This is a genomic window from Micromonospora sp. NBC_00389 (assembly GCF_036059255.1).
Taxonomy (GTDB): domain Bacteria; phylum Actinomycetota; class Actinomycetes; order Mycobacteriales; family Micromonosporaceae; genus Micromonospora.
Window position 1 is genome coordinate 1,363,929 of sequence record NZ_CP107947.1, and the last position, 56,435, is coordinate 1,420,363.

The 56,435-nt window shown below is 71.0% G+C and carries 53 protein-coding genes and 3 tRNA genes (2 of these 56 cut by a window edge); 26 read left to right on the plus strand and 30 right to left on the minus strand.

What is annotated here, in order from left to right; all coding sequences use genetic code 11:
- Positions 1-405 carry the 3' portion of a hypothetical protein gene (locus OG470_RS06500; protein WP_328421738.1) on the plus strand. 339 nt of this gene lie to the left of the window's left edge, so 405 of the gene's 744 nt are visible here — the last part of the coding sequence; the start codon falls outside the window, past its left edge; it ends in the stop codon at positions 403-405.
- A 658-nt stretch (positions 406-1,063) separates the two neighbouring features.
- On the opposite strand, the gene OG470_RS06505 is transcribed toward OG470_RS06500, so the two are convergent.
- From OG470_RS06505 to OG470_RS06530, 6 genes are all read right to left on the minus strand, one after another.
- The gene (locus OG470_RS06505; protein WP_328421740.1) at positions 1,064-1,942 is read right to left on the minus strand and encodes a hypothetical protein; all 879 of its coding nucleotides are present in this window, start codon (positions 1,940-1,942) and stop codon (positions 1,064-1,066) included.
- 408 nt (positions 1,943-2,350) lie between these two features.
- On the minus strand, positions 2,351-3,238 hold the full coding sequence (locus OG470_RS06510; RefSeq protein WP_328421742.1) for a hypothetical protein: 888 nt from the start codon (positions 3,236-3,238) through the stop codon (positions 2,351-2,353).
- A 193-nt stretch (positions 3,239-3,431) separates the two neighbouring features.
- A complete protein-coding gene (locus tag OG470_RS06515) occupies positions 3,432-4,856 on the minus strand; it encodes a competence protein CoiA (protein ID WP_328421744.1) in 1,425 nt (474 codons plus the stop codon).
- Positions 4,857-4,986: 130 nt separating this feature from the next.
- A complete protein-coding gene (locus OG470_RS06520) occupies positions 4,987-5,250 on the minus strand; it encodes a DUF1883 domain-containing protein (protein ID WP_328421746.1) in 264 nt (87 codons plus the stop codon).
- Between the two features lie 163 nt (positions 5,251-5,413).
- Positions 5,414-5,539 (minus strand): hypothetical protein, encoded by a 126-nt coding sequence (locus tag OG470_RS06525; protein ID WP_328421748.1) that lies wholly within the window; start codon positions 5,537-5,539, stop codon positions 5,414-5,416.
- A gap of 204 nt (positions 5,540-5,743) precedes the next feature.
- Positions 5,744-8,842, minus strand: coding sequence for a hypothetical protein (locus OG470_RS06530; RefSeq protein ID WP_328421750.1), 3,099 nt, complete (start codon positions 8,840-8,842; stop codon positions 5,744-5,746).
- A 182-nt stretch (positions 8,843-9,024) separates the two neighbouring features.
- Between OG470_RS06530 and OG470_RS06535 the strand changes: the two genes are divergently transcribed.
- Positions 9,025-9,957 (plus strand): hypothetical protein, encoded by a 933-nt coding sequence (locus OG470_RS06535; protein ID WP_328421752.1) that lies wholly within the window; start codon positions 9,025-9,027, stop codon positions 9,955-9,957.
- A 53-nt stretch (positions 9,958-10,010) separates the two neighbouring features.
- Here the strand turns inward: OG470_RS06535 and OG470_RS06540 are convergent.
- Positions 10,011-10,083: transfer RNA gene (locus OG470_RS06540), tRNA-Arg, on the minus strand.
- 35 nt (positions 10,084-10,118) lie between these two features.
- A tRNA-Ser gene (locus OG470_RS06545) sits at positions 10,119-10,209 on the minus strand.
- Positions 10,210-10,789: 580 nt separating this feature from the next.
- Between OG470_RS06545 and OG470_RS06550 the strand changes: the two genes are divergently transcribed.
- Entirely contained in the window at positions 10,790-11,953 is a 1,164-nt protein-coding gene (locus OG470_RS06550; RefSeq protein ID WP_328421754.1) for a hypothetical protein, read from the plus strand.
- A gap of 4 nt (positions 11,954-11,957) precedes the next feature.
- Here the strand turns inward: OG470_RS06550 and OG470_RS06555 are convergent, their stop codons facing one another.
- Positions 11,958-12,728 (minus strand): CPBP family intramembrane glutamic endopeptidase, encoded by a 771-nt coding sequence (locus tag OG470_RS06555; RefSeq protein ID WP_328421756.1) that lies wholly within the window; start codon positions 12,726-12,728, stop codon positions 11,958-11,960.
- Positions 12,729-12,874: 146 nt separating this feature from the next.
- Between OG470_RS06555 and OG470_RS06560 the strand changes: the two genes are divergently transcribed.
- Positions 12,875-13,990: a globin domain-containing protein gene (locus OG470_RS06560; protein ID WP_328421758.1), complete on the plus strand. Its 1,116-nt coding sequence runs from the start codon at positions 12,875-12,877 to the stop codon at positions 13,988-13,990.
- A 65-nt stretch (positions 13,991-14,055) separates the two neighbouring features.
- Here OG470_RS06560 and OG470_RS06565 read toward each other — a convergent pair whose 3' ends face one another.
- Entirely contained in the window at positions 14,056-15,585 is a 1,530-nt protein-coding gene (locus OG470_RS06565; protein WP_328421760.1) for a peptide deformylase, read from the minus strand.
- A gap of 330 nt (positions 15,586-15,915) precedes the next feature.
- Between OG470_RS06565 and OG470_RS06570 the strand changes: the two genes are divergently transcribed.
- Positions 15,916-16,698: an IucA/IucC family C-terminal-domain containing protein gene (locus OG470_RS06570; RefSeq protein ID WP_328426170.1), complete on the plus strand. Its 783-nt coding sequence runs from the start codon at positions 15,916-15,918 to the stop codon at positions 16,696-16,698.
- 7 nt (positions 16,699-16,705) lie between these two features.
- On the opposite strand, the gene OG470_RS06575 is transcribed toward OG470_RS06570, so the two are convergent.
- Entirely contained in the window at positions 16,706-18,535 is a 1,830-nt protein-coding gene (locus OG470_RS06575; RefSeq protein ID WP_328421762.1) for a hypothetical protein, read from the minus strand.
- A 211-nt stretch (positions 18,536-18,746) separates the two neighbouring features.
- On the opposite strand from OG470_RS06575, the gene OG470_RS06580 reads away from it, so the two are divergent.
- Positions 18,747-19,457, plus strand: a complete 711-nt coding sequence (locus OG470_RS06580) for a class I SAM-dependent methyltransferase (RefSeq protein WP_328421763.1) — start codon at positions 18,747-18,749, stop codon at positions 19,455-19,457.
- Between the two features lie 102 nt (positions 19,458-19,559).
- Here the strand turns inward: OG470_RS06580 and OG470_RS06585 are convergent, their stop codons facing one another.
- Positions 19,560-20,102: a YbhB/YbcL family Raf kinase inhibitor-like protein gene (locus OG470_RS06585; RefSeq protein ID WP_328421765.1), complete on the minus strand. Its 543-nt coding sequence runs from the start codon at positions 20,100-20,102 to the stop codon at positions 19,560-19,562.
- Between the two features lie 144 nt (positions 20,103-20,246).
- On the opposite strand from OG470_RS06585, the gene OG470_RS06590 reads away from it, so the two are divergent.
- The 3 genes from OG470_RS06590 (at position 20,247) to OG470_RS06600 (ending at position 22,603) form a co-directional block, all read left to right on the plus strand.
- Positions 20,247-20,402, plus strand: coding sequence for a hypothetical protein (locus tag OG470_RS06590; protein WP_328421767.1), 156 nt, complete (start codon positions 20,247-20,249; stop codon positions 20,400-20,402).
- Positions 20,403-20,513: 111 nt separating this feature from the next.
- Positions 20,514-21,725, plus strand: coding sequence for a low temperature requirement protein A (locus tag OG470_RS06595; protein WP_328421769.1), 1,212 nt, complete (start codon positions 20,514-20,516; stop codon positions 21,723-21,725).
- A gap of 83 nt (positions 21,726-21,808) precedes the next feature.
- Positions 21,809-22,603: a hypothetical protein gene (locus OG470_RS06600; RefSeq protein WP_328421771.1), complete on the plus strand. Its 795-nt coding sequence runs from the start codon at positions 21,809-21,811 to the stop codon at positions 22,601-22,603.
- A gap of 49 nt (positions 22,604-22,652) precedes the next feature.
- Here OG470_RS06600 and OG470_RS06605 read toward each other — a convergent pair.
- Positions 22,653-22,739: transfer RNA gene (locus tag OG470_RS06605), tRNA-Ser, on the minus strand.
- Positions 22,740-22,923: 184 nt separating this feature from the next.
- Here OG470_RS06605 and OG470_RS06610 point away from each other — a divergent pair.
- Positions 22,924-23,901 carry an NAD(P)H-quinone oxidoreductase gene (locus OG470_RS06610; RefSeq protein ID WP_328421773.1) on the plus strand — a complete coding sequence of 326 codons (978 nt, stop codon included), beginning with the start codon at positions 22,924-22,926 and terminating at the stop codon, positions 23,899-23,901.
- Between the two features lie 80 nt (positions 23,902-23,981).
- Here OG470_RS06610 and soxR read toward each other — a convergent pair whose 3' ends face one another.
- Both soxR and OG470_RS06620 read right to left on the minus strand, forming a co-directional pair.
- Positions 23,982-24,440, minus strand: coding sequence for a redox-sensitive transcriptional activator SoxR (gene soxR / locus OG470_RS06615; protein ID WP_328421775.1), 459 nt, complete (start codon positions 24,438-24,440; stop codon positions 23,982-23,984).
- A gap of 64 nt (positions 24,441-24,504) precedes the next feature.
- Positions 24,505-25,209 carry a glycosyltransferase family 2 protein gene (locus OG470_RS06620; RefSeq protein ID WP_328421777.1) on the minus strand — a complete coding sequence of 235 codons (705 nt, stop codon included), beginning with the start codon at positions 25,207-25,209 and terminating at the stop codon, positions 24,505-24,507.
- 124 nt (positions 25,210-25,333) lie between these two features.
- On the opposite strand from OG470_RS06620, the gene OG470_RS06625 reads away from it, so the two are divergent.
- The gene (locus tag OG470_RS06625) at positions 25,334-27,604 is read left to right on the plus strand and encodes a glycosyltransferase family 39 protein (protein WP_328421779.1); all 2,271 of its coding nucleotides are present in this window, start codon (positions 25,334-25,336) and stop codon (positions 27,602-27,604) included.
- A 211-nt stretch (positions 27,605-27,815) separates the two neighbouring features.
- Positions 27,816-29,417 carry a ricin-type beta-trefoil lectin domain protein gene (locus tag OG470_RS06630; protein ID WP_328421781.1) on the plus strand — a complete coding sequence of 534 codons (1,602 nt, stop codon included), beginning with the start codon at positions 27,816-27,818 and terminating at the stop codon, positions 29,415-29,417.
- Positions 29,418-29,476: 59 nt separating this feature from the next.
- Here the strand turns inward: OG470_RS06630 and OG470_RS06635 are convergent, their stop codons facing one another.
- The 7 genes from OG470_RS06635 to OG470_RS06665 all read right to left on the minus strand — a co-directional run bounded on the left by OG470_RS06635 (position 29,477) and on the right by OG470_RS06665 (position 36,355).
- A complete protein-coding gene (locus OG470_RS06635) occupies positions 29,477-30,073 on the minus strand; it encodes a hypothetical protein (protein WP_328421783.1) in 597 nt (198 codons plus the stop codon).
- A 56-nt stretch (positions 30,074-30,129) separates the two neighbouring features.
- Positions 30,130-31,614, minus strand: a complete 1,485-nt coding sequence (locus tag OG470_RS06640; RefSeq protein WP_328421785.1) for a sensor histidine kinase — start codon at positions 31,612-31,614, stop codon at positions 30,130-30,132.
- Positions 31,607-32,299: a response regulator transcription factor gene (locus tag OG470_RS06645; protein ID WP_328421787.1), complete on the minus strand. Its 693-nt coding sequence runs from the start codon at positions 32,297-32,299 to the stop codon at positions 31,607-31,609. The genes OG470_RS06640 and OG470_RS06645 overlap by 8 nt, the downstream gene beginning before the upstream one ends.
- Positions 32,300-32,402: 103 nt before the next feature.
- Positions 32,403-32,915 carry a hypothetical protein gene (locus OG470_RS06650; protein ID WP_328426171.1) on the minus strand — a complete coding sequence of 171 codons (513 nt, stop codon included), beginning with the start codon at positions 32,913-32,915 and terminating at the stop codon, positions 32,403-32,405.
- A 144-nt stretch (positions 32,916-33,059) separates the two neighbouring features.
- A complete protein-coding gene (locus tag OG470_RS06655) occupies positions 33,060-33,992 on the minus strand; it encodes a DUF1906 domain-containing protein (protein ID WP_328421789.1) in 933 nt (310 codons plus the stop codon).
- A gap of 117 nt (positions 33,993-34,109) precedes the next feature.
- The gene (locus OG470_RS06660; protein ID WP_328421791.1) at positions 34,110-35,111 is read right to left on the minus strand and encodes an aminoglycoside phosphotransferase family protein; all 1,002 of its coding nucleotides are present in this window, start codon (positions 35,109-35,111) and stop codon (positions 34,110-34,112) included.
- Positions 35,112-35,182: 71 nt separating this feature from the next.
- Positions 35,183-36,355 carry a thiolase family protein gene (locus OG470_RS06665; protein WP_328421793.1) on the minus strand — a complete coding sequence of 391 codons (1,173 nt, stop codon included), beginning with the start codon at positions 36,353-36,355 and terminating at the stop codon, positions 35,183-35,185.
- 145 nt (positions 36,356-36,500) lie between these two features.
- Here OG470_RS06665 and OG470_RS06670 point away from each other — a divergent pair, with 145 nt between their 5' ends.
- Positions 36,501-36,929: a PH domain-containing protein gene (locus OG470_RS06670; protein ID WP_328421795.1), complete on the plus strand. Its 429-nt coding sequence runs from the start codon at positions 36,501-36,503 to the stop codon at positions 36,927-36,929.
- A gap of 29 nt (positions 36,930-36,958) precedes the next feature.
- Here OG470_RS06670 and OG470_RS06675 read toward each other — a convergent pair whose 3' ends face one another.
- Positions 36,959-37,873 carry a rhomboid family intramembrane serine protease gene (locus OG470_RS06675; protein WP_328421797.1) on the minus strand — a complete coding sequence of 305 codons (915 nt, stop codon included), beginning with the start codon at positions 37,871-37,873 and terminating at the stop codon, positions 36,959-36,961.
- A gap of 100 nt (positions 37,874-37,973) precedes the next feature.
- Positions 37,974-38,504 carry a peptidylprolyl isomerase gene (locus OG470_RS06680; protein WP_328421799.1) on the minus strand — a complete coding sequence of 177 codons (531 nt, stop codon included), beginning with the start codon at positions 38,502-38,504 and terminating at the stop codon, positions 37,974-37,976.
- A gap of 84 nt (positions 38,505-38,588) precedes the next feature.
- Here OG470_RS06680 and OG470_RS06685 point away from each other — a divergent pair, with 84 nt between their 5' ends.
- Positions 38,589-39,359 carry a hypothetical protein gene (locus tag OG470_RS06685; protein WP_328421801.1) on the plus strand — a complete coding sequence of 257 codons (771 nt, stop codon included), beginning with the start codon at positions 38,589-38,591 and terminating at the stop codon, positions 39,357-39,359.
- 98 nt (positions 39,360-39,457) lie between these two features.
- Here OG470_RS06685 and corA read toward each other — a convergent pair whose 3' ends face one another.
- The 4 genes from corA to OG470_RS06705 form a co-directional block, all read right to left on the minus strand.
- Positions 39,458-40,603: a magnesium/cobalt transporter CorA gene (corA, locus tag OG470_RS06690; protein WP_328421803.1), complete on the minus strand. Its 1,146-nt coding sequence runs from the start codon at positions 40,601-40,603 to the stop codon at positions 39,458-39,460.
- A 320-nt stretch (positions 40,604-40,923) separates the two neighbouring features.
- Complete coding sequence (locus OG470_RS06695; protein ID WP_328421805.1) at positions 40,924-42,018, minus strand: aminotransferase-like domain-containing protein; 1,095 nt, start codon at positions 42,016-42,018, stop codon at positions 40,924-40,926.
- 106 nt (positions 42,019-42,124) lie between these two features.
- Positions 42,125-42,583 (minus strand): ester cyclase, encoded by a 459-nt coding sequence (locus OG470_RS06700; RefSeq protein WP_328421807.1) that lies wholly within the window; start codon positions 42,581-42,583, stop codon positions 42,125-42,127.
- Between the two features lie 102 nt (positions 42,584-42,685).
- Positions 42,686-43,078 (minus strand): CBS domain-containing protein, encoded by a 393-nt coding sequence (locus OG470_RS06705; RefSeq protein ID WP_328421809.1) that lies wholly within the window; start codon positions 43,076-43,078, stop codon positions 42,686-42,688.
- Positions 43,079-43,192: 114 nt separating this feature from the next.
- Between OG470_RS06705 and OG470_RS06710 the strand changes: the two genes are divergently transcribed.
- The 5 genes from OG470_RS06710 to OG470_RS06730 all read left to right on the plus strand — a co-directional run bounded on the left by OG470_RS06710 (position 43,193) and on the right by OG470_RS06730 (position 46,969).
- Positions 43,193-43,642 (plus strand): NUDIX hydrolase, encoded by a 450-nt coding sequence (locus OG470_RS06710; protein ID WP_328421811.1) that lies wholly within the window; start codon positions 43,193-43,195, stop codon positions 43,640-43,642.
- On the plus strand, positions 43,639-44,406 hold the full coding sequence (locus OG470_RS06715) for a hypothetical protein (RefSeq protein WP_328421814.1): 768 nt from the start codon (positions 43,639-43,641) through the stop codon (positions 44,404-44,406). The genes OG470_RS06710 and OG470_RS06715 overlap by 4 nt, the downstream gene beginning before the upstream one ends.
- A gap of 79 nt (positions 44,407-44,485) precedes the next feature.
- Positions 44,486-45,217, plus strand: coding sequence for a phosphocholine cytidylyltransferase family protein (locus OG470_RS06720; protein WP_328421816.1), 732 nt, complete (start codon positions 44,486-44,488; stop codon positions 45,215-45,217).
- On the plus strand, positions 45,205-46,272 hold the full coding sequence (locus OG470_RS06725; RefSeq protein ID WP_328421818.1) for an iron-containing alcohol dehydrogenase family protein: 1,068 nt from the start codon (positions 45,205-45,207) through the stop codon (positions 46,270-46,272). Before OG470_RS06720 ends, OG470_RS06725 begins: the two co-directional genes overlap by 13 nt.
- Complete coding sequence (locus tag OG470_RS06730) at positions 46,247-46,969, plus strand: CDP-alcohol phosphatidyltransferase family protein (protein ID WP_328421820.1); 723 nt, start codon at positions 46,247-46,249, stop codon at positions 46,967-46,969. Before OG470_RS06725 ends, OG470_RS06730 begins: the two co-directional genes overlap by 26 nt.
- Before the next feature lie 166 nt (positions 46,970-47,135).
- On the opposite strand, the gene OG470_RS06735 is transcribed toward OG470_RS06730, so the two are convergent.
- Entirely contained in the window at positions 47,136-48,404 is a 1,269-nt protein-coding gene (locus tag OG470_RS06735) for a glycosyltransferase (RefSeq protein ID WP_328421822.1), read from the minus strand.
- Positions 48,405-48,540: 136 nt separating this feature from the next.
- Here OG470_RS06735 and OG470_RS06740 point away from each other — a divergent pair, with 136 nt between their 5' ends.
- The 5 genes from OG470_RS06740 (at position 48,541) to OG470_RS06760 (ending at position 54,015) form a co-directional block, all read left to right on the plus strand.
- Positions 48,541-49,401 (plus strand): Fpg/Nei family DNA glycosylase, encoded by an 861-nt coding sequence (locus OG470_RS06740; protein WP_328421824.1) that lies wholly within the window; start codon positions 48,541-48,543, stop codon positions 49,399-49,401.
- 264 nt (positions 49,402-49,665) lie between these two features.
- Positions 49,666-51,237, plus strand: a complete 1,572-nt coding sequence (locus tag OG470_RS06745; RefSeq protein ID WP_328426172.1) for a sugar transferase — start codon at positions 49,666-49,668, stop codon at positions 51,235-51,237.
- A 38-nt stretch (positions 51,238-51,275) separates the two neighbouring features.
- Positions 51,276-52,502 carry a sensor histidine kinase gene (locus OG470_RS06750; protein WP_328421826.1) on the plus strand — a complete coding sequence of 409 codons (1,227 nt, stop codon included), beginning with the start codon at positions 51,276-51,278 and terminating at the stop codon, positions 52,500-52,502.
- 23 nt (positions 52,503-52,525) lie between these two features.
- Positions 52,526-53,287 carry a LytR/AlgR family response regulator transcription factor gene (locus tag OG470_RS06755; RefSeq protein WP_203148278.1) on the plus strand — a complete coding sequence of 254 codons (762 nt, stop codon included), beginning with the start codon at positions 52,526-52,528 and terminating at the stop codon, positions 53,285-53,287.
- Between the two features lie 65 nt (positions 53,288-53,352).
- Positions 53,353-54,015 (plus strand): DUF5701 family protein, encoded by a 663-nt coding sequence (locus OG470_RS06760; RefSeq protein ID WP_328421828.1) that lies wholly within the window; start codon positions 53,353-53,355, stop codon positions 54,013-54,015.
- 85 nt (positions 54,016-54,100) lie between these two features.
- On the opposite strand, the gene OG470_RS06765 is transcribed toward OG470_RS06760, so the two are convergent.
- Entirely contained in the window at positions 54,101-54,649 is a 549-nt protein-coding gene (locus OG470_RS06765) for a Uma2 family endonuclease (RefSeq protein WP_328421830.1), read from the minus strand.
- 183 nt (positions 54,650-54,832) lie between these two features.
- Between OG470_RS06765 and OG470_RS06770 the strand changes: the two genes are divergently transcribed.
- Both OG470_RS06770 and OG470_RS06775 read left to right on the plus strand, forming a co-directional pair.
- Entirely contained in the window at positions 54,833-55,510 is a 678-nt protein-coding gene (locus tag OG470_RS06770) for a response regulator transcription factor (protein WP_328421832.1), read from the plus strand.
- A 29-nt stretch (positions 55,511-55,539) separates the two neighbouring features.
- Positions 55,540-56,435 carry the 5' portion of a HAMP domain-containing sensor histidine kinase gene (locus OG470_RS06775; RefSeq protein ID WP_328421834.1) on the plus strand. Its footprint extends 154 nt past the window's final position, so only the first 896 of its 1,050 coding nucleotides appear in the window; the start codon lies at positions 55,540-55,542; its stop codon lies beyond the right edge, outside the window.

Here is a 56,435-nt window from a genome sequence, read left to right on the forward strand (position 1 = left end):
CGTGTCCGGCTGCTGGCGCGAGAGGTGGACAGGACACTCGGCGTGGTCTGGGCAGACCACCGCAAGCTGATCCGTGCGAACGCGATCGACCGACGTTGCGCCAATGACCTTGTAAAGGTTCAACGCCAGGCGGACCACTGGCTGCCCTACTTGGCCCTGCTGGCAGACCAGCTGGAACAGGGGGTCGTCGGTCTGGAGACAGCCCTTGGGACTGTGCGCAATACCGCGCTCCTGCTCATGAGTGTCTACGACGTCCTCAGCACGATCCGGTACCCGCGGAGTAAGCGGCGCGGCCACCCGTTCGCGCCAAAGGTGTTGGACCTCGCCGTTGACGTGAACCTACTCAAGCGGCCGATCAAGCGTCTGTTCGATCCGTCGGACGAAGTGGTCGACGTGCTGCTATGACCGGCCGGGCGGGCGGCGTCGCTGCCAACCCGCTCGGCTGGCCGGGCCGAGGTCAGCTGCGCCGGGCAGAAAGGCGGGCCGATCGTCGACAGGCCTTCGCGGATTGGTGAGGGCTACGCCGTTTAGCTTGGCGGGGCTGCACCAGCGCCGCCCGGCCCTGTTGCACTCCGGGTCGCGGGCAGAACGGCGCGAGGCCGGAGCGGAAGTCCGCTCCGGCCTCGGCAAGACAAGTCGCCGCTCTGCCAATTGAGCTACATCCCCGCGATGTGGAGATGACGGGGCTCGAACCCGCAACGCGCGACATGATCAGGAGCACCTCGGGTGCTAGAGCAAGCTTAGCACGATGCCCGAAATCACCCAATCGCCTGCTGCCCGCCGACGCCGCCAGCGAGGTCCTGCGCACCTTTCGTCAAGAGCAGCGGCGCAACCTGCTCGGCAGCCTCGAGCCGGACGGCCAGCACGCCGTGTAGACCACTGACCGGGCCCCGGAGATCGCCAAGGCAACAGGTGGACGGCGGCTGGGCGACCGGTGGCAGCACGGTTGCCCACAGACCGAAGAACGAAGAGGTCAAAACCCAAGGCGGAGCAACACCGATCAGCTAGATGGTCCTCGTCCAGTCGGACGCTGTTCGTGAGTTGCTCCGCCCGTTGCGGTGAGCTAGCGGTCCACGCTGGATTGGATCCGCAGCGTGTGGCCGTTGAGGTGAAGGTCGTGGGCCTTACCTGCCGCCGTGGCGGTCACGCCCGGCAGGCCGATGGTCTCGTCGAGCAGCATGCTGATGAGGTCTTTGGGGTACGGGTAGCTGTCCCATTGCAGGTGCCATCGTCGGCCGGCTCCGACAAGGCGGCGGCCTCGGAAGTCGTGGAAACTGGTGGGTGTCGCCCGCTGGAGTGGGTCGGAGAACCAGTGGCCGATGGCCCAACGTCCGGCGATGTCGCGGGCGTCGAGGCGCATGGCTAGTGCTCGCAGAATCGCGGCGACCCCTTTGCTGGGGGAAGGGTTGAACTGCAGCATGTGTTGTTCTGTGGCGTGGAGGGGCACGTCTGGCGTCCACCATCGGTAGCCATCGCCAGTGTCGCGGGTGTAGACCCCGAAGCGGGCGTCGTCGAAGACTCCTCGGTGCTGGTCGGTGACGGTCATGCGCGCGCCGGTGGGCAGGTGCACCAGCCGGTAGGTCTCGTTGCCGTCGACTTGGTTCAGTCTCAGCCCGGGCAGCCCTATGGCCCCTGTTTCTTCGCCGCTGGGAACGAGGTATCCGAGGACATTGGTGGGGCAGTCGGTCACCACGACGAGGTCGTCGATGCGGGGGGACATCGTGAGCGAGTAGTGGGTCAGGCGGCTGACGATCGAGGTGCCGGCGATCGCTCCGTCAAACAGGTAGGTCGCGAGAAGGGTGCGGAGCCGTTGTTGGGGGACGGTGCAACGGTCCAAGCCGAGGTCGCCGATGTGTCCGATGCCCTGCCGGGCTGCGGTGATGTGCTCGCCGGTGTAGGCCGCCCGGAGACGGGCATGGGCGGTGTGAGCTGTGTGAGGCATGCGTGACCCTCCGCGCTGCCCGGCCAGCGGTTGTCACACAAGTTCGGTCTATGACGAAGTTGGCTTGCTGGCGGAGCGGGCGTGGCACACCCTTGGTCGGAGCGCTTGCCAGGTCCGGGGGTGGCCTGCGCTACTTCCAGCCCTCCGCGGCCGGATCATTTCCAGGCTAGCAGGCTTGCTCGATCCCCGAACGTGGCGATGCTTCTGGCGGCTACGTCCGCCAAGGCGTTCGGACGTTCGCCAACGCCAGTGATTGGCGTAATCCCCCAGAAGCGGATGTGTTGGTGCTCGCCCGGACGGGCTGAGCACGAGAGGGCGGGGCGGCCCCGACGGTGGGCTCCTTTGCTGAACCGCCTCTACGCGGTGCCGAGCGAGCGCAACGGCTTGAGCTGGTCGCGCCGCGCCTACCTAGTCGCCAGGATTGGTTACGACCCAGTCGAGAAGATTCGCGTAGGCAGTGATCGCGGCATACACGTCCTCGCGTAGTCCGGCCATGGTGATCAGTTGGGATCCGCAGGTTCGGCGGTCTACGAGGCGCCACTCCACTCGCTGGGTTTTCCCTGGTCCGTCGGGTCGCGACCGGGCCTCGCCGACGACTCGGGTGATGTTCCCGTGTGCCAACTCGTTCCGACGCCGCACGACGGCCCACAACTCCTCCCGCGGGAAGCTGCGGTTCGCTTCCGAGGATGGACGACTCGCCAGAAGCGACTCAACACGATGAAGTCGTTTGCCAATCATCCACTGGTCGAGCTCGTTTCGACGTGTCTCGAGATCATCTGGTTTCTCCAGATGCAGGATCACGTCGCCAAGGAGGTCCTCCAGGACGGTGCTCTGCGTGATGACGAGACCTCTCCGTTGATCAATCTCGCTGCGCTCGGCGACTTCTTCCCAGTCAAGGTCGACCTCGTCGTGAAATGACAGGAGAAGGTCATAGCTTGAGAAGACGTTCAAGGGTTCGTCCGAGTCGTCGCCGAACGACACCTCGATCACGTCAACGGACAGTTGCTCCATGATCCGAACGTTGTTGTCGTCCAGCATGCCGGCGTAGGCCCAGTCGACGGTGTACGAACAGGCCAGGCCGGGATAGTCCGGCGTCCGGAAGGCGCAGCGCCAACCGCTGACTTCTGGAACTAGGTCCGAGCTCTTGCGTCGGACGTCGCCGTGACGGGGGCACCTGATGTGTGTGGCGACCGGAGCAGCCTGCCAGCGACGAAGTAGCGCGACCTGCCCAGGGCTGAACGGCGCGTAGACCTTTGGCGTGTCGGTTGGAAGTTCCAGCGCGATTCGGAGCGCCACTCGATGTCTCCACTACCTGTCTCGGAAGGACGCGTCGGTGTGGACGAATGCGTCACGCCCCTATCCTGCCGTAGCGCCACCACCGTGGTCAGCCGTGACTACGGGGTTCTCGGGCCGCTGGTGAGGACCGGGACTGCGACCGGCCAGGTCTCGGGCGCCGGGGACCTGGCGCGTACGTCGGATGGAATCCGATCTAGATCAGCGACATCTGCTCGTGGTCGGGGAGGTCGAAGTGCACGACACGGGTGGGGTCAATGGCGCCGGTGGCGGCGAGTTGTTGGGCTTCCCGGGCGTTACGCACGTAAACCGGGACCGCAGGGGGCAGCCGATGCAGTGATGCAGGGCTGGGCCGGAGTACCCCGTGTAGCCGCAGGCGAACGCGAATCGCGATGCCGTAGGCGCGGTCTGGGGTGGGGCCTTGGGCATCGAACTCGGGGCGGGCGGCGTGCGTCTTCCACAGCAGATCCGCGACGGCCTCGCGGAATTCGTGGATCTGCTCGGCAGACAACTCCCCCCACCATCGGTCCGCGGCCAGTCGCTCGTCCTGCTCCTGGCGCAGCCGCTGCTGCTCAGCGGCGCGTTCCTGTGCCTGCCGCTGCTCCTCCTCGACTTCTCGTCGCTGGCGTGCCTGTTCGGCTTCGGCTGCCCACATGCGCAGTTGCTCATCTCGCCGGGCGGCCTCCTCCGCTGCCCTGATCTCGCGTTGCCGTTGCTCGTCTTTGCGTCGGGCCTCGGCTTCTGCTTCGGCTCGCTGCTCGGCCTGGCGTTGCTGCTCTTCGCGTTGGCGCTTGCGTGCCTCCTGGCGCTGCCGCATCGCCTCGTGCCGAGTCTCGCTATCAATGTGCGGGCTGGAGGTCCAGACCAGGCGCCGCCGACGGTAGAGGTCGTCGGCGGCGAACCACACCCGCCGGTATCGGGGGCGGACCTCGTGCACGAGGGGCTGCCCTCGCGACGCCCAGCGGACGAAGGCGGTCAGCTCCAGCGTGTCGACGGCGCCCCAGGCGCCGCGGTCAAAGTCGAACGCTGACGGACCCTCCACGACGGTCCAGGGCCGGCCCTGCGTGGGTTCGCGGACCCGGATCGACGGCACGTGTCCCATCCACGGGGCCTGCGCTGCCGGACTGACCCAGCACACGCCGACACCGGCGGCGCGGTATCGCTCGGTGCGCTCCTGGATGTCCTCGATGGTGATGGGCGACAGTTGGGCCTCCCAGGCGATGCGTCGGGTGCCGTCGTGCGAGGAGGCGAGGACATCGGCGCGCCATGAGCCATCCGGGGAGCGGACCTCCAGCTCGGCGTGCCAATCAGCGGCCCGTACGGCGGTAGCCAGTTCCAGCTTGAGGAGGTGATGCTCCAGGGACTCGTTCAACCAGGCGCAGTCGGTGAGGCGTCCGGGGTCATGGGCGAAGTACCGCAGCCCCCGAGCGGACACCTTGGCATGAACCCCATGCCCGCACTCCGGACACCGCAACGCCACCCGCGGCCGAATCCTGTGCACCGCCGACCAGGTCAGACCACAGCCGAGGTCGGGCAAGGTGGCGTCGATGCGGCCCACCTCGGGATGAATCGCCGCGAAGGCCAACTCACCGCCGCCGCCGTCTAAACGTGCCGCGGACAACCCGGCCACCGTTGGTGACCATGCGGATCTCGCCCACGCGCACCTCTCACCGATGGTCGCGGAAACGCATATACGTCGAGCATGGCAGAGCGGTACGACAACATCACTGCTCGTACCTGTCCCCCAGTGGTCAGTCGAAGACCTGGTTGACCGTGACTCGGATGCGCTCGGGGTAGCTGTCGACGATGAGCCACCAGTGATCGTCGTAAGGCACCTCCAGGACCACGGGAGTGAGGTCGTAGAAGCCACCGAAGAACTCGTACTCGTCGCCGTCGACGTACGCCTGATACTCGTCGCCGTCCATCAGGCAGACCCTGGCGGTCGAGCCGCGCAACCCGATCTCGAACACCGCGCCAGTGGCGCACTCACCAAGGTCCCAGTAGAGGTGATCCACACACTATGTGTAGTGGATGATGACGCCCCGTAGAAAGCCCTACCGGGCGTGGTCTTGTCCGCTCCGCAACCCACGGCCGCTCGCGGGGTGCCTGCCGAGTTGATGCCGATGGTCAACACTTCTCGGCAGGTCACCACCGGCGGCAGTGTTCTCGACTAACGGGTCACCAGTCGTCCATGAAGATGAAGCTGATGTCGCCGCCGTAGACCGTCCGGTGCACCGCGTCGTCGACTACGGCCTGTTCGCGATCGGCCCGGCTCAGCACCGCCCGATCGACGCCGCTCTGCACGTCGACACCGCGAACCTGGCATCGGAACCGGACCACCCTTCAGCGGACCAAGAAATGTGGTTGTCCACCGACTCCCTCTGCGACGTCGGGCCCTCGCGGGCATCCCCGACGAGATCGTGCGCTCTGCGCAGCGTCGCCTGCTGGCCGGGGCTGATGCTCACAAGCTTCGTCGGCGCTCGCCGCGCGAGCAGCGGCCGTCGGCGCCTATGGCTCCCGATAGGGATAACGGGGATAGGGCAGACCGAACCACTCCGCGAACGGTGGATATTCGCTGACTGCCGTGCCCACCTCGGGGGTGGGCTCAGGGGCACGCCACGGCGCTGCGGTTCGCCCATCAGGCTCTAGCCCGTAGCGGCGCAATTGCTCCACCTCGGTCCCTTTCAAGCTGAACTGGAGATCGATGAGGTCAGCACCTGCCAGGCACGCGTCACGAAGCACCCGTTCGGCCTCCTTCGCGCGCCCGTCCTTCTCGAGTACATCGGCCAGCGTCGACAACACTTCCGTCGATGGTTGCGCCACGCCACGCAGTAGTTGTTCCGCCTCAGCAGTGCGCCCGGTTTCGGCGAGCATGCGGGCCAGTTCGACGAGTACGTGCAGGTCCTCAGCAGCTGTCTGGCGAAGGAGCGCCTCGGCCTGCTCGGGCTGACCGGCTTGCCGGAGGAGATGCCCGAGCCGAACCGGCGCCTGGGGTTTGCCAGCGGCGGTCAACCGCCGAAGCACCTCGTTCGCCTCGTCGTGATGCCCGAGGTGCATGAGTTGGCCGGCAACGTCGAGAAGGACTTCCTGGTCGTCGGTGGCCGCCCGCTGCCGTAGGACATCCGCCGCGTCCTCAGTCTTGCCTAGGCGGTCTAGCATGTTGGGCAGCAGCAGATTCGCGTGCTCGTCGCCTGCGTCGGCGGCCCGCCGCAGCCAGCTTTCGCCTTCTTCGAAGAGTTCCGGATCGTCGTCAAATTCGATGCCGTCGTCGATGAGCAGCCCGGCGAGCCGCTGCATGGCCCAGGCATGACCGTCTTCGGCCGCGTGTCGCAACAATTCGTCCACTCCGCGCCACTGGTCGGCCTCGATCAGTAGTTCGACGCACTGCTCCAGGGCATCAGCGGGGATCCTGTGGACAATGGTCGAGAGTAATGTCCGGCTCTCCTCTGCGCGGCCGAGGTCATCCATGAGGCCGGCGAGCAGAATCGCGGCGATCGGGCTGCCCTTGGCGGTCTGCTGGTGCAGCAGGGGTTCCAGATCGCCTTGCTGGTCCTGCTCGTACAGCACGTTTGCCAGCACGACGAGCGCGGGAGGATCGCCTTGTTCTGCGCGGCCCGTCAACAAGGCGCGGGCCTCGTCGCTGCGTCCGCTGTCGGTGAGCAGGTCCACGAGCCGAACAAGAGCGTCAAGATCGTCACGGTTCTCGACGAGCTGTCGCAGGTGCCGCTCGGCGTCGGCGGGGTCTTCGTGCACCTCCTGACCCGAGGTCGCGTCCCACACGTACCGCTGGGCGAGCGATTGAATGGCGCTCTCATGGCCGAGTTCGGCCGCTCGCCTTACCCAGGGGTCGCTCTCGTCGTGCCGGTCGAGTCTGCTGAGAAGCACGCCGATGGCCATGGCCGCGCCAGGTGAGCCCTGGTTGGCCGGCGACGCGCAGAGTGTGACCGCATCGCGGTAGAGATGGCGATCCTCGGCTTCCCTGGCCAGGCGTAGCTGGTCCTCAAGCGGGCCCGGATCGGCGAGCAGGACGGCCCACAACTGTGGGGGCAGCGGATACATGTCTTGCTCGGGACGCAGGTGCTGAAGGAGATAGTCGGCGAGCACGTAGCCGTCGGGCTCGCCGAGATCGGACTGAGACCGCACCGGCGTCAGCGGAGCGATGACACCCTTGACCATCCGGGTGACGTAGGCGATGGCCGCGGCGAACCAAGGTGCCGTACGGGCCCGTTGCTGTTCGTCGAGATAACCTGCCGCCGCGTGTTCGAGCATGGTCGCAGACAGCGGAGCGGCGCGACCGGCGGCGCGGGCATCGGCTGCGGCAAGCATGAGCGCTCGGGCGTACGGATCGGCATCCCGGTAGGCGGCGATAAGGTCCGGGCCGGCTGCCAGTGCCTGAGTAATCCGGTTCGAGGATCCGGCGGTCGCGATGGCGTCGCGAAGGCGTGGATCGGAGCGCGACCGGGCCACGTCGACATCGGCGGGTAGGAATGTCGGCGGTACGTCAATGCGGACTGCTCGGGCCAGCAGTGTTCGAACCTCATGGTATGGATCGGCGCCGTCCGCGTCCGGCTGCGTGGTGAAGCGTTGCCAGTACTGCGGCCACAGGGTGCCGATCACGACCACAGGCGCGTTCGAGCGCAGCAACTCCATCACGGCGACGGCCGCCGCCTCGCGATGGGGAGAGCTGAAATATCGCTGCGCCTCGTCGAGCCAGATCACTGAGGGTGGACCCGCCGGCCGCTCCGACAACGCGAGCGCGGTGGTGGGGAACTCCAGCGCCCAGTCCGGCAGGCACGCCAGGACCGCCTCGTATGCGGTGCGCGTCTTCCCGGTTGATGACCCACCGACTAGGACGACGAGCACGCCGTTCATGGGCATGGGGTGCAACAGCCGACGAAGCTTCGCGTCATGGCTTCGACCCACGTAGTCCGGTAGCGTCGTCGCGACCTGCTCCGCCGGGCTGATCGACCGGTGCACGCCCAGGTCGAAGGGCTCCCAGTCGACTACCCGGCGCTCTGGCGCTACGGTCGCGCGCCGCCGCTCACGCAGGGCTTCGTTGACATCATTGATGGTGTCCATGGCCTGAGCCAGAACATCCCCGGGCGTAAGGAATTCCGCGAAACGTCGGCTGATCCCGGGATAGGCGTCCAGGTAGGCGGACAACTGATTGGCGTCCCACAAGGCCCAGCCTTTAAGGCCAAGGCGCTGCGCGTATTCGCTGAGGAGGTCGTTGACACGGTCGATGCCGCCGCGCCCCGCGACGCTGGTCAAGCGAACGTTCGTGGCGACGATCAAGTACTGCGGCATTCGGCCGTCGGTGACGCGCCGCCGTCGCGGCTCAAGCCATTGGTTCAATTCGCTGGTGAGGGTCCGGCGCAACCATTGGGCATCGGGAACACCGTCAGCAATTTGGCGACACTTCGCCTGCAGGACACCGTAGCCGTTCCAGTCAGCCCGAAACGACACCCGGCCATCGAAGGTAGCCTCGCGGCCCCCGTCCGGGCCCGCGCCGAAAGCCTGGATCGCCGGGCCCAGCACCCGCACCGCGAGCGCCCTACACAGCTCCTCGAATCGCCGCTCGTCCAGCCTGCTCAGCTCGTACGCCACTGAACTATCATGACCCACACCCCGACCTGCTCCATCCCCCACAGCGCGCCCGACTTCCACCTCAGTGGTCGATGCGATTGCGCAAGCAGGAGAACAGGCGTCGTTCTTACGAACGTGTGGCCGTAGCGTTGATCGCCGCAGAGGCAAGGTGCCTTCGGCGCTCTGCCTGCCAGAATGACACGATGGTTGACGACGCGGGTGTCGCGACGCTTCGTGCGGTCGTGATCCGAGCCGCCCGCGCGATCGCTGTCGCAAGCACTCACGACAAGCTCGACGAGGACCTGGTTGCGGTTGGACTTCCGCCGTCGGCCGGGGGTGGGAGCAAAGCGCAGCGTGGCGAGAGCAGCGCCGCAGTGGTCCCGGACGAGCGGCTTCGTGAGGTCGCCGTGGGCCTGGTGGAGCGGAACGCCGGCCTGCACATGCTCGACCGCATGATGGTCCAGGATCTCGTGTGGGCAGACGAAAATCCTCCTTCAATTCCGAAGCGGACAGGTCGCGACCTCGCCCGGGCCCTGCCAGAGCGGGTCCTGGTCAACCACGCCCAGCGATTCCACACTCTCCTGGGCACGCTATTCGATCTGGGAAGCTATGACCTCTTCTTCGGGTTCGACGACACTAGCCTCAGCGGGCAGATCGATCGGCACTTCTACCGCAACGACGACTGGAGTGTCGAGCAGCTGTTCGACGAGCTCGGTGCGGTTGATCAGGCATCCGACCGCAGATTCGCTCTCTTCCTCGAAGGCATCGTGTCCGGCGACACCGTGCCCGATGAAGACGCCCAACGCCAGCTGGTCGACGCGATCAATCCACCACTGGCCGGTATCGGGCTGGAGCTTCGAGAGACAGGCAACGCCGACGGCTACCCGACCTTCCACCTGGTAGCCACCGGATCCAGGGCCGGCAGGCCAAAGCAGCTCATCTTCGCGTGCCCGCGAAAGCCTGATCTGGCCGGACGCACACGCACCGGCATCCCAACCATGATCCATACCAGGAGATACCCGAGCGCACGGGTCAACACCGACCGGCACGAACCCCTGCTCAGACAGCACAGTGACAACGGAGCACCATTGGAGCACCAGGATCCAAACTCTGGGAAAAATCGTCCCAACGCTTAGAAGCAGTCAAGGCCGCAACCAGCGTTTCCGCTGGTTGCGGCCTTGATCATTTGTGCGCCCGAAGGGACTCGAACCCCTAACCTTCTGATCCGTAGTCAGATGCTCTATCCATTGAGCTACGGGCGCAGGTGCTCAGCCAGTGTACACACCCGGCTTTCGCGCGGAGACTCCGGGATTCGAACCCGGGAGGGGCTTTAAGACCCCAACCGCATTAGCAGTGCGGCGCCATAGACCAGACTAGGCGAAGTCTCCCTGGTGGCCCGCAGACCACCGCGCCCGAGAATACAGGTCGCCACCCACAGGGAGCAAAGCGACTTCCTCGGTACGCCCACCGGGGCCGTCGGCCCCGGTGATTCGACGCTGTGCGCCGGCGTGATCGGGACTACGCTCCATCGATATGCAAGAGCAGCCGCCCAGCGAGCCGACCCGCCGAGAGCCTGCTGACCGGGCGCGCCGGCGCCCCCCGCGTGCGACCTTCACGCCACCGACCGACGAGCAGTCGGTGGACGCGCCGGCACCGACGTCCGGGCCGACAGTGGCCTCGGCCACTCCGGGCGGCCAGCGCCCTCGCCAGGCCAAGGCCGCCCCGGCGGTGCTCTTCCAGCCTCCGGATCCGGACCTTCCACTGCCCCGACAGCCGGTTCCGACGCCCGCCGCCGGGAGCGGCCCAACGCCCGCCGACCAGCCAAGCTCGTCGGACGCTCGGGCCGTCGAACAGCGGGGCCCAAGAGAGCGAGAGGCGGCGAGGGGCGCGGAGCCGGGGCCGACGGTTCCCGAGACGGGGAGCGGCGAGCGGCCCAACAACACCGAGCCGACCGGCCCGGGCAGCTCGGTGACTCCGGCGGACGAGCGAGCGCTCGAGGTCAGCCCGGAGCAGTCGGCGGACCCGCCGACCCGGACTCCGAAATCCCGGGCCAGCCGCGCCGCCCCTGTCCGCAAGGCCGCCACCAAGAAGGCAGCCAGGGCGTCGGTCGAGGCGTCCACCACGACACCGCCGTCGCCCGACGCGCCCCCGGCCGCCCCGACGGCGATCCCCAACAAGCGGACCGCGACCCCGACCGCCCCGGAGGCGACCCCCAACGAGGGGACCCCCACCCCGATCACTCCGGCGGTGACCCCCACCAAGCGCGCGGCGAGCCCGACCAAGCGCGCGGCGTCCGCCCGGAAGAGCGCTACGCCGAAGAAGGCCGTCCCCGCACCCGTACCGGAACCCCCGGCCGAGCAGGTCATGGCTGTGGTCGTGCCCGGCGACCCCACCCCTGCGGCCCCGGCTCAACCGGCCGAACAGCAGACCGCTGCGGACGAGAGGGACAGCGCGCGCCACGTCATGCCGGCTTCGGCGCGTACCCCCGAATCGGAGCTGCGGGCGGTCGCCGCGCGCCTGCTCGACCACCCGGGCTTCGCCCCGGAGTTGCTGGCCCTCGCCGCGGTGCGGTCGCTCGGCCCTGGAGCCGCCGACTGGGCTGAGCAACTCCGGGCCAGATACCCGGACGCTCCGGCGGACGGCCTGGCCCGGCTGGCCACCCGGCGGTTCGTGCGCTCGGCGGGCGCGGGCGGGGCGGTCGCCGCGCTGGCTGGGCTATTCGCGCCGCTGGCCGAGCTGACCTCGGTGCTCTGGACCCATTCGAACCTGGTGCTGCACCTTGCGGCGGCGTACGGGCAGGACCCGGCGCATCCCGACCGGGCGGCCGAGTTGCTGGTGCTCACCCAGGTGCACCCTGACACGGCGAGCGCGCGTGCCGCGTTGGCCGCCGCGCGGGCGGCGGACGACCCGGCGGACGGGAAGTGGGCTCGGGCGGCGGAGGCCGCGTGGCGGCTGGCCGCACCACTCACGGCGCAGGCCGGCGGGTGGCTGGCGTTGCGGCTGGCGTCCCGGCTGCTGCCGGGCGCGGCGGTGCTGGCCACGGCGCTGGGTGACGCGGCGGCGGCCGACCGGCTCGCGGCCCGGGCGGTGGCCGTTTACCGGCGCGCCCCGGCCGCCCCGGTGACGGGCTGACCGGTCACAGCCAGTCGAACCACTCCTTCGGCAGCGACGCGTACCCGACGAAGGCCACCACGTCGAGCAGGGTGTGCGCGATGATCAGCGGCAGCACCCGCCGGGTGCGCAGGTAGAAGAGGCTGAACACGACGCCCATCACCGCGTTGCCGACGAACGCGCCGAAGCCCTGGTAGAGGTGGTATGAGCCGCGCAGCAGCGCGCTGGCCGCGATGATTGCGGCGAGCCGCCACTGGAGCTGGCGCAGCCGGGTGACCAGGTAGCCGACCACGATCACCTCCTCCAGCACGGCGTTCTGCATGGCGGCGAGGATCAGCACCGGGACCGCCCACCAGACGTCGGGTAGCGACGCCGGCACCAGCGTGGCGTTGATGCCGAGCTGGGCTGCCACCCAGAACAGGGCCAGCCCGGGCAGGCCGATCAGCGCGGCCAGGCCGGCGCCGCGGGCCAGGTCCTGGCCGGGCCGCCGGGCGTCCAGGCCGAGGGTCCGCACCGGGTCGCCGGGGTCGCGGGTGAGCAGGTGTACGGCGAGCAGCACCGGCAGCAGCGCGAAGACGATGCCGAGCAGCTGGTACGTCAGGTCCAGCCAGGGTCGGGCCGACGCCGAGGTGTTCAGCGAGGCGGTCTGCTTGGAGAGCGGCCCCTCGGCGGTCAGCTTCGCGATGATCGAGACCACCGCGTAGACCGCTGACTGGCCGAGGGACAGGCCGAGGACCAGCAGCGTCTCGGTCCCCAGAATCCGGCGGGACACCGGGCGGGTCAGCTCTACGGTCACCGCACCACTCTGCCCGACGGGTGGCACCGGCGGCACGGCCGATCGGCCGGCGTGAACCGATCGCACATTCTGTGCGACCGGCATGCACTCTCCGTGGAGATTCTATGGGTGCCCGATCCGCTGCCGTCTGGAGAAGGAGCGCCCCGGTGGACAACGTCGCGCGGTTGCTGAAGGAGAGCTGGACCCTGGTCGAGGAGCACCGGGACCGGCTGAGTGGCCACTTCTACGCCCGGCTCTTCCTGCTCGACCCGGCTCTGCGGCAGCTCTTCCCGGTGCAGATGACCGGTCAGGGCGACCGCCTGTTGGAAGCGATCATCACGGCGATCCACACCGTCGACGACCCGGAGAGCTTCGACGAGTTCCTCCGGGCGCTGGGCCGCGATCACCGCAAGTACCACGTCGACGAGCGGCATTACGCGACGATGGGCCTTGCTCTGATGGACGCGCTGCGCAGCACCGCCGGTGACGGCTGGAACCTGGAGTACGACCAGGCGTGGCGGGACGCGTACGCGGCGATCGGCGCGAAGATGGTGGCCGGGGCGGCGGACGATGACAACCCGCCGTTCTGGCACGCCGAGGTGCTGACCCACGAGCGGCACGGCCCGGACATCGCCGTGCTGACCTGCCGGGCGTTGCAGCATCCGCTGGTCTGGCGGGCCGGCCAGTACGTCAGCCTGGAGGTGCCGCGCCACCATCCTCGGGTGTGGCGGACGTACTCGGTGGCGAACGCCCCGAACGACGACAACGTGCTGGAGTTGCACGTGCGGGCGCCCGGGGCCGGCTGGGTGTCCGGCGCGCTGGTCCGCCGGGTGCGGCCGGGTGACCTGCTCCGGCTGGCCGCGCCGATGGGGTCGATGACCCTGGACCGCGCCTCTGAGCGGGACATCCTCTGTGTGGCTGGTGGGGTCGGGTTGGCGCCGATCAAGGCGCTGGTGGAGGAGTTGGCCACCTACAACCGGACCCGGTGGGTGCACGTCTTCTACGGTGCCCGGCAGGCGGCGGACCTGTACGGCGTGGCCGGGTTGCAGGAGTTGGTCGCCGTACACCCGTGGTTGTCGGTCACTCCGGCGTGTAGCGAGGACCCGGACTTCGACGGCGAGCTGGGCGATGTCGCGGACGTGGTGGCCCGGTACGGCCCGTGGACCACGCACGACTGCTACGTCTCCGGCTCGGCCCGGATGGTCCGGTCCACCCTGCGGGTGCTGGCCGCGGACGAGGTGCCGCCGCCGCACATCCGCTACGACACCTTCGGTGACCTCTAGACGTTCCTCCCCCCACACCGGGGCGCGTGCCCCTGCCCTCTGGGGCACGCGCCCCGGTCCCCGTCCTAGTAACGCCAGGGGTGCCCGGTCTCGCGGTACTCCTCCACCGGCACCAGTGGCACCCCGGGCGCCATCCGGTCGACGTAGAGCCGGCCCTCCAAGTGGTCGATCTCGTGCGCGACCAGCCGGGCCATGCCGAACTCGAACGAGGTGATGATCCGGCTGCCGTCCCACTGGGCATGCTCCACGTCCAGTCGCAGCGGCCGGGGCACCAGACCGCGGTGGTCGAAGTAGGAGAGGCATCCCTCGTACTGCTCGTCGGTGTCCGGGGAGGCGTCGACCACCCGGGGGTTGATCAGCACGACCGGCTCCGCCAACCGGTCGGGTGGCCGAACCACGGCCGCCGCCCGGCCGATGCCGAGCTGCGGGGCGGCGATGCCCACCCCCTTGCTGAACGGGTGCAGCTCATCGAGGCGGGCCAGGGCCGTGTTGAGCCGGTCGACCACGTCCCGCGCCGCCTGTTCCTCGCCGGGCAGGTCGAACGGGCGGCCGCGCTGGCGGAGCAGGTCGGCGCCGCGCTGCACGATGCCGATCCCGCGCATCCGGTCGCTGGGTCGGACCCGGGCCCCGCCGGGGCCGACGTCCGGGTCGGTATCCGGTCGGGCGCGGAAGCGCCACTGCATCCGGTAGCGGGCGTTCAGCGGCGGGTCGTCGGTGTGCCAGTCGAAGATCGCCCGGTCGCCCTCGTCGTGTCGCTGCGGCGCCGTTCGCAGCGGGCCCTCCTCCGCCGAGAGCGAGGTCTCCACGCCCCAGACCTGCGGGTCGAGCGCCGCCGGCAGGTCCAGGCGTACGGCGAGCTGGCGGGTGGGCAGCCGGACGGCCCGCTGGAACCAGGGGCCCCACTTCTCCTGCCCGACGCTGTACGCGTACTCGATGGTGGCCCGGTCGCCGGGGTAGAGCGGGAACCGCCGCTCACCGTTCTCGAAGAGCAGCCAGATCTCCTTGAACGCGTCCCGGTCGTGCTTGGCCCGCCAGTGCATCGGCTCCGGGTCGCCGCCGCCGTCATCCCGGCGGGCCTGTAGTTGCAGCTCGGCGAAGGTGAGGGGGTGCTCCCGGTGGTGCCGGTTGGAGCGGCCGGGGTCGTTCGGGTAGCGGTCGACGGCGACCCGGACCAGGTAGCGGGTGACCGGCTCGGTGCCGGCGTTGTACAGCTCACGGTGGATGACGCACCGGTAGCCGTCGTCGGTGTAGGTGAGGGTGGCCAGCTCCCGTTCCACGACGAGGCCCGTGCCGGGTGGCAGCCACTGGCCGGGCAGGTGCGGCTCGCGGTGCGGCTGCCCGGGGCGTGCGTGCCGTAGCTCGTCGTACTCCCGGAAGCGCTGCCAGATCGCGCCGCTGGCCTCCAGGACGGCCTCGGCACGGCGGGCGAAGTCCTCGGTTGGGCGGTGCCGGCGCCCCTCGACGTGGCTGACATAGGACGGGTCGAACCCCATCAGGACGGCCAACTGCTTCTTTGACAGCCCCCGCCCTGTCCGCTGGCGGGCTAGCTCGGCCGCGAAGGAATCGGCAGCCCGTTCGAGGGGTGAGGTCGTCATCGGCTTCCTCGTGGCCGGGAGTATCAGTTTCACGTTCCGTGCCGAAACGCACACGCATCTGGCACCTTGCCGACACACTCCTTGACAATCCACCGACGGCCATCAATCCTGCGCCAGCGTTTTCCAGGGCAGAAGCCGGGTAGTACGCCGAAGCGTGGGGTCCGCTCCCGCCGGAAGCGGCAGTGACCTGCGGCTTCCGATCCGACCGAGGTGAGGCTTCCCTTAGACCTGCGGCCGTGGTTAGGCTAGCCTTAGCTCAGGACGGCACGTTCGTCCTCCGGGGTCAGCTCCTCGGTCACGCAGACGGGGGATGACACGGTGACAGCGGTGATGCCGAGGCAGGACGTGTCCGTCCCGCCGCTCGCCCCCGTCACCGCGACGATGCGCGCCATGTTCGGCACCGACGACCTGCCCGGGCTCGCACGGGGCCTGCTGGTCGACGACGAGTTCGGCTGGGCGCCCGCGACCACCCTGATCGACGGCAGCCGGCTTCCCGAACTGCTGCACGCGGCCACCCTGCGCTGGGGCGGCACCCCGCACGCCTGTGCCGCGCTGGCCTGGAAGTCGTACAGCTACTGGACGGCGCTGCCCGTCGTGCTCGGCTGGGCCTCGGCCCGGCGGGTGCCCCTGCTCGACCCGTCCGACGTGCTGATCCACTTCGAGGACCACCGGCCGCTGCTCACCCTGGGCCTGCGCCGCAGCATCACCGTGGCGGTGCTGCCGAGCGACCCGCTGGCGCTCGCCGGCCGCCCTGAGGTGCGGGTCGTCGCCGACGAGGCGGAGCTGCTGGCCGCGCTGCGCGCCTCGCTGCTCGACGCCCACCTGGCCCCGCTCATCGCGGCGATCCAGGCGGAGGTCCGCGTGGGCACCCGGACGCTGCTCGGCTCGGTCGCCTCCGGCATCGCGCACGGCATCCTGCGGGCCGCGGACGGGCTGCCCGGCTCGACGGTGCAGACCATCGACACCCTGCTCGGCGCACTCGACCTGGCCGACCTGGTCGAGCTGGTGCCGGGGCCGACCGGCGAGCCGAGCGTGCAGCGGCGCACCTGCTGCCTCGCCTTCACCCTGCCCAGCCCGAAGGTCTGCCAGGGCTGCTGCGTACGCCAGGGCTGAGCCTCGCTCAGTCGGTCACCGGCCGGACGTCCCACACCCACACCCCGCCGGTGAAGACCGGCTGTATCCCGGTCAGCTCGGTCATCCCCCGCCGCAGTGCCGCCGCGTGCTCGTGCGGACCGAGAATGGCCACGCCGGCCCGCCAGTAGCGCAGGTCGTCGACCGCCTCCACGCGGCTCTGCGGGGTGATCGGGGGCACCGCACCGGTGCGTTGGATGGTGGCGAAGAAGCTGCTGGTCGGGCGGGGCGGGGCGCCGAACAGCGCGATCCGCGGCGCCTCCGCGCTCGGCCGCGTGTCCGGGCCGAGAAAGTAGCCGCGCGCCAACGGCATGTCCAGTCGGGTCGCCGCGGACCATCGCAGTGGCTCGGCGTAGTTCGTGTCCGGCAGCGGCAGGGTCACCACGCTGTGCCCGCCAGCCACGTAGGGCCGCCAGGCCCCACTGGTCACGAAGGTGGGAATCGGGTCGAGGCGGACCACGGGCAGCGGGGTGGGCAGGATCGGCAGCAGGGCCATCGTGAGCACGGTGCCGGTGGCGAAGCGGATCTGCCGCCGGGCGGTCGGTGTCGAGCGAGCCAACTCACGGGCGTGCTCGACACCGTAGGCGAGCAGCAGCCCGATGATCGGGGTGATCGCCAACGCCCACCGGGTCGGCACCACCGAGTGCAGGATCGGCAGGTTCTCCAGCACCGCCCAGGGCCCCGGCACACCGGTACCCCGGCCGTCGAAGCGGATCTCCCGGCCCAGCGAGAGCACCGCGAAGAGCAGCCCGAGGGCGGCCAGCGCCAGCACCACGACCGAGCGGCGCAACCACCAGACCAGGGCGACCACCAGCACCAGCAGCGGCCAGCCGAAGAAGCTGTTCTCCTCGGTGGGGTTTTTGGCCAGGTTCGCCGCGGTGCGCGAGTTGCCGGCGAGCGATTCCCGGGAGTACGCCGCGAACGAGGCGAGATCGCTGGAGTAGCCGCGGATCAGGCGGGACAGCCCGGCGTAGGCCCCGGGTCCGAAGAACTGCACGTACAGCGGGTACGCCAGCAGCAGCCCGGCGACCCCGGCGGCGACGGCCAGACCGGCGAGGAAGGGCCTGGCCCGCGATCGAAGATCCGGGCGGCCGAGGGCGAGCGCGCCGACGATCACGCCCAGCCCGATCGCGGTCATCAGCAGGATCTCCAGGTTCAGGAATGCCTGCCAGACGATCACCAGTGCGAGGAGCACGCCGTTGCGCAGCCAGCGGCCCGGCTCACCGAGCCGCAGCGTGCGCCAGATGATCAGCGGGACGACGAACTGCGACACGATGTTCGGGTGGGCATTGGCGTGCGACACCATCGCCGGCGCGAACGCGCAGAAGCCCGCACCCAGCCACGCCGGCCCGCGAGCGCCGATCAGGACCCGGGAGAGCAGGAAGTACCAGGCAGTGGCGGTGGCAATCATTCCGGCGGTCAGAAAAAGCAGGAATGCCGCGCGCGGCCCGAGGAGCAGGGTGATCGGTGTCATTGGCAGCGAAATGGATAATACGGACGTATTAGCCATCAGATTGACGCCGTCTGGAACGTTCATTCGGTCCGAATGGAACGGGTATGCGAAATGCGTGACGACCCGCGCACCGTGCGCCATCATCCATTCGAACTGCGACTGATCAGTGCGGTTGTCGCGCACCGCGCTGCCCGGCTCCAGCCAGAGCCGCCCGGTGACCCAGAAGCCGAGCACCACGAAGCTCAGCACGGCGGCCAGATCCACCCACTTCCCGTTGCGGGTCAAGCGTCCACGACCGCCAGCCCTCTCCACCGGCGACGCGGTGGCCGGGCCGTCTCCGGGCGCGTCCGATTCGGGAGTAGTCATGACAATTCAGAGGGTAGTCAGCGTAACCCGCCGCCGTGACATGTTTCGGGGTACTGCCGTACTATGTGCCGGGTTCGCCGACCGCCGATCACGTGCCCACCCCCGACCGCAATTCGGCCACCCCGCTGCCCCGATTCTTCGCCCGTCCCAGCGGATGATTCACTCTGTCGGTCCAGGCACGGGTCGAGTTCATATCGTGAGGAATCGACGCATGGCAGAAATCACTGGGGATCAGCGCGTCCAGTCCGAGGTTCTGGAGGGCCTGGCAACCGCTGTCAACCACCGCCGCTGGTTCGTCGAACTGGCGGTGCCGTACCTCGGTGACGACCCGATCGAGATCGGTAGCGGTCTCGGTGACTACGCGCTGGAATGGTCAGAGCGGCTGCCCCGGTTCACCGCCACGGAGGCCGATCCGGACCGACTGGTGCAGCTCAAGGAGCGCCTCGCCGACCGACCTGGCATCGACGTCCGGCAGATGCTGCTGCCGCACGACGACCGGGGCGACTACAGCGCGGCGGTCTCGTACAACGTGCTGGAGCACATCGAGGACCACGTGGGCGCGCTACGCAGCATGCGCGACCTGGTCCGGCCCGGCGGCGCAGTGATCATCATCGTGCCGGCGTTCCAGTTCGCGATGAGCCCGGCCGACATCGCCACCGGCCACGTACGCCGCTACACGAAGAAGACGCTCGGGACGGCGATGACCGAAGCCGGCCTGACCATCGAGAAAATCCACTACGCCAACGCGCTGGGCCTGCTCGGCTACTTCATGGCAACCAAGGTCTTCCGGCTGATGCCGAAGGAAGGCCCGATGGTGAAGGTGTACGACACCGTCGTACTCCCCGCCACCAAGGCCGCCGAGCAGCGCATCCGCCCCCCATTCGGCCAGTCCGTCTTCGCCGTGGCCCGCGTCCCCGCCTGATCCCCGCTCCTCCACCCCCGTGACCTTGCACTTCCTGCCGCACTTACGCCCCTCTTTGTCGGGCATGCCTGGGCAGTAAGTGCAAGATCGCGGGGGAGAGGGTCAGTCCTTGATCTGGTAGGTGGGGCGGATCACCGCTCGGGCGAGGGTGTGGAACGTGAGGTTGAAGCCGACGTAGGCGGGGGTGGCGTCGGGGGTCAGGTCCAGGCGGTCGACGTCCAGGGCGTGCACCGCGAAGACGTACCGGTGCGGGCGGTCACCGGTCGGCGGGGCCGCCCCGCCGTAGCCCTGCGCACCGTAGTCGTTGCGGACCGAGAACGCCCCACCCAGGTCGGTGCCCGCCGCGCCACCCGCGCCGCGGGGCAGCTGCGTGACGTCGACCGGCACGTTTACCAGCACCCAGTGCCAGAAGCCGCTGCCGGTCGGCGCGTCCGGGTCGTAACAGGTCACGGTGAAGCTCTTCGTCTCGGCGGGGAAGTCCGACCACGTCAGCTGCGGGGAGACGTTGTCACCGCCGGTGCTGCCGTGTGCGTGCCGAGCGTCCATCGGCTCGCCGTTCTGCACGTCGTCACTGGTCAGGGTGAACGAGGGCACCGTCGGCAGCAGCTCGTACGGGTCCGGGGCAATCGGTCGTTCCAGGGTCATTGTGAGCGCGTCCTTCCGGTGTACGGAGATTCCTGCCCCTTCATACCCCGTCGCGGGCCGCCCGACGACCAGAAGTACCCGGTGTCCGAGATCCCACCGTCCGCACTAACGTTGTCACCCTGCAACGTTCCACGGGGGGAATTCTTGGCAAGCATCTGGCGCGATTTCCTGGTCGCCGTCTTCAGCGCACCGCGGAAGCGGGACGAGCAGGCGGTCGCCGAGGAGCGCCGGCGCGCGATCGAGCGGCTGGCCGACGAGACGATCCGGGAGAACCGGCGGGCCACCGACCCGCCGGAGTGACGGCAGTTGAGGGTGCGGGCGTCCGGCCCGAGATCCATCCTCGACGCCCACCGGCCAGCCGCGAACCCCAAACGCCGCGAGCGCCGCGCGGCGGACGATGAAGATGAAGCGATGAGGCAGATCTTCGCGCCACGACCGGTGGTGACTGCGGAGACGCACCGGACGACCCTGTTCGAGATCTTCTTCGATCTGGTGTTCGTCTTCGGTCTCATCAGGGTCACCGAGTTCATGAGCGCGCGGCCTGCGCCGATGACCCTGGCGCAGGGATTCCTGGTCCTCCTGCTGCTGTGGATCTCCTGGTTGGTCTACTCCTGGCTGGGAAACCAGGCCCAGATCGATGTCGGGCTGATCCGTGCCGGTACCACCGTCGCCATGGCAGCCGTCTTCCTCGCAGGTCTCGTCATCCCCGACGTCTGGAAATCCGGGCCGGGAACGTTGGAACCGCGGCTGGTCCTGGTGCTGGCCTACGTCGTGGTGAGGGTGATTCATCTGGCCCTCTACTACTGGGCGGCGGCGGGCGACAGGCGGCTGCGCAGGACCATTCGCCTCTACGCCCTCTCCACCGCGCTGTCCTGGATACCGCTCGTCATCGGTGCCGTATCCGGCGGGACCGCGCAGATCCTGCTCTGGACAGCGGCGCTCGCCGTCGACCTGGCCGGCGGAGTGGTCGCCTCCGTTCTGAGTGGATGGCCGGTACGCAGCCCGGGCCACTTCGTGGAGCGACACAGCCTCGTGGTGATCATCGCGCTGGGCGAATCCCTGATCTCGGTCGGCGCCGGGGTCGGGGCTGGGATGGTCCGTGGACCGGTCCTGCTGGGCGGGCTACTCACTCTCACCGTCACGGTGTGCCTGTACCGGCTGTACTCCGAGCACGCGGCGACCGCCGGGAGGGCGCTGAGGACGGAGTCCGGCCTGCGGCGGGGCCATCTGGCCGCCAACGCCTACAGCGTTGTCCATTTCCCGCTGATCGCCGGGACCATCTACCTGGCGCTGGGGGTCGAGCAGGTGCTCGCCCGCCTGGCACACGATCAGGCTCACCACACCGCCGAGTTGCGCCTGGACTGGACCCCGGCGGTCGCGCTGTTCGGTGGGACTGCCCTGTACCTCGCGGGCAGGGCAACCTTCCTGAGCCTCAGCGTCCGGTCCGTGACGCCGGGACAACTTCTTGCCCCCGGTGCGGCGCTGCTGCTGATTCCCGCCGGCCGGTTCCTGCCCGGCCTGGCCGCTCTCGGGCTGCTCACCGCGTTCCTCGTCGTCCTTGTCAGCTACGAGGCGGTGTCCAGGCGCAGGCGAGGTTCCGGTGGCCCGAACGAGAGCGCCTGAGGGCCGGCGGCGAGCGGCTCGCTGGGCACCAGGAGTGGATCACGGCCGCTACGCTGTGCCGCACCACGACAGGGGGTGGGTCGGTGAGACATCGGCTGCGGCGCGTCGCGATGGTGCTGCTCGGCGCCGTGCTGCTGGGCACGGTCGGCCTGAGCGTCGGCTCCTGGTACGGCGGCCGCGGCGCCGCACCGCTCAGCATCGAGCAGGCTCAGACCATGGTGGCAGAGCTGCACCCCGGAACCGAGTCAACCAGCTCGATGTTCGCAGCCAGCTACCGGGCCGGCATCTTTTTGGCTGAGGACGATTTCGGTTCGACTCACGGGGAGGTCCACTACGACCCCAGCGCCGACTGTGCGCTCTCCGACCAACTGCGGCGCAACGCGGCATCGCTGGGGTGGCAGGACCTGCGTCGCGTGCCGGGCACCCCGTGCGACGGCTTGCGGGCCGAGCGGGACGGGGTGGCGATCACGCTCACCCACCGGGCGACCGGTCCGATGCTGAGGATCGCGCCGGCCGCACCGGACGGGTTCCTCGCCGCCACGCTCACCGGCACCCTCCTCGGCGCCGCCGCCGGTGCGGCGCTGTTCTGGCTGGTGGCGCGGCTACGTCCGCCCGTACCCCGGCTGGTCGGCACCCTGATGACGGTCTCCCTGCTCCCGGGCGTCGCCCTCACCTGGCCGGACCTGTTCACGGACGGTCTCGCCGAGCCGGTGTGGCCCGTCTGGCAGGCCTTCGCTCCCCTGCTGGTGCCGCTGTGGCTCGTGCTCCTGCTGGTGGTAGTGATCGTCTATGCGAGGCGACGGAACCCGTCCGCCCCCGCCGTCGATGCGAGGGCCGCCGCGCCGGAAACCAGCCCGACCGCCAGCAGTGGCGGCTGACCGGCTGCAGGCCGCCCGTCGAGTCGGGCGTTCTTGCTGGTTACGGGAGCGGAGGGTGTGGGATTCGAACCCACGAAGAGGTTGCCCCCTTACCGGTTTTCAAGACCAGCGCCATCGGCCACTAGGCGAACCCTCCCAGGCCGCTACCCGCAGGTGCGCGGCCGTGCCTAGTCTGCCATGGCACCCGACCGGCGGCCCGGCGTCCCTCCCCGGTCGGTCGGATCTGGGCGGTCCGGAAACCGTCCGGCGCGTCCACAGTGGCCTCCACCGCGAGCGGGGTGCGCCTGCGGCCCACTGTGGGATCGGGTAAGACTGAGCCCATGCGAGCCATCACCGTTCCGCAGCCCGGTGGACCCGACGCACTCGTCTGGGCCGAGGTCCCCGATCCCGAGCCCGGCCCGGACGAGGTGATCGTGGACGTGCGGGCCAGCGGGGTCAACCGCGCGGACCTGCTACAGCGGCAGGGGCACTATCCACCACCGCCGGGTGCGCCCGAATACCTCGGGCTGGAGTGCTCCGGGGTGATCACCGCGACCGGCGCGGAGGTGATCGAGTGGGCCGTCGGTCAGCAGGTCTGCGCGCTGCTGGCCGGCGGCGGGTACGCCGAGAAGGTCGCGGTACCCGCCGGGCAGCTGCTGCCGGTGCCCGCCGGCGTCGACCTGGTCGACGCCGCCGCGCTGCCCGAGGTGGCCTGCACGGTCTGGTCGAACGTGGTCCGGCTGGGCCGGCTCGGCTCGGGTGACACGCTGCTGGTGCAGGGCGGTGGCAGCGGGATCGGCACCTTCGCCATCCAGCTCGGGGCCGCCCTCGGTGCCACGGTCGTGGCCACGGCTCGGGGGGCCAAGCACCCGCAGCTAGTTGAACTGGGCGCGGCGCACACGATCGACTACCGCGACCAGGACTTCGTCAAGGAGGTCCGGCAACTCACCGACGGCCACGGCGCCGACGTCATCCTCGACATCATGGGCGCCTCCTACCTGGGCCGCAACGTCGCGGCGTTGGCCACCGGTGGCCGGCTGGTGGTGATCGGGCTACAGGGTGGCCGCAAGGCGGAACTGGACCTCGGCGCGCTGCTGACCAAGCGGGCCAGCGTCGCGGCGACCTCGCTGCGCACCCGGCCGCTGGCCGAGAAGGCGGAGATCGTCCGGGGCGTACGGGACGAGGTGTGGCCGTTGATCGAGGCTGGCAAGATCCGGCCGGTGGTGGACCGGCGGCTGCCGATGACCGACGCGGCGGACGCACACCGGCTGGTCGAGTCGAGCGACCACTTCGGCAAGGTGCTGCTCACCATCGGGTGACGCCGGTCCTCCGGAGGGGGCGTCCCGGGCGGGGACAGCGTCAGGCGGCTGGTACGCCGGACCCGGGGACGGGGACGGCGTCAGGCGGATGTGTCGGCCGCTGCCCCGGGCAGCATCAGACGGGCGCCGGGGCCCTCGCCGGCCAGGGCGTCACCCGGGTTGTAGAGCGCGCAGCGCTGCAGCGACAGGCAGCCGCAGCCGATACAACCATCCAGGTCGTCGCGGAGCTTGCTGAGCAGCCGGATCTTCTCGTCCAGCCGACCCCGCCAGCTGGCGGAGAGCCGCGCCCAGTCCTGAGGGCTGGGAGTGCGGGCGTTGGGCAGCGAGTCCAGCGCCGCGCGGATCTCGTCCAGCGAGACGCCGACCTGCTGGGAGATCCGGATGAAGGCAACCCGCCGCAGCTCGGCGCGCGCGTACCGGCGTTGGTTGCCACCGGTACGGTCGGCGCGGATCAGACCGAGCCGTTCGTAGTAGCGCAGCGCCGACGGCGCCACGCCGGAGCGAACCGACAGCTCGCCGATCGTCAGGGAGTCCTGCATCACCGGGTCCTTAGTTGAAGTGCACTTCAACTAAGAGGCTATCCGGCTCGCCCGAGGACCGCCGTCAGCGGGTGGACGCGACGGGACGACGGCGGGCGCGTTCCCGGCCGAGGATCCAGATCGCCTCGACGCCGTCCTTCCAGGTGATCTTCTTGCCCTCTTCCCGGCCACGTGCCCGGTAGCTGATCGGCACCTCGTACGGCCGGATCCGGCGGCGCAGCAGCTTGCCGGTCACCTCGGCCTCCATGCCGAAGCCGCGCGAGCGCACCTCAAGCGACCGGTACAGCGCCACCGGCATCAGCTTGAAGCAGGTCTCCAGGTCGCCGATGTACGAGTTGAACAGCACGTTCGCCGCCATCGTGACGCCCTTGTTGCCCATCACGTACCAGAAGCTGTAGGCGCTGTGGCTGCCGAAGGTGCGATTGCCGTAGACCACCGTGGCCCGCCCGTCGAGCACCGGGTCGAGCAGCTTGGGGATGTCCTGCGGGTCGTACTCCAGATCGGCGTCGAGGATGACCATGTAGTCGCCCTCGGCGCTTTCGACCGCCGTCTTGATGGCCGCACCCTTACCGGCGTTGCGCTGGTGGGTGATGACCCGCAGGCGTGCGTCGTCGGCGCGACCGAGGATCTCACCGGTGCCGTCCCGGCTGCCGTCGTCGACCACGACCAGCTCGATTTCGCACGGATAGTCCACCGCCAATGCCTGCTTGAGGGCATCCGCGATGCGTTCTTCCTCGTTGTAGACCGGCATGAGGATCGAGAGCTTCACGGGAATCTCCACGGTGGCGACAACACGTCGGGCATAGCCTAGCCTGGCTGGTCAGCCTGACGCGTGCCGCCACCGTCGGACGGGCGGCGTGGCGGGTCCAGCGGCATGGTGTTTACTTCCCGCCATGTCGGCTGCCGGCTCTCTGCTCGCGGTGGTGCCAGCCGCCGCGGTGCTCCTGCTCACCGTCGCGACGAGGCCGGGCGGGGTCGGCGCGGTGGCACCGCTACGGCTCGCCGTGCTGCGCGCCGCCCTGCTCACAGGCGCGTACGCGGTGCTCGTCGTCGAGTTGCTCGGCGCGCTGCACGCGCTGACCCGGCCAGCGTTCGTCGCCGCCTGGCTGCTCTTCCTGGCCGCCGCGGCGACGGCAGCCGGACTGCGGCGACGCCGGATGACCCAGCTCGCGCAGCCGCCGGCTGCGGCACCCCGTCAGGTGCCGGTCGGCGCCGGGGTACCCGCCGCCGCCGGTCTGGAGGCACCCGCCCCGGTCACGGAGGGCGGTGAGGCCGGGCGCGGCCCCGCGCCGGTCCGGGTCGATCGGACGCCCGCCGGCCTGCTCGCCACGGCGATCGACGCCTGGCGTACGGCGGGTCGCGGCGAGCGGCTGCTCGCCGGCGCGGTCGGCGGGCTGGTGCTGGTGGAGCTGCTGGTCGCACTGCTGGCCGAGCCGAACAACTTCGACTCGCAGACGTACCACCTGCCCAAGGTGGAGCACTGGGTGGCCCAGGGCGACCTGGACTTCTGGCCCACCGCCATCCACCGGCAGGTGACCATCCCGCCCGGGGCCGAGTATCTGCTGCTGCACCTGCGCCTACTCACCGGTGGGGACCAGCTGTACAACCTGGTGCAGTGGGCGGCCGGGGTGGTCTGCCTGCTGGTGGCCGCCCGGATCACCGCGCAGCTCGGCGGCGGCCGACGAGCCCAGTTGATCACCGCGTTCGTGCTGGCCAGCACGCCCATGGTGGTGCTACAGGCGACGAGCACGCAGACCGACCTGGTCTGCGCGGCGTGGGTGGCCTGCGCCGCGACCCTGGTGCTGGACGGGCTGCGCCGGCGCACCGGCTGGGGCACCCTGCTGGGGCTGGGCGCGGCCACCGGGCTGACCGCGGTGACCAAGACCAGCGGCCTGGTCGCGGTCGGCCCGCTGCTGGTGCTCTGGGGGTTGGCCCAGCTGCGACTGGCCCTGACCGACACCGCCACACCGACCGATACGACAGCGGCCGACGCGGCACCCGGTGGGGTGCGGCGGTCCCGGCCGGCTGGCGGGGTGGCCCGCACGGTCGGCGCTTCGGTGCTGATCCTGCTGGTCGCGGCCGTGGTGGTCGGTCCGTTCCTGGCCCGGGTGACGGCCGAGTTCGGGCACCCGCTGGGACCGCCCCGACTGCGCGAGTCGATTCCGATGGAACGGCACGATCCGCCGTCGATCCTGGTCAACGCGCTGCGGATCGGGCACACGGCGTTCGACACGCCGCTGGCACCGCTACGCCACGCCGGCGCCGAGGCGATCATCGGTGGCGCGGAGGCGATCGGGGTCGACCCGCAGGACCGGGCCATCACCTTCGGCCGGGAGGTCTTTCCCGAGCCCGCCTGGTACCCGGACGAGGACCGGGTGGCGTTCCCGATCGCCGGGGCGCTGGCGCTGATCGGCGCGGCGGTCGCGCTCGCCCGGCCGCGCCGGATCGACCCCGGGCAGGCCGGGCCGCTGCGCGGGTACGCGGTGGTGGTGCTGGCCACCGTGCTGCTGCACACCTCGATGATCAAATGGCAGCCGTGGGGCAACCGACTGCTCCTCTACGCCCTGGTCCTCGCCGTACCGCTGGCCGGGCTCTGGCTGGACGCGCTCTTCCGCCGCCACTCCGTCGCGGCAACCGGCATGCCGGGCACCGCGGCCGGCACGGCTGGCGCGACCCGGGCCGGGATGACTGGCGGCGGGCGTCGGTCGGTGGCCACGTTGGCGGCGGTCACCGTGCTGGCCACCTCCGCGCTGGCCGGGGTGCTGGCGCTGTCGTACGGCTTCCCGCGCAGGCTGGTCGGTGCGGGCTCGGTCTTCACCACCTCGGACTGGGACACCCGGTTCCTGCGTCGCCCCCAGTGGGCCGACGAGTTCCGCTGGGCCGCTGCGTCGGTCCGCGACAGCGGTGCGCACCGGATCGGGCTGGTGCAGCAGAACGACAACTGGGAGTACCCGTGGTGGCTGCTGCTGCGGCAGCCGGACGGACGCTCACCGGAGTTGGTGGCGTTGCAGTCCGTGCTGCCAGAACGACCGCCGGCCGACCCCACCTCGGTGGAGGCGATCGTCTGCACCGGCAGCCAGCCTGCGTGCGCCAAGCTGGTGCCGGCCGGCTGGCGGCTGGAGTTCCGCGGTTACGTCGGCTACGCGCTGCCGCCCGGTCGCTGACCAGACGGACCTACACCGACCGCCCGGCGAGGACAGCACCAGACCGGGCCGACAGCCCTCCGACCGCTCGCCGCACCGCCCGGATCGTCCGATCCGGGCGGTTCTGCATCCGTCGCGTAAGGATCCGAAGGGTATTCACATCCGTTGATCGGCACGTTACCTTCTGGTAACTCAATCGACGTCCGGCGATTGAGCCGAAAGGAGTGCGTCGATGCCTGCAACCCCCGCCAGGCCCGAACGCGCGGCCCGACGACGGGCCCTCACCGTCGCCGTCGCCGTCGCCGCTCTCGTCCTGCCGATGCTCGCCGGCCCGGCCGCCCCCGCGGCCGCCGCCGACCGGCCGACCGTCCAGCCTCTCCCCGCCAACCTCGAGTCCATCCGAGCCGCCGAGGCGACCGCCCTCTACGGCAGCCCGGCGATCCGCCCGATCGAACAACGCCGCACCGCGCAGATCACCATGGGTGACAGCCAGATCTCCGGCGAGGGGGTCGGCAACTACATACCCAGCACCCACCAGGACGGCAACTGGTGCGACCGCTCGTACGACCAGGCGGTGTTCCGCACCGGCATCCAGTCGGACGCGAGGTACAACATTGCCTGCTCCGGTGCCACTCCGTGGAACCTGATCGCCGGCGGCCCCACCCAGCACAACGAGCTGAACCAGGGCGACTACCTGGGGATCAAGGCGCGCAACATGCACGTGAAGCTGATCTGGGTGGTGGTCGGCGCGAACGGCGACGGGACCATCCAGTTCGGCCCGGTCGCCACCGACTGCGCGGTCAGCAGGGTCTTCCTCCAGGGCTCCTGCTACGCCACCTACACCGACCAGTGGACGATCCGCACCGACGGCAGCCGCCGAGCGGTGGCCGACGCCCTCACCGACATCCGGCAGACCATGACCAAGGCCGGCTACCTGCGCTCGGACTACGAGCTGGTGCTCATGTCATACCCCAGCCCGGCCAGCCCGGACGTGGAGGACAACCCGAACTTCCCCGGCTGGTACGCCGGCGGCTGCCTGCTCTACCTGGCCGACGCCGCGTTCGCCCGGAACAAGGCGGTGCCGTTGTTCGAGTCGGCGCTGCGCGCGGCGGCCGCCCAGACCGGCACCCGCTATCTGGACGCCAGCCGGCTCTTCCACGGCCACGAGGTGTGCACCGACAACACCTCGGTCCGCGGCCTCCACATCGAGATCGGGGTCTGGAACGAGAACGCCGCCCGGCAGTCGTTCCACCCCAACGCGCGCGGGCACGGCATGTTCGCCCAGTGCATCACCCAGTTCTGGAACTCCGGGCAGCAACAGGCGACCTGCGTCGACCCGGCCAGCACGGGCAGCGGCGTGCTCTACTCCGGCCTGCTGCAGTTCAAGCAGTTGCGCAACCTGGCCACCAACACCTGCATCGATGGCAAGGGCTACGACTCCCGCAACGGCACCGCCCAGCAGTCGTACGGCTGCCACGGCGGGCGCAACCAGGGCTTCTGGTACGACTCGACCAAGCGGTCACTGCACTCGGAGCTCTCCCACGACCGGTGCCTCGACGTCGCCAGCGGATCGATGACCGCCGGTACTGCGGTCAACATCTACAACTGCAACGGCAGCGCCGCCCAGCAGTTCGCCTTCGCCGGCAACCAGCTCAAGCCGGCCAGCGCCAGCAACCTCTGCGTGGCGTTCGACAGCCCGTCGTCGGGCACTCCCCGGCTGCGGTTGGCCACCTGCTCCACCAGCACCCGACAGCAGTGGTCGTTCGAGGCCCGGACCGCCGCCAACCCGGTCGGCTACGGTCACGACGACTTCATCGGCTCCCGCGTCTACTGACCAGCCGCTGAAAGGAAGGGCCCCTTGTCAACGCCCGGCGCTGACAAGGGGCCCTTCCATCACTTGGCGCGGGGGATGAGGATCAGCCGGGCCACGCCCTTGTCGCCGTCCTTCGCGCCGGCAACGCCGAGCGTCGTACCGACCTTGACCTCGCTCGGCTGCACCGTGGTCCGCCGCTCGACGACCCGCAGGTCGTCACCGAAGGTCCAGGTCATGGTGAAGCCGTCGGTGGACTTCACGGTCATCGAGTCGCCGTCGATCGCGGTCACCTCGCCGCGCTGCACGGCCACGGTGCGCGTACCGCCTTCCTTCGTCTGCACCACCGCCTCGCCGTGCAGGGTGTTCTTCCGCAGCAGCACGCGGGCCTGGCGGCGCTTGCGCCACTCCTCGCCGCGCTTCTGCCGCGCCTTCTCCGCCGCACTGGGGGAGGCGCCGGGCGTCGGGGTGGCCGGCGCGGCGACGGTCTGCACGTCCAGGTCGTTGGCGTCGAAGCCCATCGCGGCCAGCGCCTGGCCCTCCACACCCATGGCCGCGGCCACCTCGACGGCCGCCTCCCGGGCGGGTTGGCTGGCCACCTCCGCCGCGCCGCAGCCGCTGACACCGAGCGCGACCACCGCGAGCAACGACGTGGTGGCGACGAATCCCCAACGTGGCATGACTCTCCCTCTCGTCCGTGAAGACCTCAGCCTGCCCCGCGACCACGAGCGGAGCATCAGGCCGATGTTCGGGTCCGGTAAGGATCTCCGGGCAGTCGGACCGTGAAGGCCGCGCCACCCTCCGGCGCGTGGCCCGCGACGATCTCCCCGCCCAGCCGGCGGACCAGCCCGGCGGCCAGCGCCAGCCCCAGACCGCTGCCCACCTTGCGCACCCCCCGGTACCGCTGGTGCAGCGCACCCCGCTCGAACGCCACCGCCAGGTCGTCGTCGGTGAAGCCGGGTCCGCCGTCGCGGACCTCCAGCACGCCGCCGGCAGCCGGGTCCGCGCCGGCCGGCCGGACCGCGAGCACCACCGGCGCTCCCGGGGGTACGACCCGCAGCGCGTTCTCCAGCAGCCCGTCCACCACCTGCCGGATCCGCCCCGGATCGGTGTACGCCGGCACCGGCCCGCCCGGCGTCTCCACCCGGAACGGCACCCCCACCGCCGCGCACCGGCCCGACCAGGTCGGCTCGGCGTCGACGGCCAGCCGGGCAAGGTCCACCGGCACCGGTTCCAGCGGGAAGTCGGCGGCCTCCAACCGGGCCAGCGCCAGCAGATCGCCGATCAACCGGTCCAGGTGCTGGGCCTCGGCCAGCACCGTCCGGCCGGTGTCGGCCGTGCCCTCCGCGCCGATCACCCCGTCGGCCAGCGCCTCGGCGTACCCCCGGATCGCGGTCAACGGGGTCCGCAGCTCGTGCGAGACGGAGAGCAGGAACTCCCGCTGCCGTCCCTCGCTGGTGGCCAGCGCGGCGGCCAACCCGTTCAACGCCTCGGCCAGATCGGCGACCTCGTCCGGCGACTCGACCGGTACCCGGACGGCGCGGTCCCCGGCGCGCAGCCGAGCGGCGGCGGTGGCCGCGACGCGGATCGGCCGGGCCAACCGTCGGGCCAGCAGCAGCCCGGCCACCACGCCAGCGGCGAGCCCGGCCAGCAACGGCAACCAGAGGCTGAGCAGCACCTGCCGCCACAGCCCGGTCGTCGAGGCGCGGGAGAGCACCACCCCGTTGCCGCCGGGCAGCGCCCGGCCCTCGACCAGCGCGCGTCGGCCGTTCACCGGGCGGCGAACCGACACGTTGCGGCCCTGCTCGATCCGCTGCACCACCCGGGGCGGCAGGCCCGGTCGGTCGACCGTCCCCCGCCGGATCAGGTACGCGTCGATGCCCTGGTTACGCAGTTGCTGGATAAGGCGCTCCTCGTCGGCGCCGCGGCCCCGGTCCAGCCGTGTCCGCAGCACCTCGGCGGCGAGCCGGGCCTGCGCGGCGAGCGCCTCCTGATCGCGTCGCTCCGCGCCCCGGATCGCCAGCGGCACCGCGACGATCGCGGTGACCAGCACCGACACCAGCGCCACCGCACAGGTGACCAGGACCGCCCGGGCGGTCAGCGTCCGGCCGAACCGGCTGCGCCGAGGTGCGGCCGGCGGACGAACGTCGACCACCGGCAGCGCCACTGTCGGCGACTCCGGGTGCGCTGCGGGCTGCTGCCGGCCGGCGTGGTCAGGCATCGACCGCGTACCCCACTCCCCGGTGGGTCCGGATCACGCTGGCCGGGCCGAGCTTCGCCCGTACCTGCGCGACGTGCACGTCGACGGTGCGGGTGCCGGCGTGCGCGGCGTACCCCCATACCCCGGCCAGCAACTCCTCCCGGGTGAAGACCCGGCCGGGCCGGGCCATCAGATGAGCCAGCAGGTCGAACTCGGTGGAGGTGAGCTGCACCGGGGCACCCGCGGCGGTGACCGTCCGGCGGGCCGGGTCGAGGGTCACCGGGCCGACGACGCGCGGCCGGTCCGCCCCCTCCGGGCCGCCGGCCGAGCGGCGCAGCACCGCGCGCACCCGGGCGACCAACTCCCGCGGACTGAACGGCTTGGTGACGTAGTCGTCGGCGCCCAACTCCAGGCCGACGATCCGGTCCACCTCGTCGTCCCGTGCGGTGAGGAAGATGACCGGAGTCCAGTCGCCGGCCTCGCGCAACCGGCGGCAGACCTCGGTGCCCGGCAGGCCGGGCAGGGCGATGTCCAGGACGCAGGCCACCGGGCGCAGCCGGCGGGCGGCGCTCAGGCCGCCCTCGCCGTCCCGCTCCAGGTGGACGCCGAACCCGTCGCGGGTCAGGTAGAGCCGGACCAGGTCAGCGATGGCCGGCTCGTCCTCCACCACGAGGACGAGCCCGCGGTGCGGCGGTTCGACGGTCACCGGCCCATGATTGCCGACCCGACGGGCTCAGCGCGATCGGTGCGTGTTCGAGTTCGGTAAAGGCGATGCAAGGCCCGTCGCGGGCCTGGGGACCGGCGGGGCGTCAGCGCGCCACGACGGGGCGGAACACACTGGGCCGCGCGGTGGCCGCCGCGTCGCCGATGGTGGCGACGATCCGCTCGCGGGGAGTCCGCAGGCGGGTACGGAAGGCGTGGTTGAGCAGTGCGTCGAGCTGCCACACCCGCTTCGGGTGGGTGGTGTGGATCACGAATCGCTCCCGGATCCCGTCGATCGCGGTGGCGGCCAACTCGACCGAGCGCAGCCGCGGGTCCGGGCTCCAGGTGACGTTGCTCAGCTCGCGTAGCTCGGTGTTGAGGTGCAGACGCAGCCGGTGCAGCAGCCGGGTCTGCTGGGTCACCACCAGCCGGCGGTGGGTGAGCAGCAGAAGATAGTCGCCGGTGACCGGGCGGTCGGGGCGGCTGCAACGGGTGACCAGGATGGTGGCGTCACCGGAGCCGACGCAGCGCCGGAAGACCGGCATATGCCGGCTCAGGGTCTGCACGGCCAGGCCAGCCTCAGCGGCGGCCGGGAGGAACGTTCGGGAGAAGACGTCCATGACCTGCCCAACGACCTCCCCGGTGAGAGTGACGTGGGTCACGGCTGATTTTTGGAACTTCCACGTTCCGGGTCGCACCGGCTGTCCGACATCGGGCCGGCCCGGGTACGGCGACCGCCCCGAAGGTGGGACTGCCGGCCTCCGTCAGCGGGTCGGCGGCCGCGTGCTGAGCCGTTGGAGAATCCTGGGCAGCTCTCGGAAAAGCCTCGACCGCGACCAACTCGGCTGGAGCCGGGGCGGCTGCCGGAGATCGAGGTAGTTGCTGTCGATGTTGATCCGCACCCCGCCCCAGGTCTCGTGGTGGTCGCCCTGGTACTGCTTCATCCGCTGGCCGGGCATCCAGTACGACGCCGGCAGCGCGCTGTCCGACACCGTCTGGACGCCGTCCCAGCGGGCAAAGTCGATCATGTCAGGGCGGGCGTGCCCCGGCCGCTGGTAAGCCGCAACCTGATCCGGCAACCCCGCCGAGGCGACATTCGTGTAGAAGCCGGAGTAGAACTTCTGCTCGTGCAGCCGGGTGGTCCACGCGCTCACGAAGGAGTTGACCGCCTCGGTGCAGGCGGCGTTCCCGGCCGGGTAGCGCTCCATGTCGAGCGTGATCGTGCTGCCAAGGGACAGACCGAGGCTGCGGGCGTTGCGGACAGCGTCGTCAGCCGCCTCACGGCCCTGAAGCGCAGCCCGCGCCGGATCGATCTTCCGCTGGTACGTCGAGCAGGGTGCCTGCAGGCCGACGTAGAGCGGGAAGATCCGCCAGCCCGCCGCCTGCTGGGTCGCCACCCAACCCGGGGTCAGGTTGGGCTGGGCACAGCCCCGGTTGACGCCGCCGATGTAGATGCCGACCGCTCGGTACGGCGACTGCAGCCACGCCTTCATGGCCGCGTTCGACGGGGCGGCGCAGGTGTCAAAGCCCAGCCCGGTGAAGGTCCCCGGCTGTGGCCCGTCGTAGACGGCAGCGGCCCGCGCCGGTCGAGCGGTGCCGGTCAGCGCGGCACCCACGGCGAGCACCACGACCGCCAGCACGGCGAGAACACGGTGGGTGCCACGAGGCGGGCCGAACCGAGGAAGGCTGATGGTCACGTGTCTACCGATCTGATGTGGACGGTGGGCGGGCCGGCGCCAAATCCTGCCCGCTCGGCCGGCCGCCTGTCCAGAGCGGTACCCGGATGAACGGACGCCAGGACTGCCGGCACAGCCTCAGACCGGATCGGATTCCAGCAGCTCCTCCAACCAGCCAGGGACCGCGTCGGCGTACTCCGCGCGGGCCGGGTCGGGAGTGTCCAGGGCGCGCCGCCAGGAGAGCGACCGGCTCACCGCGCCCACGCTCACCGCGAGGCCGGCGGCCTCGACCAGGGTCCGGCGGTCGTACCGGTCGGTCCACGCCTCCAGATAGGCGTCGCGCAACCGGGCCAGCCGGGCGTCGTCGGCCGACAGTTCGGTGGCGTACCGGACGGAGCGCAGCGTCACCAGCAGCGTGCCGAACGGGTGCGCCACCGAGGCGTCGCCCCAGTCGAAGTAGCGGTACCCGGCCGGGCCGGCGAAGACGTTGCCGTCGTGCAGGTCGTCGTGCTGCACGGTGGCCGGGATGCCGAAGTCGGCGAGCCGGCGACACCGCTCCGCGTACGCCGGCAGCTCCGCCCGCAGCCGCTCGTACGTCTCCGGGCTGAGCCCGCCCTCGCCGCCGATCCGCAGCGACTCGCGATCGTCGAGCAGCTCGGCGAGCAGCCCGGGCAGCACCTCGGGGCGATGATCCGGAACGCCGAGCGCGATCAGCTCGTCGGCCCGGGGCACGGTGGCCAGTTGAAGCGCCGCATACCCGGGCAGCGCCCGCTCCCAGTGCGCCAGGTCCCGGTCCCGGCCCAGCACCTCGCGCAGCGACTCTCCGCCGTCCGGCAGCAGCGACCAGCCCTGGTCGGGGTCCAACGCGATCGGCGCCAGCACCCGCTCGGGCGCCAGCCGGGCCAGCTCCGCGATCAGGACCGCCTCGTGCGCCGTACCCGGGTTGTTGGCCTTGAACCAGACCGGCCCGCCGTCGGTCGGCACCCGCCAGACCAGCGACCACGGCCGCACCCGAGGCTCCACCGGCCCGGTCACCCGCCGGCCGGCCCGGCTCAGCTGCCCGTCGACCCAGGACCGTGCCCGCACCTGCCACTGCTCGCCGGACCAGTCGGGCGCGTGCTTGTCGGCTGTCGTCGTCACGGTGCGCACCCTAGGCGGCCCAGCCGGGCCGGGGCGAGACGTTTTCCCGGAAGCCTTCCCGGGAGCGGGTGTCAGAGCAGCTCGACGATGGTGGCGTTGGCCATGCCGCCACCCTCGCACATGGTCTGCAGGCCGTAGCGGATCCCGTTGTCCCGCATGTGCTGGAGCATCGTGGTCATGATCCGGGCACCGGAGCCACCGAGCGGATGACCGAGGGCGATGGCCCCGCCGCGCGGGTTGAGCCGCTCCGGGTCCGCCTCGGTCTCCGCCAGCCAGGCCAGCGGCACCGGGGCGAACGCCTCGTTCACCTCGTACACCCCGATCTCCTCGATGCCCAGCCCCGCGCGGCGCAGCGCCTTCGCGGTCGCCGGGATCGGCGCGGTGAGCATGGTGACCGGGTCGTCGGCGGCGACCACGGCGGTGTGGATCCGGGCCAGCGGCCGCAGGCCGTGCCGGCTGGCCCACTCGCCGGTGGTGACCGCGAGCGCCGCGGCGCCGTCGGAGATCTGGGACGCGGACCCGGCGGTCACCACCCCGTCGGCACGGAACGGGGTGGCCAGCTCACCGAGCTTTTCCAGGGAGGTGTCCCGGCGGATGCCCTCGTCGGCGGCGAACTTGCCGCCGTCACCGAGCGGCACCGGCGCCAGCTCCGGGTCGAAAGCGCCAGCGTCCTGCGCGGCGGCCGCCTTCTCGTGGCTGGCCAGCGCGAACTCGTCCAGCTGGGTACGCGAGAAGCGCCACCGGCGGGCGATCAGCTCGGCCCCGACCCCCTGGTTGAACGGCAGCGGCGCGTCGTCGGCGAAGCCCTCCACGCCCCGGTAGCGGTCCCGGAGCTGGTCGCTGAACGGCATGCCGCCCGCCACGCTGGAGCCCATCGGCACCCGGGTCATCGACTCCACCCCGCCAGCGACCACCAGATCGGCCTGGCCGGAGAGGACCGTCGCAGCGGCGAAGTGCAGCGCCTGCTGGCTGGAGCCGCACTGCCGGTCCAGCGTGGTGCCGGGGACCGTCTCGGGCCAGCCGGCGGCGAGCACGCCGTTGCGGGCGATGTTCCACGACTGCTCGCCGACCTGGGAGACACAGCCCCAGAAGACGTCGTCGACCTGCGTCGGGTCGAGGCCGGTGCGCTCGGCGAGGGCGCGCAGCACGTGCGCCGAGAGGTCGACCGGGTGGACACCGGCGAGGCTGCCCTTGCGCCGACCGACCGGGGTGCGTACCGCGCCGACGATGACCGCGTCACTCATGTTTACTCCCCGGTAACCTGGGCTGCCCCGATCCTACGTCGTCCGTGGACCGACCGTCCCGCCCCGGTCCCGTCCGCCCCATCCGTGCCGACTCGGCGGCCCGGGCCGACGCGGTCCCAGCGGTCGACGCTGGCATGCTGATCGGATGGATGCCGAAGCTCCCCTGATCCGGCAGTGGCGGGTGCCGACGAGCGTGCCGCTGGCGAAACTGGCCGGCGCGGTCGTCCTCGTGGCGCTCGGCCTGCTCTTCGCCGAGGGCGACCCGGTGCAGCTGACGGTGATCGGGCTGGTCGCCGCCGGGCTGGCCGGCTGGGCACTGCGCGACCTGCTGGCGCCGGTCCGACTCGCGGTCGACCCGGCCGGCGTGGTCGTCACCCAGGGCTTCGCCGGCCGTCGCCTGCTGCCCTGGGCCACGGTCGAGCGGATCACCGTGGACCGCCGACCCCGGCTCGGGCTGACCACCGAACATCTGGAGATCGACGCCGGGGAGTCGCTGCACCTGTTCAGCCGGTACGACCTGGGGGCCGCCCCGGACGACGTGGCCGAGGCGCTCCAGGCCGCCCGGCCGACGTGACCGCCCGGCGCGGCGGCTGACCCGACCGGTCAGCCGGCGAGCAGTTGCGCGGTCCGGAACAGGACCAGACCGAGCAGGATCAGCAGGATGACCGCGCCGCCGCCGGCCTGCACCAAGGTGCGTCGGCCACGCGGTGCGTACGCGAGCACCAGGGCCATCGCCCCACCGACCACCAGGCCACCCAGGTGCCCGGGGATCGAGATGCCCGGCACGGTCAACGTGAACACCAGGTTGATCACCAGGATCGGGATCACCTGGGAGATGTCCCGGCCCATCTTGCGCTCGATGATGATCAGCGCGGCGAAGAGGCCGAAGACGGCGGTGGACGCGCCGGCCGTGGCCGAGTTCTGGGCGCTGAACAGGTAGGCGGCGACGTTACCGCCGAGGCCCGCGATCAGGTAGAGCGCGCCGAAGCGCAGCGGCCCGAGATTGGCCTCCAGCGACCGGCCGAGCACCCACAGAGCCCACATGTTGAGCAGCAGGTGGATCACGCCGTAGTGCAGGAACATCGCGGTGACCAGGCGGTACCACTGGCCATCGGCGACCCCACCGAGCGTGCCGTCGGGGAAGACCGCCAGCCCGAGCACCGAACCCCAGTTGGTCAGCGGCGTGCTGCCGCCCATCAGGCCGCCGAAGCCGGAGCCGCCCACCGCCGCGTCCCCACCCCGGTCGGAGGCGATGGAGAGCAGCATGAGCAGCACGTTCAGCGCGATCAGCGCCCTGGTGACGTAGCCGTGCCGGCCGGCGGCACCGCCACCGAAGGCGGTACGCGCCGGCCGGACGCTGCGACGTCCCTCATTGACGCACTCCGGGCACTGGTGCCCGACGGACGCCTCCCGCATGCAGTCCGGGCAGATCGGCCGGTCGCAGCGGGTGCACCGGACGTAGGTCTCCCGGCCGGGGTGCCGGTAGCAGACCGGGGCGGTCGGCGGCGACTCGCTCACCGGGCCAACCCTCCGTCCGCCACCGCGCGGTCCACCGGCGCCAGCCGGTGGGGTGCTCCGGAGCGCTCAATCATGCGAGCAAAGGTACCTCGCCGGCCGATCAGGCAGCAGACCGCTCGATCTCGACCCGCTCGATGACGACGTCCTGAAGCGGACGGTCGCTCGGGCCGGTCGGGGTGTTCGCGATCGAGTCGACGACCTTCACCGACTCCTCGTCGGCGACCTGGCCGAAGATGGTGTGCCGGTTGTTGAGGTGCGGCGTCGGGGACACGGTGATGAAGAACTGCGAACCGTTGGTGCCCGGTCCGGCGTTCGCCATCGCCAGCAGGTACGGCCGGTCGAAGCGCAGCTCCGGGTGGAACTCGTCGGCAAACTTGTAGCCCGGTCCACCCCGGCCGGTGCCGGTCGGGTCGCCCAGCTGGACCATGAAACCGCTGATCACCCGGTGCGAGATGGTCCCGTCGTAGTACGGACCGCTGCCCGGCTGACCGGTGCGCGGGTCGGTGTACTCCCGGTTGCCCTCGGCCAGGTCGATGAAGTTGCGGACCGTCTTCGGAGCGTGGTTCGGGAAGAGCTCCAGCCGGATCGGGCCAGCGTTGGTGTGCAAGGTGGCGTAGACAGCCTCGGCCACGGGTACTCCTCACTCGTTGGTCAGTTCCATGCGGATCCTCCCATGTGCCCGATCTGGCATCGCGGAGGCATCCGAAGGTGGAGGATGACGAAGGAACAACTCCCAGGAGGTAGGACCGTGTTTGGAATCGGGCGGCGTAAGTCCCAGGGGCAGCTGGCCAAGGCCGAGCTGAACCAGAGCATCGGCCACCTGGTGCAGGCAGCCAACCACGCCGCGAGGGGCGCTGGCGCGACGGTCGGACCGCGCGTCCAGGTGGCCCGAGGCTACGTCGGGCCGGCCGCGGCGAAGGTGCGCGACCGCGCGTCGACCGGCTGGGGGACGACACTCACCACGCTGGCACCGCTGGCCGCGGCAGCCCGTGACGGCGCCGCGCAGGCAGGGCCGATGACCAGGAAGGCCAGGTCGAAGAACATGCGGATTACCGGCAAGAAGAAGCAGCCGCGCCGTCGCGGCTCCATGATGACCGGCCTGCTGGCAGCGGGTGCCATCGCCGGCCTGGCCGGCGTGGTCGCCCTGCGCCGCCGCCGGGAGCAGCAGGAGTGGGCCGAGTACGACCCGGCCCGCACCCTGGAGCCGATGCGCGACGAGGTGGGCTCGATCGAGGTGCAGACCCCGTCGGCCGGCACCAAGGGGACCGACGGTTCCACCATGGCCGGGATGACCGGCGCCAGCAGTTCGGCCGTGCCCGGCAGCGACAGCGCCAGCACCACCGGGGCGGCCAAGCCGGGCAGCGTCCGGCCGACCGACAAGGTCCCCGCCGTCGCCGAGGGCGCCAAGGACGTCTCCGGGCGCCCGGCCGACGACCTCACCAAGGCGCTGGGCAAGGACACCGCCCGCACCAACGGGCGCCGCTGACCGCAACGGTCACGGAAAAGCGCCGGCGAGGCGGGGAGCACCCCGCACCGCCGGCGCTTCCGCGTCCGGGGGTCGTCCGGCGCCGCCGGGCCGGCCGGTCAGAGCCAGCCGTTGCGGCGGAACCAGCGGTAGAGGGCCAGGGAGACGCCGAGCATGAGAGCGAGTACGACGGGATAGCCGTACGTCATCTTCAGCTCGGGCATGTTGTCGAAATTCATCCCGTATATCCCGGCGATGGCGGTCCACACCGCGGCGATGCCGGCCCAGGCGGCGATCTTGCGCATGTCGTTGTTCTGGTCGACGGTGACCTGCGCCAGTCGCGCCTGCAGGATCGAGTTCAGCAGGTCGTCATACGAGTTGACTTGCTCGACCGTGCGGCTCAGGTGATCCTGCACGTCCCGGAAGTAGCGCCGGATCTCCTTGGGCACGTCCCGGTTGACCTGGGACGTCAGGGTCATCAGCGGCCGCTGCAGCGGGACCACCGCCCGCTTGAACTCCACCAGCTCACGCTTCATCTGGTAGATCCGCTGGATCCGGCCCCTGCCGTTGCGGTCGAAGACCTCGGCCTCCAGCACGTCCAGGTCATCCTCGACCTGGTCGGCGACCTCCAGGTAGAGGTCGACCACCCGGTCGGTCACCCCGTACGCCACCGCCCACGGGCCGTGGAGCAGCAACTCCTGCTTGGTCTCCAGGTCGGCACGGACCGGGGAGAGCCGGCAGGCGTCCCCGTGCCGGACGCTGATCAGGAAGTGCGGGCCGATGAAGAGCATCACCTGGCCGGTCTCCACGACCTCGGAGTTCTCGGTCAGCTCAGCGTGCTCGCAGTACCGGGCGGTGCGCAGCACCAGGAAGCTGACGTCGCCGAACCGCTCCAGCTTGGGACGCTGCTCGGCCTTCACCGCGTCCTCGACGGCAAGCTCGTGCAGACCGTAGGTCTCCGCGATGGCGGTCATCTCGGACAGCTCGGGCTGGTGCAACCCGATCCAGACGAAGCCGTGCTCCTCGCGGCGCGCCGCAGCCAGGGCATCCGCGTACGTCCAGTCGCCGGGTTGCCGCTTGCCGTCGATGTAGAGCGCGCAGTCGACCACGCCGCTACGACCGCTGCCGGTGGGGCTCGGCACGGGCGGTGAGCCGTCGGCGTTGAGGATCCGGGTCATCGCCCGGACCGGAGACGGCCACGCCCGGGGTCGTAGCACCCGGCCGGTGTTCAACGGCGCCCGGCCCCGCTCTTCCCGATCCGTCATCGCGTCACCTCCCCGCGCTCAGCTGCGGCTTGCAGGCTACGCCGGTTGCCGCGGAGAGCACGGGTGACGGCGGTCGCATGGGGGGGTGGCGCCGGGCGGGCCGGGCCGCATCGGGGGGTGCGGGGACGACACGGCCCACCCGGCGCCGGTGGGGGCGGGGGTTGTGCTGCACGCGTCATCCGGGTCAGCGGGGGTGGCCAGCAACGGGCGGTGATCTCCGCTACACCTGAGTGACGCTCGCAGCATTGTGAGCCGCCGGCCGCCCGGACGGGAGTCCCGGAACGGCCGGCATCGTCGTTTTGTCGGGAATCCGACAGAAATCAGCTGCGGACGGCCTCTACGGCCGCCGCCAGCCGGCGGACACCCTCGTCGATCCGATCGGCGGTCACCGCCGAGAAGGCCAGCCGCAGGGCGTGCTGCCCACCGTCCAACACGAAGTCGCTGCCCTTGACCACGGCGACCCCGCGCTCGGCCGCCGCCGGGGCGAGCCGGTCGACCAGCACGTCCTCCGGGAACTCCACCCAGAGGAAGTAGCCGCCGTCGGGCTCCACGAACCGAGCCTGCGGCAGGTGCCGGCGCAGCGACTCGGCGAGCACCTGGGCCCGCTCACCCAGCGCCGCCCGGACGGTCTCGATCGAGCGGTCGATCTCACCGGAGACACAGAACTGGTGCACGATCGCCTGGGACACCATGCCGGGCGAGATGTAGAGGCTGGTCGCGTTCCTGGCGATGTCCGCGATCAGGTCCGACGAGCCGACCAGGTACCCGACCCGCACGCCCGGGCAGACCGTCTTGGTGAAACTCGACGCGTGCACCACCACGTTGCGGGTGTCCAGCGAGAGCATCGACGGCAGCGCCTCACCACGGAACCGGATGTCCGCGTACGGGTCGTCCTCGAAGATGATGAACCCGTACTCGGCAGCCAGGTCGAGCAACTCCCGACGCTTCTCCAGGGAGAGCGTCACGCCGGCCGGGTTCTGGTAGTTCGGGATGATGTGCGCGAGCCGGGGCCGAACCCCGGACTCCAGCAGCTTGCGCAGCTCAGCGGTGTCCAGGCCGTCCGGCTGGACCGGGACGGCGTGCAGCTCACTGCCCATCCGCTGGAGGTTGAGCAGCGTCCGGTCGTACGTCGGGCGCTCCACCACGACCGCGTCGCCGGGGCGGACCAGGTGGTCGAAGAGGAACGCGTCGGCCTGGAGCGACCCGTTGGTGACCAGCACCTGGTCGGCCGCGACCCCGTGCTTCTCGGCGATCCACTTCCGCAGTGGTACATAGCCGACGGAGGTGCCGTAGGCCGTAATCCCGGCTGGGTCGGCGTCGAAGGCGCGGACGGCGGCGGCCTTGAGCCCCTCGACATCGACGATGTCCAGCGAGGGAGCCCCACGGGCGAAGGAGATCAGCTGCTCGGCGGTCATGGATGTTGAGCGTACGGGCGGCGACGGGGGGCGCGCGGACGGCACGGCGATGTCCGCATCCTGAGCCACCGGGTCGGGTGACCCGACTCCACCGGACGGCGACAGATCAGACCGGAAGGGCGAGCGAGTCGTGCTGCGCCGCCCGGGAAAGTCCCTCCAGCTGCACGCCGAGCGCGTCGAGGAGCTGACTCCAGTCGAAGTAGGACCGCCAGGCGACGATTCGCCCCCGGCGGGCCCGAACCACGTCGGCCACCTCCCAGCTCACCATGCGCCCGGTGGGCGCGACGGTGCCGAACGGCGTGTGCAGCGTGCCGGTCTGGGTGCCGGTCAGGCGCAGCTCAATGGCCGCGCCCCCGCCGGTGCGCACCGCGCCCAGCGGGTCGACCCGCAGGTCCGGGAAGGCGCCGGTCCAGGTCCGCAGCAGCGCGGGCAGCTCGATCGGGCGGACCGTTACACCCGGCATGGCGTAGAACGCCTCCGGGGCATAGAGATCCGGCAGTCGGGCAACGTCCCGACGCAGGAGCATGGCGTACTGCTGCTCGACCAGGAACTCCGCGTCGCGCATCAGGCCCTCCCCCACGGGCCACGGCGTCTCCGCGCCCGCAAGGGATCCCTACCCGTCGATCGGGACGGGCACACCTGCGCGCTGGAATCCGGGCATGCCCAGTCAGGTCGTGGCGACCGCCGTGCTTTCCGCCCAGACCCGCATGATGTCCCGGACGGAGATCACGCCGGCCACCTCGCGGCCGTCCAGCACCACCAGGTGCCGGAACCCGCCCCGGGCCATCGCGGCGGCCGCCTCGGCTACCGTCCACTCCGGCCCGGCGTAGACGACGTCCCAGGTCAGATGGGCGCCGGTGCGTTCCACGTCGCAGTCCAGGCCGGCACCGATGGCCTTCAACACGTCGCGTTCGGTCATGATCCCGATCCCCTCCGAGTCCGGATCGATCACGACCGCCGACCCGACACCGCGGGCCGACATCATCCGCGCCGCCTGGCGGAGCGTGTGCTCCGGACCGACGACGAGGACCTGGCTGGACATCGCTTCCCGTACCTGCATCACGCATCACCCCTTTGGGACGGTGGCATCCGGTACCGACATGGTGGTCCGTGGATGTTTCCTGGACAAGACCGGGCATCGTCGCGATTCCGGATCGCTCGCTACTGTCGAACGGTGTCCACCGACCCCCTGCGCTGCGCCGGCGCGCTGATCGTCGACCACGACGGCCGCATCTTCTTTCAGCGCCGATCGCCGCACCGACGCCTCTTTCCCAACTGTTGGGACATCGTCGGTGGCCATCTGGAACCGGGCGAGGAGATCGACGAGGCGCTCCGCCGGGAGATCACCGAGGAGACCGGCTGGATCCTGTCGCACGTTCTCGGCCCGGTGGGTGAGTACCACTACGTCGGCGACGACGGCCTGGCCCGGATCGAACACGACTTCCTGGTCCGGGTGGACGGCGACCTCGACCACCCGACGCTGGAGGCCGGCAAGCACACCGAGTGCCGCTGGCTGGCCGAGCACGAGGTGACCGTGCTGGACGAGAACCGCGACGTCAACGACGGGCTGATCCGGCGGATCGCGGAGGAGGGCTTCGCCGTCCTGCGGTCGATCGGTCTGTGAACACCGTCGACCTGGCGCCGCACCGGTTCGCCGGGCTGCTCGCCCCGGCTGTGGACCGGGTCTTCCGCGCCGGCATGCTGGCCGGCCGCGACGGTGGCGGCGCCGAGCTGAGCCAGCGGTACGGCGGAGTGGCGGCGACCGGCTTCCTGGTCGACCTGCGCACGCGGCTGGCCGCACCCGGTGGCACGGTCGACGGGCCGGGGTTCGCGGCGATCACCCGGTACCACGACCCGGTCACCTGCCAGCGGATCGTGGACAAACAGGTGGCGCACGGGATGCTCCACCGCGGCCCGGACGGCGCGCTCTCCGCCACCGAGCGGGGTACGGCCTTCCTCACCGAGCTGTACCAGGTGCACGCCGAGGTCACCGAGGAGCTGTGGGCGGGGCACGACGAGCGGGTGCCACGGCTGGTGGCGGCGCTCGGCCGGCTGCTGTCGTACGCCCTGGTGCTGGCCGACGAGGAGGGGGACCGGGGCGGGTCGGCCTTCGCCGCGATGGCGCCCCCGTACGAGCCGGACGGCACCCCGTCGGGCGTGCTGCTGCTCAACCGGCTCGGCACGCTGCGATACCACCGCGCCGACGCGCACGCCGCCGCCTGGGCTGCCGCCGGGCACACCGCGTCGAGCATCGCCGCCCTGCCGACCGGCCCCGAGCGGCTCGCCATCGAGCTGGAGACCGACCGACGGGCGGCCGGCCCGTACGCCATGCTCGGTGCGGAGGAGCGGCTGACCATGCTCGCCGACCTGGCGGCGTTCCCCGGCTGACCCGGTTGGCCGGAGCGGCGCGGCCACCCGGGGCTATCCTCCACCGGTGACGGGGAGCAGGACGAGGGAGGATGTCGGGATGATCGGGATGGTGCTCGCAGCCGGGGCCGGGCGCCGGCTGCGCCCGTACACCGACACGCTGCCCAAGGCGTTGGTGCCGGTGGACGGCGAGACGACGATCCTGGACATCGCGCTGGGCAACCTGGCCGAGGTCGGGCTCACCGACATCGTGATCGTGGTCGGCTACGCGGCGGACGCGGTCCGCGAGCGGCAGGTCGACCTGGAGAAGCGGTACGGGGTCACGCTCACCCTGGTCCACAACGACAAGGCCGAGGAGTGGAACAACGCCTACTCACTCTGGCTGGCCCGGGAGTACTTCGCGCGCGGGGTGCTGCTGGTCAACGGGGACACCGTGCACCCGGTGAGCGTGGAGAAGACTCTGCTCGCCGAGCGCGGGCCCGGCATCCTGCTCGCGGTGGACACCCTCAAGCCGCTGGCCGAGGAGGAGATGAAGACCACCTTCGACGCCGCCGGCCAGCTCACCCGGATCACCAAGATCATGGACCCGGGCGAGGCGTACGGGGAGTACATCGGTGCCACGCTGATCGAGCCGCAGGTCGCCGGCGCGCTCGCCGACGCGCTGGAGACCACCTGGCGGCGCGACCCGAACCTCTACTACGAGGACGGCTACCAGGAGTTCGCCGACCGGGGCGGGGAGGTGCGGGCGGCGCCGATCGGCGACGTCCCCTGGGTGGAGGTCGACAACCACGCCGACCTGGCCCGCGCGTGGGAGATCGCGTGCCGCTACTAGCCCGCACGGTCAACACTCCGCTGCTGATCGAGGTCCGGCGGGGTGCGGTGGCGGACCTGGGGCCGCTGTTGGCCGACCGGAGGATCTCCGCTGGCGGCGACGTGGCGGTGGTGGTCGGTCCCGGTCAGGGCGAGAAGATCGTCGAGCTGTGCCGGCCCAGCCTCGGGTCAGCCGACGTCTTCACCGTCGTCGGCGGCACCATCGACGCCGCGAACGAGCTCGGTGACCGGCTCCGGGCCCGCTCGTACGACGCGGTGATCGGCATCGGCGGTGGAAAGACCATCGACACCGCCAAGTACGCCGCCACCCGGTACGGCATGCCGATGGTGACCGTGGCGACCAGCCTGGCCAACGACGGCATCGCCTCACCCACCGCGTCACTCGATCATGAGGGCGGCAAGGGTTCCTACGGGGTGCACATCCCGATCGCGGTGATCGTCGACCTGGACTTCGTGGAGAACGGCCCGGACAGTCAGACCCAGGCGGGGATCGGCGACGCGGTCAGCAACGTGAGCGCCTGCGCGGACTGGGAGTTGGCGCACGAGGTCCGCGGCGAGCCGATCGACGGCCTCGCCATTACCCTGGCGCGGACCGGTGCCGAGGCGTTGATCAACCACCCCGGCAAGATCACGGACGACGCGTTCCTCACCACGCTGGCTGAGGCGTTGATCCTCGGCGGGATCGCCAGTTCGGTGTGCGGGTCGACCCGCCCGGCCAGCGGCGGCGACCACGAGATCTCCCACGCCATCGACCGGCTCTATCCCGGCACCGGCTCGCACGGCGAGCAGGTCGGGCTCGGCGCGCTCTTCTGCACCTTCCTCCGCGGGGACCCGGAGCGGTTCGGTCAACTAGCCCGTTGCCTGCACCGACACGGCCTCGCCACCGTTCCCGGCGATCTGGGGCTCACCGACGACCAGTTCATCGAGGCGGTGCAATTCGCCCCGCGCACCCGACCCGATCGGTACACCATCCTCGAACACCTGGCGCTGTCGCCTACCGAGACGCGGGAGCGGCTGGCAGACTACGCCGGTGCAATCCGCAACCAGCTTGGCTGACCCCCGTCCCACCGTCGCCGACTTCCACCGGGTGAACCGGGGCGGCGGCCTGTTCAGTGAGTCGATCAGCCAGTGGTTGGGGGCCGTCTTCGCGCTGGTCGCCCAGCGACTCGGGCTGCGCCCGACCGCGCTGACCCTCACCAACCTGGTGCTCGGGCTGGCCACCTCGGTCACCGTGGTGGCGCTCGCCGGTCCGGTCGCCGACGGCGACGTACCGGCCTGGGTGGTCGGCCTGCTCGCCCTGGTCGGCTGGCAGGTGGCGTACGCGCTGGACTGCGCAGACGGGCAACTGGCCCGGGTGACCGGCCAGCGCAGCGCAGCCGGCGCCCGGATCGACGTGCTCTGCGACGTGGCCGCGCAGATCGCCCTGGTGGCCGCGCTCGCCGCCACCGCGGTGGCGCAGGAGCCGTCGACGCCGACCTGGCTGGTGGCGACCTTCGCCGGCACCTGGATGGTCAACCTGGTCACCTCGGTGATGCAGTCCGGCCCGAACGCGGCCAGCATGGTCACCTCGACCTCACTGCCGGTCCGCCTGGTGAAGCTGGTCCGCGACTACGGCGCGGTGATCTTCGTGGCCGCCCTGGTGCTGGCCGTGGCCCCCGCGCTGGTCCTCTGGGTGATCATCGCGTTCACCATCGTGAACGGCGGCTTCCTGCTCGCCAGCATCGCCTTCTCCGCCCGCGCCTCCCTGCGCTGACCCCCACCGCCCCACGCCCCGCACCGCCATGGTGCGAGCGCCTCGGCAAGATCGTGCTCGATCCAGGAAACAGGGACATCCGGCCGCTCCGAGGCCACTCTTTCCATGATTGAGCGCGATCTTGCCGGGCCCGCCAACGGGCGGCGGGCAGCCGGGCGGGTCGGGGTCAGGGGTGGTGCGCGGTGCGGGCCATGCCCGCGTAGATGTCGATGAGCTGCTTGGTGACCACGTCGGGGTGGAAGGTCCGCTCGTAGCGGGCGCGGGCGGCCGGGGCGAGCCCGGCGGCACCTGCCCGGGCCACCGGGAGGGCGGCGGCCAGCGCGGCCGCCTCCGGGGCCACCACCCAGCCGGCCTCGCCCAGGCCGATTCCGGCCGGCGTCGGCGACCCGCCGCCCCCGGCGACGGCGGAGGCGATCTCGGCCGGCCCGGTGCCGGCGGGCTCGTGCGGGGCATCCGCGCCGACCAGGTACGGAATGCCGCCCAACGCGGTGCCGAGCACCGGCCGGCCGCTGGCGAACGCCTCGATGATCACGGTCGGCAGCACGTCGTGCCACATCGAGGCGGCGATCACCACCGCGCTCGCCTCGACCGCCGCCCGTACCCCGGCCCGGTCGAGCTGACCCAGGTAGACCACGTCGGGTCGCTCGGCGGCGGCGGCCTCCACCAGCGGGCGCAGCTCGCCGTCCCCGGCCACCCGCAGGGTGCCCAGTGCGCCCACCGGGTGCCGACGCCAGGCATCCAACAGCAGGTCGACGCCCTTCTCGGGGCTCAGCCGAGCCATGTAGAGGAAGCCGTCGCCGAGTGGCGCCGGCCGACCCGGGTCCGGCACGGCGTTCGGCTTCACCACGATCCGCTCGTCCGGAATGCCGTATTCGCGCAGGTGGTCGGCGATCGCCGTGGTGAGCGCGATGTACCGGTCCACCGACCGCCAGGTGCCCCGGTGCACGGCCAGGGTGGTCGCCATCAGCGCGCTCTGCGCCGCCGAGTCGCGGTAGCAGCGGTGCTTGATCGCCGGTACGCCCAACGCCCGACCCTTGCAGTCCTGGCAGATCACGCCATCCCGGAAATAGATCCCCGAGGAGCAGACCTGCCGGTAGTTGTGCACCGTCTGTACCACCGGCACGCCGTGCCGGTGCGCGGTCCGCACCACCCAGGGCGAGAGCAGGGGGTACGGGTTGTGCAGGTGCAGCGCGTCCGGCCGGTGCTCGGTGAGCAGCCGGCTCAGGTCGTGCTGGGCGCGTGGAGCCCAGATCGGCGAGATCGGCAGCAGCGCCTTGGCCGCCTTCGACATCGACGGGATCTCGTCCGAGCTGCGGATGAACGGCAGCACCTCGACGCCGGCAGCGGTGAGCTGAGCGATCTCCGAGTCGACGATCGTGTTCTCGCCGGAGGGCTGGGCTTCCCGGTACCGGTTGTGCGCCACCACGATTCTCACAGCGCTCGCCTTTCGTTCGCAGTCATGCCGGCTCCTGCTCGCGACTGCGGGGCTCGCAAGCTCACTCCTCGCGCTCGTGGCAGGGACTCGCAAGCTCATTCCTCGCGCTCACCGGAAAGAAGGCTACCGTTGTGTCGTGCCCGAACTACCGGAGGTTGAGGCGCTCGCGGGTTACCTGCGGCAGCGCGCGGTGGGGCGGCGTGTCGACCGGCTGGAGATCGCCGCGATCAGCGCCCTGAAGACGTACGACCCGGCACCCGCCGCGGTCGCCGGTCGGGCGGTGGTCGACGCCCGCCGGCACGGCAAGTTCCTCGACGTGCTGTTCGAGGGCGACCTGCACCTGCTGGTCCACCTGGCCAGGGCAGGCTGGCTGCACTACCGGGAGGCGTTCCCGGCCACCACCCCGCTGCGCCCCGGCAAGGGGCCGATCGCGGTACGGGTCCGCCTCGACGACGGCTCCGGGTTCGACCTCACCGAGGCCGGCACGCAGAAGAAGCTCGCCGCGTACCTGGTCACCGACCCGGCGGCGGTGCCCGGGGTGGCCAAGCTGGGCCCGGACGCGCTCGCCGCGGACCTGCCCACCTTCGCCGAGCGGCTGCGCAGCCGGCGTGGGCAGGTCAAGGGGGTGCTGACCGACCAGTCGGTGCTGTCCGGGGTCGGCAACGCGTACTCCGACGAGATCCTGCACGCGGCGAAGCTGTCCCCGTTCGCGATCACCGACCGGCTCACCGACGACCAGCTCGCCACCCTGCACGCGGCCACCCGGCAGGTGCTCGGTGACGCGGTCGAGCGCTCCCTCGGCCAGCGGGCCGCGGAGCTGAAGGGCGAGAAGCGCTCCGGGCTGAAGGTGCACGCCCGCACCGGGCTGCCGTGCCCGGTGTGCGGGGACACCGTGCGTGAGGTGTCGTTCGCCGACTCCAGCCTCCAGTACTGCCCGACCTGCCAGACCGGCGGCAAACCGCTCGCTGACCGCCGGTTGTCTCGACTCGTACGGTGAGTAATTCCACTCGCCGACTACGGAGCGGAATCAGCCCGACTGAGCCGAAGCTCCGGTCCACCGTTCTCGCCACACGCGCATCCATCGGTATAGTGGCCCGGTCCCCGGCTTCTGAAATGGTGCGGAGCCGGCCAGATCCCGCCGGCACCATCGGTCGCCAATCTCCTACGGGGCAGCGACCGGTCGGAGCCCGCGTGGGAGACTGGGACGGTGGGCGACCCGGGCCCTCACTGCGAGTGAGCGGCACGTGTCATGCGGGAGGACATGGGTGAGGTGACGGCAAGCCTCCAGCGCCCGGTAACCAACGAAGGCCGGAGCAAACTCGTGCGGCACGTCGACAGCTTCGAGATCCAGCCGCCGACACCGCCGTCGCACAACGGTGTCCCGCGGTCGGCATGGGCCAGGGCGCGACGCCGTGTCTCCCGCTGGCACCGCCCCTACACGGCGATCCTCCTGCTGCTCGACTTCGCCTCAGCGGCGTTCGCCAGCTGGATCGCGATCCAGCTCTTCGACCAGGCCGCCTCCGGTTTCAGCGGCACCCAGCAGGACCCGACCTGGTTCCACACCGTCTCCTACCTGCTGCTCCCGCTCGGCTGGGTGGTCACCCTCTGGAGCAACCGGGCGTACGACCGGCGCTATCTGGGGCTCGGACCCGACGAGTTCAAGCGGGTGATCCGGGCCGCGGTCACGGTCGCGGCCAGCGTCTCCTTCCTCGCCTTCGCCACCAAGACCGCGCTGTCCCGGTGGACGGTCGGCACGGCCCTGCTCGGGGCGCTGCTGCTCATCCTGTGGGGCCGGTTCGTGGCCCGCTGGGCGCTGCACTACATCCGCCGACGCGCCGGGCAGGCCGCGCACCGGATGGTGCTGGTCGGCACCCTGCCGGAGTGCCTGGAGGTCTACGCGGCGGTCACCCGCAGCCCGGCCGCCGGGCTGGTGCCGGTCGCCATCCACATCACCGACGGCTACGCGGCGGCCCGGGGGATGCCGACCCCGGTGCCGGTACACGCCGGCCGGGACGTCCTGGCCCTGGTCCGGGAGGTCGGCGGGGACACCATCGCGGTCTGCGGGTCGGCCAGCGCCGAGCCGGGCGAGCTGCGTCGACTGGCCTGGCAGCTGGAGGGCTCCGGGGTCGACCTGGTGGTCGCCCCACAGCTGACCGACATCGCCGGCCCCCGGGTGCACATCCGGCCGATCGAGGGCCTGCCCCTGCTGTACGTCGAGGAACCGACCCTCTCCGGGCCGGCGCTGCTGGCCAAGAACCTGATGGACCGGGTCGCCGCCGGCCTCGGCCTGCTGCTGCTGGTCCCGCTCTTCCTGGCCGTCGCCCTGGCGATCCGGATCTCCGACCCCGGACCGGTCTTCTTCCGCCAACCCCGGGTGGGCCACGAGGGACGCACGTTCCGGGTGTGGAAGTTCCGGACCATGTACGTCGACGCCGAGGACCGGCTGGCCAGCCTGGTCGACCGGAACGAGACCGACGGCATGATGTTCAAGATGAAGGAGGACCCGCGGGTCTTCCCGGTGGGCCGCTTCCTGCGGGCCTCGTCGCTGGACGAGCTGCCGCAGCTGATCAACGTGCTCTGGGGTGAGATGTCGCTGGTCGGGCCCCGCCCGTTGCCGGCCGACGACGGCGACTTCCTGGGCGACGTGCGCCGCCGGCTGCTGGTCCGCCCCGGCATGACCGGCCTGTGGCAGGTCTCCGGCCGCTCCGACCTGTCCTGGGACGAGGCCGTCCGGCTGGACCTCTACTACGTCGACAACTGGTCGCTGGCGTACGACCTGAGCATCCTGTGGCGCACCGTCGGAGTGGTGCTCGCCCGCAAGGGCGCGTACTAGGGGTTGGCGCGCCGGGCCGGAGGGGCCAGGATCGCTGCGTGGGTGGCAACCTTTCCGCCGTCGTCGGCGTCGTCTCGCTGGTCACCGCGCTGACCGCGGCGCTGTTGGCCGTACTGCGGCTGCGAGCTCGCCGGGGCATCGCCACCGCCACCCAGCGGGCCACCTACGAGGTGCTGCACACCGCCGGGCTGGCGGCCGAGCCACTGCGGGCGGGGCTGAGCGCGGCGGGCGCGGCGAAGGCCGTACGCCATCTGCGCGCTCTGGTCGGCGCGGCCGGGCTGGCGCTCACCGACGCCGACGAGGTGCTCGCCCTCGACGGGCGCGGCGCGCACCACGGCGAGCAACTGCTCACGGCGGCCCGGCGGGTGATGGACACCGGGCGCTCGACGGTGCTCGGTGAGCACGAGCTGAGCTGCGACCGGGTCGACTGCCCGGTCCGGGGGGCGGTCGTCGCGCCGCTGCACGGCGCGGACGGCCGGGTGGTCGGCGCGCTGGTGGCCATCGCCGACAGTCCGCCGGCGCCCGGGCTGGTGCAGGCCACCCTGGAGACCGCGCACTGGGCCGGCAACCAGCTCGCCCTGGCCGAGCTGGACTCGTCGCGGGAGCGGCTGGCGCGGGCCGAGATCCGGGCGCTGCGGGCGCAGATCAGCCCGCACTTCATCTACAACGCGCTGACCGCGATCGGCTCGTTCGTCCGCACCGACCCGGAGCGGGCCCGGGAGCTGATCCTGGAGTTCGCGGAGTTCACCCGGTACTCGTTCCGGGCGCACGGGGAGTTCACCACGCTGGCCGAGGAGCTGCGGTCGATCGACCGCTACCTGACCATCGAGCGCGCCCGGTTCGGCGACCGGTTGCAGGTGCGGCTGCAGATCGCCCCGGAGGTGCTGCCGGTGACGCTGCCGTTCCTCTGCCTGCAACCACTGGTGGAGAACGCGGTCCGGCACGGGTTGTCCCGCAAGCCGGGCACGGGCATGGTGAGCATCGAGGCCCGGGACGCGGGCGCCGAATGCCACATCACCGTGGAGGACGACGGGGTGGGAATGGATCCGACCACGCTGACCGCCGGCATCGCCGAGCTGGCCCGCAGCACCGGCGACCCGGGCGACGACCCGGGCCAGCACGTCGGCCTCTCCAACGTCGACGAGCGAATGCGGTCGGTCTTCGGGGACCGGTTCGGCCTGGTCGTGGAGACCGGGTTGGGCTCGGGCACCAAGGTGAGCATGCGGGTGCCGAAGTTCCACCCCGGCGTACGGGCCGGATCGTGAGCGAGCGACCCGGGTCGGCTGTGGTGAACGCGTCCGGATTTCTCCGCGTACTGGCGGTGGACGACGAGCCGCCGGCGCTCGACGAGCTGGCGTACCACCTGCGGGCTGACCCCCGGGTCGCCCGCCTGCACACCGCCGGGGACGCCACCGAGGCGCTGCGGCTGCTCCGCGACGGTGACGTCGACGTGGTCTTCCTGGACATCCGGATGCCCGGGCTGGACGGCATGGAGCTGGCCCGGGTGCTGCGCCGGTTCGCCCGGCCACCGGCGATCGTGTTCGTCACCGCGTACGACGACGGCGCGGTGGATGCCTTCGACCTGGGGGCCACCGACTACGTGCGCAAACCGGTCCGTGCCGAGCGGCTGGCCGAGTCGCTGCGCCGGGTGATCGGCTCACGGGTGGTGCCGTCGCATCCGGCGGCGCTGGCCCGGGCGGAGGAGGACCCGACCATCCCGATCGAGTTGGCCGGCACCACCCGGATGCTGCCCCGCTCGGCGGTGCGGTGGGTGGAGGCGCAGGGGGACTACGCCCGGTTGCACACCGCGGAGGGGTCGCACCTGGTGCGGGTCTCGCTGGCCACGCTGGCGGAGCGCTGGGCCGACGCCGGTTTCGTCCGGGTGCACCGGTCGTACCTGGTGCAGTTGAAGTTGATCGCGGAGCTGCGGCTGGTCAACTCCGGCTATGTGGTGGTGATCGACTCGACCGAGCTGCCGGTGAGTCGCCGGCACACCCGGGAGTTGAAGGACAAGCTGGTCAGGGCCGCGAAGCAGGACTGGAGTCGCTGATTCGGGAATGGGACGGCCACTCTCGTACGTTGTACGCTAGTCCGTACGACTTCCGGGAGGCCGCCGTGACCGAGACTCCGTTCGACGCCGAGACCGAGTTCGACCGCCAACTCGACCGACTGGTTGAGCTGGGCTACCCCGCCCTCGCCGAACTGCCCGAGGCCGCCTTCCGCGGTCTGGTCGCACCGCTGCGGGCCAAGGCGGTCGAGGGCGCCGCCGGCCTGCCCGCGCCCACCGACGCCCGGGTGCCGTTCCTGCTGGTCACCACGCGGGACCTGGTCGGGGTGGAGGCCCGGCTGGAGCTCACCACCCTGGCCGGAAAGCGCAAGCCCGGCATTCTCGACCGGCACTACGCCGAGGACGACCTGCCGCGCTTCGACCCGATCAAGGAGTTGGAGGTGCCGGCCGGGCCGGCGTACCTGCTCTTCGACGTCGACCGGGGCGAGGAGTTCCGCAACCTGCCGCCCGCCACGGCCATGGAGGGAATGACCGCCCAGGGTCGGCTGCCGCTCACCATCGACGAAGGGCTCGCCTTCATCACGCTGCACCCGGCCTCGCTGGCCAGCAACAGGTGCTTCTCGCTGGTCGGCTCCCGGTGCGGCGACAAGCGGGTGCCGGCGCTCTGGATCAGCCAGGGCGCGCCGAAGCTGGGCTGGTGCTGGTACGGCAACCCGCACACCTGGCTCGGCTCCGCCTCGGCCCGGCCGGAACGCATCGGCCTGGAGTGACCGCCAGGGTGCGCCGAGTCCATGGAGGATGGCCGTCCGGTCCGTAGCCATCGCTGGCGACCAGGCATGAAGCCGAGTTACCCGGTCAGAAGATGTCGGCCAGCGGAAGGGCGAGGGGAAACGGCTGCTCGGTGCGGTAGACCTCGCCGAGGAGAACCGCCTGCTCGCGGTAACCGCCCGAGCCGTTGACCAGCACGGTCAAGGTCTGCTTAAGGGGTTCCACCAGCCAGTAGAGGGGAATGCCGGCCGCGGCGTACTCGTGCCGTTTGAGCACCAGGTCACGGCCGGCATTGCTCGGCGAGATCACCTCCACGACAAGGAGCACGTCGGCGGGGTCGAGCGCGGCACCGCCGCTGGCCAGTGCGCTCTCATGGGCGACGAAGAGATCCGGCACGAAGTACGAGGAGCGCTTGGCGCTGACCCCGATGTCCTGCCCCACGAGCAGGCCGGCGGGGGCCTGCCGGTCGAGGATCCGACGGAGGCGGTTGGCGACCGCGCCGTGGAAGACGTCCGCATGGGGGGACACGAGCAGGCTCCCGTCGAAGATCTCGTAGACCTGGTCGTCCTCGGGAAGATCCTGGAGGTCGTCCACCGTCCAGGCGTCACCCCAGCCGGGCCGCCCAGGGTTCGTCACCGTCACACCTCCTCTCTACCGGCCCACCCTGACAGCTCGGTCGGTCGTCCACAACGAACCTCGGGTGTTCGCGGAGGCCGGCCGGCATGTCCACCGAGTTATCCACAGGCGTGACCCGTTCTCCACAGGTTGTTCACAACGCCACCCACCGATCTCCACGCCGGCTCCCTACAGTCAGGGCCTATGAGGCAACGCCGGGTACTGGTGGTCGAGGACGAACGAACCATTGCCGAGTCGGTCGCCGCCCGACTCCGCGCCGAGGGCTTCGCGGTGGAGATCGCGGCGGACGGCCCCAGCGCGGTCGAGCAGTTCCGCGCCGGACAGCCGGATCTCGTCGTCCTCGACGTGATGCTGCCCGGCTTCGACGGCCTGGAGGTGTGCCGGCGGATCCAGGCCGTCCGGCCGGTGCCGGTGCTGATGCTCACCGCCCGGGACGACGAGACCGATCTGCTGGTGGGGCTCGCGGTCGGTGCGGACGACTACCTCACCAAGCCGTTCTCGATGCGGGAGCTGGCCGCCCGGGTGCACGTCCTGCTGCGCCGGGTGGAACGGGCCGCCGCGCCCGCACCACCCGCCATCCACCTCGGCGACATTGAGATCAACGAGGCCGAGCGGCGGGTCCGTCGGGCCGGCGCGGACGTACACCTCACGCCGACCGAGTTCGACCTGCTGGTCCACCTCGCCGGGCGGCCCCGCACCGTCCTCCCCCGGGAGCGGCTGCTCGCCGACGTCTGGGGGTGGGCCGAGGGGAGCGGCACCCGCACGGTGGACAGCCACGTCAAGGCGCTACGCCGGAAGCTGGGCGCCGACCTCATCCGCACCGTGCACGGAGTCGGCTACGCACTGGAGGTGTCGTCCTGAGCGCCGTCCTGCTCGCTCGCCTGGACCGGGTGCTGGAACTGCTGCCCCGCCCGCTGGATCCGGTGCGCTCGATCAAGCTGAAACTGGGCGTACTGCTGGTCGCCTCCGGCGCGGCCGGGCTGGCGTACTTCTCGTACGGCATCGGTTGGCCGCCGCCGGTGACCTCGGCGACCGCCATCGCCGTCGCCCTGCTCACCTCGCAGGTGCTCGCCCACGGGATGACCTCGCCGCTGCGGGAGATGACGGCGGCGGCCGGCGCGATGGCCCGCGGTGACTACACCCGCCGCGTACGCGCCACCTCCCGAGACGAGGTCGGCGAGCTGGCTCAGGCGTTCAACAAGATGGCCGAGGACCTGCACGCCTCGGACCAGCGCCGACGGGAGCTGATCGCGAACGTCTCGCACGAGTTGCGTACGCCGATCACCGCGTTGCAGGGCGTGCTGGAGAACATGGTGGACGGGGTGGCCGCACCCGAACCCGCGGCGCTGCGCTCGGCGCTGTCCCAGACCGAGCGACTCGGACACCTCGTCGCCGACCTGCTCGACCTGTCCCGCCTCGATGCCGGGGTGGTCCCGCTGCGGCGGGTCCGCATCGACGTGGGGGACTTCCTCGACGAGGCGGTGGAGCACGCCACCGCGAGCGCTTGCGGCGCGGGGCTGGACGTGCGCTTCCGGCTCCGCGAGCTGGCGGTGCCGCTGACCGTGCACGCCGACCCGTGGCGGCTGCACCAGGTGTTCGCGAACCTGCTCGACAACGCGGCGCGGCACAGCCCGCCCGGCGGCACAGTGCGGGTGAGCGCCGAGGAACACGCCGGCCAGCTTCGCTTCGAGGTGAGCGACGAGGGCCAGGGGATCCCACCGGCGGAGCGCTCCCGGGTGTTCGAACGGTTCACCCGTGGCGATCGGGCGGCCGGCGGCGGGACCGG

What these genes read in the sequence shown, in the direction of transcription:
- OG470_RS06505 (WP_328421740.1), bottom strand. Translation starts at nt 1,942, where the DNA reads ATGCCTCACACAGCTCACACCGCCCATGCCCGTCTCCGGGCGGCCTAC.
- OG470_RS06535 (WP_328421752.1), top strand. Translation starts at nt 9,025, where the DNA reads ATGGTTGACGACGCGGGTGTCGCGACGCTTCGTGCGGTCGTGATCCGA.
- OG470_RS06565 (WP_328421760.1), bottom strand. Translation starts at nt 15,585, where the DNA reads ATGACGACCTCACCCCTCGAACGGGCTGCCGATTCCTTCGCGGCCGAG.
- OG470_RS06570 (WP_328426170.1), top strand. Translation starts at nt 15,916, where the DNA reads ATGCCGAGGCAGGACGTGTCCGTCCCGCCGCTCGCCCCCGTCACCGCG.
- OG470_RS06575 (WP_328421762.1), bottom strand. Translation starts at nt 18,535, where the DNA reads ATGACTACTCCCGAATCGGACGCGCCCGGAGACGGCCCGGCCACCGCG.
- OG470_RS06580 (WP_328421763.1), top strand. Translation starts at nt 18,747, where the DNA reads ATGGCAGAAATCACTGGGGATCAGCGCGTCCAGTCCGAGGTTCTGGAG.
- OG470_RS06585 (WP_328421765.1), bottom strand. Translation starts at nt 20,102, where the DNA reads ATGACCCTGGAACGACCGATTGCCCCGGACCCGTACGAGCTGCTGCCG.
- OG470_RS06595 (WP_328421769.1), top strand. Translation starts at nt 20,514, where the DNA reads ATGAGGCAGATCTTCGCGCCACGACCGGTGGTGACTGCGGAGACGCAC.
- OG470_RS06610 (WP_328421773.1), top strand. Translation starts at nt 22,924, where the DNA reads ATGCGAGCCATCACCGTTCCGCAGCCCGGTGGACCCGACGCACTCGTC.
- soxR (WP_328421775.1), bottom strand. Translation starts at nt 24,440, where the DNA reads ATGCAGGACTCCCTGACGATCGGCGAGCTGTCGGTTCGCTCCGGCGTG.
- OG470_RS06625 (WP_328421779.1), top strand. Translation starts at nt 25,334, where the DNA reads ATGTCGGCTGCCGGCTCTCTGCTCGCGGTGGTGCCAGCCGCCGCGGTG.
- OG470_RS06630 (WP_328421781.1), top strand. Translation starts at nt 27,816, where the DNA reads ATGCCTGCAACCCCCGCCAGGCCCGAACGCGCGGCCCGACGACGGGCC.
- OG470_RS06635 (WP_328421783.1), bottom strand. Translation starts at nt 30,073, where the DNA reads ATGCCACGTTGGGGATTCGTCGCCACCACGTCGTTGCTCGCGGTGGTC.
- OG470_RS06640 (WP_328421785.1), bottom strand. Translation starts at nt 31,614, where the DNA reads ATGCCTGACCACGCCGGCCGGCAGCAGCCCGCAGCGCACCCGGAGTCG.
- OG470_RS06650 (WP_328426171.1), bottom strand. Translation starts at nt 32,915, where the DNA reads ATGGACGTCTTCTCCCGAACGTTCCTCCCGGCCGCCGCTGAGGCTGGC.
- OG470_RS06665 (WP_328421793.1), bottom strand. Translation starts at nt 36,355, where the DNA reads ATGAGTGACGCGGTCATCGTCGGCGCGGTACGCACCCCGGTCGGTCGG.
- OG470_RS06670 (WP_328421795.1), top strand. Translation starts at nt 36,501, where the DNA reads ATGGATGCCGAAGCTCCCCTGATCCGGCAGTGGCGGGTGCCGACGAGC.
- OG470_RS06685 (WP_328421801.1), top strand. Translation starts at nt 38,589, where the DNA reads ATGACGAAGGAACAACTCCCAGGAGGTAGGACCGTGTTTGGAATCGGG.
- corA (WP_328421803.1), bottom strand. Translation starts at nt 40,603, where the DNA reads ATGACGGATCGGGAAGAGCGGGGCCGGGCGCCGTTGAACACCGGCCGG.
- OG470_RS06695 (WP_328421805.1), bottom strand. Translation starts at nt 42,018, where the DNA reads ATGACCGCCGAGCAGCTGATCTCCTTCGCCCGTGGGGCTCCCTCGCTG.
- OG470_RS06700 (WP_328421807.1), bottom strand. Translation starts at nt 42,583, where the DNA reads ATGCGCGACGCGGAGTTCCTGGTCGAGCAGCAGTACGCCATGCTCCTG.
- OG470_RS06705 (WP_328421809.1), bottom strand. Translation starts at nt 43,078, where the DNA reads ATGCAGGTACGGGAAGCGATGTCCAGCCAGGTCCTCGTCGTCGGTCCG.
- OG470_RS06720 (WP_328421816.1), top strand. Translation starts at nt 44,486, where the DNA reads ATGATCGGGATGGTGCTCGCAGCCGGGGCCGGGCGCCGGCTGCGCCCG.
- OG470_RS06745 (WP_328426172.1), top strand. Translation starts at nt 49,666, where the DNA reads ATGGGTGAGGTGACGGCAAGCCTCCAGCGCCCGGTAACCAACGAAGGC.
- OG470_RS06770 (WP_328421832.1), top strand. Translation starts at nt 54,833, where the DNA reads ATGAGGCAACGCCGGGTACTGGTGGTCGAGGACGAACGAACCATTGCC.